The sequence below is a fragment of the Streptomyces sp. CNQ329 genome (assembly GCF_000482585.1).
This window is the reverse complement of record NZ_AXVU01000018.1, coordinates 57,672-113,801: the sequence shown is the minus strand read 5'-3', so window position 1 is coordinate 113,801 and position 56,130 is coordinate 57,672. Positions and strand designations below refer to the sequence as shown.

51 protein-coding genes (2 of these 51 running past the window's edge) are annotated in these 56,130 nt (G+C 74.7%); 34 read left to right on the top strand and 17 right to left on the bottom strand.

The window, feature by feature from the left end; all coding sequences use genetic code 11:
* Positions 1-418 carry the beginning of a type I pantothenate kinase gene (gene coaA / locus I003_RS0114560; protein ID WP_027772198.1) on the bottom strand. The gene continues 545 nt to the left of window position 1, outside the view, so the window shows 418 of its 963 coding nt (coding positions 1-418); it begins with the start codon at positions 416-418; the stop codon falls past the left edge of the window.
* A 129-nt stretch (positions 419-547) separates the two neighbouring features.
* Here coaA and I003_RS0114555 point away from each other — a divergent pair, with 129 nt between their 5' ends.
* The gene (locus tag I003_RS0114555) at positions 548-814 is read left to right on the top strand and encodes a hypothetical protein (protein WP_027772197.1); all 267 of its coding nucleotides are present in this window, start codon (positions 548-550) and stop codon (positions 812-814) included.
* Positions 815-834: 20 nt separating this feature from the next.
* Here I003_RS0114555 and I003_RS0114550 read toward each other — a convergent pair whose 3' ends face one another.
* Entirely contained in the window at positions 835-1,209 is a 375-nt protein-coding gene (locus I003_RS0114550; RefSeq protein ID WP_027772196.1) for a holo-ACP synthase, read from the bottom strand.
* Between the two features lie 154 nt (positions 1,210-1,363).
* On the opposite strand from I003_RS0114550, the gene I003_RS32260 reads away from it, so the two are divergent.
* The 6 genes from I003_RS32260 (at position 1,364) to I003_RS0114520 (ending at position 7,183) form a co-directional block, all read left to right on the top strand.
* Positions 1,364-2,869 (top strand): bifunctional ADP-dependent NAD(P)H-hydrate dehydratase/NAD(P)H-hydrate epimerase, encoded by a 1,506-nt coding sequence (locus tag I003_RS32260; RefSeq protein ID WP_051368251.1) that lies wholly within the window; start codon positions 1,364-1,366, stop codon positions 2,867-2,869.
* Positions 2,866-4,065: an alanine racemase gene (alr, locus tag I003_RS32255; protein WP_051368250.1), complete on the top strand. Its 1,200-nt coding sequence runs from the start codon at positions 2,866-2,868 to the stop codon at positions 4,063-4,065. The genes I003_RS32260 and alr overlap by 4 nt, the downstream gene beginning before the upstream one ends.
* Positions 4,058-5,368, top strand: a complete 1,311-nt coding sequence (locus I003_RS0114535; protein WP_027772195.1) for an alpha/beta fold hydrolase — start codon at positions 4,058-4,060, stop codon at positions 5,366-5,368. The genes alr and I003_RS0114535 overlap by 8 nt, the downstream gene beginning before the upstream one ends.
* Positions 5,369-5,378: 10 nt before the next feature.
* A complete protein-coding gene (gene tsaE / locus I003_RS0114530; protein WP_027772194.1) occupies positions 5,379-5,939 on the top strand; it encodes a tRNA (adenosine(37)-N6)-threonylcarbamoyltransferase complex ATPase subunit type 1 TsaE in 561 nt (186 codons plus the stop codon).
* A gap of 113 nt (positions 5,940-6,052) precedes the next feature.
* Positions 6,053-6,259, top strand: coding sequence for a hypothetical protein (locus tag I003_RS36060; protein WP_158688977.1), 207 nt, complete (start codon positions 6,053-6,055; stop codon positions 6,257-6,259).
* A 57-nt stretch (positions 6,260-6,316) separates the two neighbouring features.
* On the top strand, positions 6,317-7,183 hold the full coding sequence (locus I003_RS0114520; RefSeq protein WP_027772193.1) for an LLM class flavin-dependent oxidoreductase: 867 nt from the start codon (positions 6,317-6,319) through the stop codon (positions 7,181-7,183).
* A gap of 60 nt (positions 7,184-7,243) precedes the next feature.
* On the opposite strand, the gene I003_RS0114515 is transcribed toward I003_RS0114520, so the two are convergent.
* Positions 7,244-7,762: a hypothetical protein gene (locus tag I003_RS0114515; RefSeq protein ID WP_027772192.1), complete on the bottom strand. Its 519-nt coding sequence runs from the start codon at positions 7,760-7,762 to the stop codon at positions 7,244-7,246.
* Between the two features lie 215 nt (positions 7,763-7,977).
* Here I003_RS0114515 and tsaB point away from each other — a divergent pair, with 215 nt between their 5' ends.
* From tsaB to I003_RS0114495, 4 genes are read left to right on the top strand one after another with little or no spacing between them, the layout of a single operon-like run.
* A complete protein-coding gene (gene tsaB / locus I003_RS0114510) occupies positions 7,978-8,658 on the top strand; it encodes a tRNA (adenosine(37)-N6)-threonylcarbamoyltransferase complex dimerization subunit type 1 TsaB (RefSeq protein ID WP_027772191.1) in 681 nt (226 codons plus the stop codon).
* A 37-nt stretch (positions 8,659-8,695) separates the two neighbouring features.
* Positions 8,696-9,166, top strand: a complete 471-nt coding sequence (gene rimI / locus I003_RS0114505; RefSeq protein WP_027772190.1) for a ribosomal protein S18-alanine N-acetyltransferase — start codon at positions 8,696-8,698, stop codon at positions 9,164-9,166.
* A 7-nt stretch (positions 9,167-9,173) separates the two neighbouring features.
* Positions 9,174-10,265 (top strand): tRNA (adenosine(37)-N6)-threonylcarbamoyltransferase complex transferase subunit TsaD, encoded by a 1,092-nt coding sequence (gene tsaD / locus I003_RS0114500; protein WP_027772189.1) that lies wholly within the window; start codon positions 9,174-9,176, stop codon positions 10,263-10,265.
* A gap of 14 nt (positions 10,266-10,279) precedes the next feature.
* Positions 10,280-10,546 carry a hypothetical protein gene (locus I003_RS0114495; protein ID WP_051368254.1) on the top strand — a complete coding sequence of 89 codons (267 nt, stop codon included), beginning with the start codon at positions 10,280-10,282 and terminating at the stop codon, positions 10,544-10,546.
* Here I003_RS0114495 and I003_RS0114490 read toward each other — a convergent pair.
* Positions 10,509-11,708: a class I SAM-dependent methyltransferase gene (locus tag I003_RS0114490; RefSeq protein ID WP_027772187.1), complete on the bottom strand. Its 1,200-nt coding sequence runs from the start codon at positions 11,706-11,708 to the stop codon at positions 10,509-10,511. The two genes, I003_RS0114495 and I003_RS0114490, sit on opposite strands and share 38 nt — an antisense overlap.
* A 167-nt stretch (positions 11,709-11,875) precedes the next feature.
* Here I003_RS0114490 and I003_RS0114485 point away from each other — a divergent pair, with 167 nt between their 5' ends.
* From I003_RS0114485 to groL, 4 genes are all read left to right on the top strand, one after another.
* Entirely contained in the window at positions 11,876-12,808 is a 933-nt protein-coding gene (locus I003_RS0114485; protein ID WP_027772186.1) for a polysaccharide deacetylase family protein, read from the top strand.
* A complete protein-coding gene (locus I003_RS0114480) occupies positions 12,805-13,740 on the top strand; it encodes a polysaccharide deacetylase family protein (RefSeq protein ID WP_027772185.1) in 936 nt (311 codons plus the stop codon). The genes I003_RS0114485 and I003_RS0114480 overlap by 4 nt, the downstream gene beginning before the upstream one ends.
* Positions 13,741-13,962: 222 nt before the next feature.
* Positions 13,963-14,271 carry a co-chaperone GroES gene (gene groES, locus I003_RS0114475; protein WP_018834789.1) on the top strand — a complete coding sequence of 103 codons (309 nt, stop codon included), beginning with the start codon at positions 13,963-13,965 and terminating at the stop codon, positions 14,269-14,271.
* A gap of 125 nt (positions 14,272-14,396) precedes the next feature.
* Positions 14,397-16,025: a chaperonin GroEL gene (gene groL / locus I003_RS0114470; RefSeq protein ID WP_027772184.1), complete on the top strand. Its 1,629-nt coding sequence runs from the start codon at positions 14,397-14,399 to the stop codon at positions 16,023-16,025.
* 339 nt (positions 16,026-16,364) lie between these two features.
* On the opposite strand, the gene I003_RS0114465 is transcribed toward groL, so the two are convergent.
* Together I003_RS0114465 and I003_RS0114460 are read right to left on the bottom strand one after the other, a co-directional pair.
* On the bottom strand, positions 16,365-17,138 hold the full coding sequence (locus tag I003_RS0114465) for an SDR family NAD(P)-dependent oxidoreductase (protein WP_027772183.1): 774 nt from the start codon (positions 17,136-17,138) through the stop codon (positions 16,365-16,367).
* Between the two features lie 80 nt (positions 17,139-17,218).
* Positions 17,219-17,887 carry an MOSC domain-containing protein gene (locus I003_RS0114460; protein ID WP_027772182.1) on the bottom strand — a complete coding sequence of 223 codons (669 nt, stop codon included), beginning with the start codon at positions 17,885-17,887 and terminating at the stop codon, positions 17,219-17,221.
* 152 nt (positions 17,888-18,039) lie between these two features.
* Between I003_RS0114460 and I003_RS0114455 the strand changes: the two genes are divergently transcribed.
* Positions 18,040-19,029, top strand: coding sequence for a LysR family transcriptional regulator (locus I003_RS0114455; protein ID WP_027772181.1), 990 nt, complete (start codon positions 18,040-18,042; stop codon positions 19,027-19,029).
* 9 nt (positions 19,030-19,038) lie between these two features.
* Here I003_RS0114455 and I003_RS36885 read toward each other — a convergent pair whose 3' ends face one another.
* Positions 19,039-19,452: a WhiB family transcriptional regulator gene (locus I003_RS36885; RefSeq protein WP_486584222.1), complete on the bottom strand. Its 414-nt coding sequence runs from the start codon at positions 19,450-19,452 to the stop codon at positions 19,039-19,041.
* Between the two features lie 413 nt (positions 19,453-19,865).
* Here I003_RS36885 and I003_RS0114445 point away from each other — a divergent pair, with 413 nt between their 5' ends.
* From I003_RS0114445 to I003_RS0114430, 4 genes are all read left to right on the top strand, one after another.
* Entirely contained in the window at positions 19,866-20,477 is a 612-nt protein-coding gene (locus tag I003_RS0114445) for a response regulator transcription factor (RefSeq protein WP_026276081.1), read from the top strand.
* A gap of 301 nt (positions 20,478-20,778) precedes the next feature.
* Positions 20,779-21,381, top strand: a complete 603-nt coding sequence (locus I003_RS0114440) for a sigma-70 family RNA polymerase sigma factor (protein WP_027772180.1) — start codon at positions 20,779-20,781, stop codon at positions 21,379-21,381.
* 248 nt (positions 21,382-21,629) lie between these two features.
* On the top strand, positions 21,630-23,135 hold the full coding sequence (gene guaB / locus I003_RS0114435) for an IMP dehydrogenase (protein WP_027772179.1): 1,506 nt from the start codon (positions 21,630-21,632) through the stop codon (positions 23,133-23,135).
* A 53-nt stretch (positions 23,136-23,188) separates the two neighbouring features.
* Positions 23,189-24,304 carry a GuaB3 family IMP dehydrogenase-related protein gene (locus I003_RS0114430; RefSeq protein WP_027772178.1) on the top strand — a complete coding sequence of 372 codons (1,116 nt, stop codon included), beginning with the start codon at positions 23,189-23,191 and terminating at the stop codon, positions 24,302-24,304.
* Positions 24,305-24,750: 446 nt separating this feature from the next.
* Here the strand turns inward: I003_RS0114430 and I003_RS0114425 are convergent, their stop codons facing one another.
* The 3 genes from I003_RS0114425 to I003_RS0114415 all read right to left on the bottom strand — a co-directional run bounded on the left by I003_RS0114425 (position 24,751) and on the right by I003_RS0114415 (position 27,245).
* Positions 24,751-25,275: a hypothetical protein gene (locus I003_RS0114425; protein WP_027772177.1), complete on the bottom strand. Its 525-nt coding sequence runs from the start codon at positions 25,273-25,275 to the stop codon at positions 24,751-24,753.
* A 117-nt stretch (positions 25,276-25,392) separates the two neighbouring features.
* The gene (locus tag I003_RS0114420) at positions 25,393-25,845 is read right to left on the bottom strand and encodes a hypothetical protein (RefSeq protein ID WP_486584221.1); all 453 of its coding nucleotides are present in this window, start codon (positions 25,843-25,845) and stop codon (positions 25,393-25,395) included.
* A 122-nt stretch (positions 25,846-25,967) separates the two neighbouring features.
* Positions 25,968-27,245 carry a nucleotide sugar dehydrogenase gene (locus I003_RS0114415; protein WP_027772175.1) on the bottom strand — a complete coding sequence of 426 codons (1,278 nt, stop codon included), beginning with the start codon at positions 27,243-27,245 and terminating at the stop codon, positions 25,968-25,970.
* 252 nt (positions 27,246-27,497) lie between these two features.
* Here I003_RS0114415 and I003_RS0114410 point away from each other — a divergent pair, with 252 nt between their 5' ends.
* The 8 genes from I003_RS0114410 (at position 27,498) to I003_RS0114375 (ending at position 44,240) form a co-directional block, all read left to right on the top strand.
* Entirely contained in the window at positions 27,498-29,204 is a 1,707-nt protein-coding gene (locus I003_RS0114410) for a glycerol-3-phosphate dehydrogenase/oxidase (protein ID WP_027772174.1), read from the top strand.
* Between the two features lie 232 nt (positions 29,205-29,436).
* The gene (locus I003_RS0114405; protein ID WP_027772173.1) at positions 29,437-31,668 is read left to right on the top strand and encodes a serine/threonine-protein kinase; all 2,232 of its coding nucleotides are present in this window, start codon (positions 29,437-29,439) and stop codon (positions 31,666-31,668) included.
* A gap of 136 nt (positions 31,669-31,804) precedes the next feature.
* On the top strand, positions 31,805-35,524 hold the full coding sequence (locus I003_RS0114400) for a protein kinase (RefSeq protein ID WP_027772172.1): 3,720 nt from the start codon (positions 31,805-31,807) through the stop codon (positions 35,522-35,524).
* 170 nt (positions 35,525-35,694) lie between these two features.
* On the top strand, positions 35,695-36,945 hold the full coding sequence (locus I003_RS0114395; RefSeq protein WP_027772171.1) for an APC family permease: 1,251 nt from the start codon (positions 35,695-35,697) through the stop codon (positions 36,943-36,945).
* Positions 36,946-37,217: 272 nt separating this feature from the next.
* Complete coding sequence (locus I003_RS0114390; RefSeq protein ID WP_027772170.1) at positions 37,218-38,816, top strand: serine/threonine-protein kinase; 1,599 nt, start codon at positions 37,218-37,220, stop codon at positions 38,814-38,816.
* Positions 38,817-38,949: 133 nt separating this feature from the next.
* Positions 38,950-40,572 carry a succinic semialdehyde dehydrogenase gene (locus I003_RS0114385; protein ID WP_027772169.1) on the top strand — a complete coding sequence of 541 codons (1,623 nt, stop codon included), beginning with the start codon at positions 38,950-38,952 and terminating at the stop codon, positions 40,570-40,572.
* 356 nt (positions 40,573-40,928) lie between these two features.
* Positions 40,929-43,148 carry a hypothetical protein gene (locus I003_RS0114380; RefSeq protein WP_027772168.1) on the top strand — a complete coding sequence of 740 codons (2,220 nt, stop codon included), beginning with the start codon at positions 40,929-40,931 and terminating at the stop codon, positions 43,146-43,148.
* A gap of 261 nt (positions 43,149-43,409) precedes the next feature.
* Positions 43,410-44,240, top strand: coding sequence for an aminoglycoside phosphotransferase family protein (locus I003_RS0114375; RefSeq protein WP_027772167.1), 831 nt, complete (start codon positions 43,410-43,412; stop codon positions 44,238-44,240).
* Positions 44,241-44,247: 7 nt separating this feature from the next.
* Here the strand turns inward: I003_RS0114375 and I003_RS0114370 are convergent, their stop codons facing one another.
* Genes I003_RS0114370 through I003_RS0114360 form a run of 3 tightly spaced genes read right to left on the bottom strand, consistent with a single transcriptional unit; the run spans position 44,248 to position 46,266 of the window.
* On the bottom strand, positions 44,248-44,613 hold the full coding sequence (locus I003_RS0114370; RefSeq protein ID WP_027772166.1) for a hypothetical protein: 366 nt from the start codon (positions 44,611-44,613) through the stop codon (positions 44,248-44,250).
* 28 nt (positions 44,614-44,641) lie between these two features.
* The gene (locus I003_RS0114365; RefSeq protein ID WP_027772165.1) at positions 44,642-45,427 is read right to left on the bottom strand and encodes an inositol monophosphatase family protein; all 786 of its coding nucleotides are present in this window, start codon (positions 45,425-45,427) and stop codon (positions 44,642-44,644) included.
* Positions 45,424-46,266, bottom strand: coding sequence for a DUF5919 domain-containing protein (locus I003_RS0114360; protein WP_027772164.1), 843 nt, complete (start codon positions 46,264-46,266; stop codon positions 45,424-45,426). The genes I003_RS0114365 and I003_RS0114360 overlap by 4 nt, the downstream gene beginning before the upstream one ends.
* A 222-nt stretch (positions 46,267-46,488) precedes the next feature.
* On the opposite strand from I003_RS0114360, the gene I003_RS0114355 reads away from it, so the two are divergent.
* Complete coding sequence (locus I003_RS0114355; RefSeq protein ID WP_486584220.1) at positions 46,489-46,917, top strand: ATP-binding protein; 429 nt, start codon at positions 46,489-46,491, stop codon at positions 46,915-46,917.
* Between the two features lie 94 nt (positions 46,918-47,011).
* Here the strand turns inward: I003_RS0114355 and I003_RS0114350 are convergent, their stop codons facing one another.
* Entirely contained in the window at positions 47,012-47,326 is a 315-nt protein-coding gene (locus tag I003_RS0114350) for a chorismate mutase (RefSeq protein WP_027772162.1), read from the bottom strand.
* Between the two features lie 286 nt (positions 47,327-47,612).
* Between I003_RS0114350 and guaA the strand changes: the two genes are divergently transcribed.
* The 3 genes from guaA to I003_RS0114335 all read left to right on the top strand — a co-directional run bounded on the left by guaA (position 47,613) and on the right by I003_RS0114335 (position 51,579).
* Entirely contained in the window at positions 47,613-49,187 is a 1,575-nt protein-coding gene (gene guaA, locus I003_RS0114345; RefSeq protein ID WP_027772161.1) for a glutamine-hydrolyzing GMP synthase, read from the top strand.
* 380 nt (positions 49,188-49,567) lie between these two features.
* Positions 49,568-50,905: a hypothetical protein gene (locus I003_RS32245; RefSeq protein ID WP_078564021.1), complete on the top strand. Its 1,338-nt coding sequence runs from the start codon at positions 49,568-49,570 to the stop codon at positions 50,903-50,905.
* Positions 50,906-51,030: 125 nt separating this feature from the next.
* Positions 51,031-51,579, top strand: a complete 549-nt coding sequence (locus I003_RS0114335) for a DoxX family protein (protein WP_027772160.1) — start codon at positions 51,031-51,033, stop codon at positions 51,577-51,579.
* Between the two features lie 10 nt (positions 51,580-51,589).
* Here the strand turns inward: I003_RS0114335 and I003_RS0114330 are convergent, their stop codons facing one another.
* Together I003_RS0114330 and I003_RS0114325 are read right to left on the bottom strand one after the other, a co-directional pair.
* A complete protein-coding gene (locus I003_RS0114330; protein WP_027772159.1) occupies positions 51,590-52,003 on the bottom strand; it encodes a hypothetical protein in 414 nt (137 codons plus the stop codon).
* Complete coding sequence (locus I003_RS0114325; RefSeq protein ID WP_078564019.1) at positions 51,990-53,474, bottom strand: PspC domain-containing protein; 1,485 nt, start codon at positions 53,472-53,474, stop codon at positions 51,990-51,992. Before I003_RS0114325 ends, I003_RS0114330 begins: the two co-directional genes overlap by 14 nt.
* Before the next feature lie 132 nt (positions 53,475-53,606).
* On the opposite strand from I003_RS0114325, the gene I003_RS0114320 reads away from it, so the two are divergent.
* A complete protein-coding gene (locus I003_RS0114320) occupies positions 53,607-54,908 on the top strand; it encodes an ATP-binding protein (RefSeq protein WP_027772157.1) in 1,302 nt (433 codons plus the stop codon).
* 39 nt (positions 54,909-54,947) lie between these two features.
* The gene (locus tag I003_RS0114315; RefSeq protein WP_027772156.1) at positions 54,948-55,673 is read left to right on the top strand and encodes a response regulator transcription factor; all 726 of its coding nucleotides are present in this window, start codon (positions 54,948-54,950) and stop codon (positions 55,671-55,673) included.
* Between the two features lie 24 nt (positions 55,674-55,697).
* Here I003_RS0114315 and I003_RS0114310 read toward each other — a convergent pair whose 3' ends face one another.
* Positions 55,698-56,130, bottom strand: the 3' portion of a protein-coding gene (locus I003_RS0114310; protein WP_199784302.1) for a C40 family peptidase. It continues 617 nt past the right edge of the window; the window shows 433 of its 1,050 coding nt (coding positions 618-1,050); the start codon falls outside the window, past its right edge; its stop codon occupies positions 55,698-55,700.

Below are 56,130 nucleotides of genomic sequence, written 5' to 3'. Positions count from 1 at the left end.
CGAGCTCGGCGTTGGGCAGCAGGAAGCCGTCGGTGGTGACCAGTTCCACACGCGGGTGCTCGGGCCAGCGCGCGAGCAGCGCCTGGAGCAGCCGCGCGACGGTCGATTTGCCGACGGCGACGCTGCCGGCGATCCCGATGACGAACGGCGTGCCGGCCTGCGGGCCGGCGGTCTCGCCGGGGCCGCCGAGGAACGTGTTGACGGCGTGCCGGAGACCGTGGGTGGCGCCGACGTAGAGGTTGAGCAGGCGGGAGAGCGGGAGGTAGACGTCCCGCACCTCGTCCAGGTCGATCACGTCGCCGAGCCCCCGCAGCCGTTCGACCTCCTCCGCGGACAGCGGCAGCGGCGTGCGGTCGCGCAGGGCGCTCCACTCGGCGCGGGAGAGGTCGACGTAGGGGGAGGGGCTTTGCGTGCTCATCGGCGAGGCCACGGGGTCATTGTGCGCGGGGGCGTGCGGGGGCGCGCGGGCGGGGCGTGCCGTACCCCTATGCGCGGCCGGGGCGGAGGACTAGGGTCCGGATGCGTATTCGAATTTCTGGGGGATGAGATGTCAGTGCTGCAAACGGTATGGCACGAAAGACGTAAGCAGTTCGCGGCGGCGGGAGCCCGCCGGCGGCGGGCCCGGAGCACCCGGGAGGAGTTCGCGGGCCACGTCCGGGGCGACCTGGCGGCGGAGCTGCCGGACGAGGACCTGGGGGAGGACCTGGTCGAGTCGCTGGACCTGTACCGCATGGGCAGTAAGCCGCGGTGTGAGGAGGTGGAGTACCTGGATCTGGTGCAGGAGGCGGTGGAACGGATGGCGTGGGGCCGGTAGCCCGCGCCCGCGATCCCGGGTCAGCCCTCGGCGATGACGACGGCGGAGGCCACTCCGGCGTCGTGGCTCAGCGACACGTGCCAGGTGCGCACCCCCAGCTCGTCGGCGCGGGCGGCGACGGTGCCGCGCACGCGCAGATGGGGGCGCCCGTTGTCGTGGACGCACACCTCGGCGTCGTGCCAGTGCAACCCGGGCGGCGCCCCCAACGCCTTGGCCAGCGCCTCCTTGGCCGCGAACCGCACCGCCAGCGAGGCCACCCCCCGCCGCCCCCCGTCGGGCAGCACCTGCTCGGCAGGCAGGAACAGCCGATCCGCCAGCTCCGGCGTCCGCGCCAACGCGGCCTCGAACCGCCCCACCTCGGCGACATCGATGCCGACCCCGACGATTCCGCTCATGCGCGGCAGCGTAACCGGTACACGTCCGCGGCCGGCCCGGCGGTTTCGTTCGGATCAAGGAAACGGGGTCGTGGCGGTGGCGCGGGGGTGAGTGGGGCCCGGTGGGGGTGGGCACCCGGCTGCGGGTGCTCGTGGGGCGGGGGAGGATGGGGGGATGAGGAGTGCGTACGGGGTGGAGACGGTGCGGAGGGCCGAGGCGGCGCTGATGGGCGAGGTGCCCGAAGGGGCGCTCATGCAGCGGGCCGCCGCGGGGCTCGCCGCCGCGGCGGCCGGGTTGCTGGGGCGGGTCTACGGGCGGCGGGTGGTGCTGCTCGTGGGGAGCGGGGACAACGGCGGGGACGCGTTGTATGCCGGTGCGCGGCTGGCGCGGCGCGGGGTACGGGTGACGGCCGTGCTGCTGAATCCGGAGCGTGCGCACGAGGGCGGGCTCGCCGCCCTGTGGGCCGCCGGCGGGCGGGTGGTACCCGCCGAGGAGGGCGGCGACGTGGGTTCTCCCCTGCGCCGGGTCTTCGACCGCGTCGATCTGGTCGTCGACGGCATCGTCGGCATCGGCGGTTCCGGCGGGCTGCGGCCCGCCGCCGCCGCGCTCGTGCGTCTCGTCCGCGACACCGGCGCCCCCGTGGTCGCCGTGGACCTGCCCAGCGGCGTCGAGGCCGACAGCGGCGAGGTGCGGGGCGAGGCCGTGACCGCCGCCGCGACCGTGACCTTCGGTACGTACAAGCCCGGCCTGCTCGTCGACCCCGCCGCCGAGCGGACCGGCGCGCTGCGGCTCGTGGACATCGGGCTCGGCCCGTACCTGCCTCCGGTGCCCGACCTGGAGGCCCTGCAGCACGCCGACGTCGCGGCGCTGCTGCCGGAGCCGACCGCCGAGAGCGACAAGTACCGGCGCGGGGTCGTCGGCGTCGTCGCCGGTTCCGAGCGCTACCCCGGTGCCGCCGTGCTCGCCGTCGGCGGGGCGCTGCGCGGCGGGGCGGGGGCCGTGCGGTACGTGGGGCCCGCGGCGCGGGCGGTCATCGCGCGGTATCCGGAGACCCTGGTCCACCCCGGGCCCCCGGGGAAGGCGGGCCGGGTGCAGGCGTGGGTGGCCGGGCCGGGGCTGGGGGACGGGCCCGGTGCGGAAGAGGTGCTGGAGCAGGTGCTCGCCGTCGACGTGCCGGTGCTGGTGGACGCCGACGGGCTGCGGCTGCTCGACCGGGAACGGGTACGGCGCCGGTCCGCCCCGACGCTGCTCACCCCGCACGCCGGTGAGGCCGCCGCGCTCCTGGGCGTGGACCGGTCGGAGGTCGAGGCGCGCCGGCTCGCCGCGGTACGGGAGCTGGCGGGCGCGTACGGCGCGACGACCCTGCTCAAGGGCTCCACCACCCTGGTCGCCGACCCGGCGGGTGAGCATCCGGTACGTCTCAACCCCACCGGCACCTCCTGGCTCGCCACCGCCGGCAGCGGCGACGTCCTCTCCGGTCTCACCGGCGCCCTCCTCGCCGCCGGCCTCGCCGCCCGCGACGCCGGCTCCGTCGGCGCGTACCTCCACGGCCTCGCCGCCCGCACCCTCGCCGCCGGCGCCCCGATCACCGCCCACGAACTCCCCGACGCCCTCCCCGCCGTCTGGCGTGACGTACGTGACGTGCGTGATGTCGGCGAATGCGAGACTGGCTACCGATGACCGATTCCCCCCTCCGCGCCCGCGCGGAGATCGACCTCACCGCGTACGGCGCGAACATCCGCGCCGTGCGCGCCATCGCCCCGCGCGCGCAGTTCATGGCCGTCGTCAAGGCCGACGCCTACGGCCACGGCATGCTGGCCTGCACTCGCGCCGCGCGCGCCGCGGGTGCCGAGTGGGTGGGCACCGCCACCCCGCAGGAGGCGCTGGATCTGCGGGCCGCCGGCGACCAGGGGCGGATCCTGTGCTGGCTGTGGACGCCCGGCGGGCCGTGGCGGGAGGCCGTGGAGGCGGACCTCGACATCACCGTCAGCGGCGAGTGGGCGCTGCGCGAGCTGCTGCCCGCGGCCCGCGCCGCCGGGCGCACCGCGCGCGTGCAGCTCAAGGCGGACACCGGCCTCGGCCGCAACGGCTGCCTCGCCGCCGACTGGCCCGGCCTCGTCGCCGCCGCCCGCGCCGCCGAGGCCGAAGGCGTCATCGCCGTCACCGGCGTCTGGTCGCACTTCGCCTGCGCCGACGAGCCCGGCCACCCCTCGGTCCGCGGCCAGCTCGACGCCTTCCGCGACGCCCTCGCGGTGGCCGAGCGCGCCGGTCTGCGCCCCGAGGTGCGGCACATGGCGAACTCCCCGGCCACGCTCACCCTCCCCGAGGCCCACTTCGACCTCGTACGGCCCGGGATCGCGTCGTACGGGCTGTCGCCGAGCCCCGAGGTCGGGATTCCCGCGGACTTCGGGCTGCGGCCGGTGATGGCGTTCAAGGCGTCGCTGGCGCAGGTCAAGGAGGCGCCGGACGGCCTGGGCATCTCATACGGGCACCACTACGTCACCCCGGGCCGGACCACCCTGGCGCTCGTGCCCGTCGGATACGCGGACGGGGTGCCGCGGCACGCGTCCGGCACGGGGCCGGTGCTCGTCGCCGGGAAGTGGCGGACGATCGCCGGGCGGGTCGCCATGGACCAGTTCGTCGTGGACCTCGGCGGGGACGCGGCGGCGGTGGGCGACCCGGCGGTGCTGTTCGGGGCGGGGGACGACGGCGAGCCGACGGCGGAGGACTGGGCGCGGGCCACGGGCACCATCGGGTACGAGATCGTCACGCGGATCGGATCCCGCGTTCCGCGCGTGTACGTGGGCGCGGCGGGGGATGCCACCTCCATGGACACCGATACGGACGGCCGCCGCCCCGGGCCCGGCGATGGCTGACCCGCTCGCCGGCCCCGTCAACGCCCCCGGCCCCGTCGATGTCGCCGTCTCCGCGCCCGGCGGCTGGGCCCGGGCGGGGCGGCGCGCCGGGATCGCGGCCATCGGGGTTCTCGCCGCCGGGGCCGCCGCCGGCGTGGCGGTGGAGCGCCTGGCGATGGGCCGCGGAGTGCGCCGCCGGGCCCGGCAGGCCCTCGACGCCGCCGGCCCGTACGGCACCCTCCGCGGCACCCCGGGCACCGCCGTCGCGGACGACGGCACCGAGCTGTACTACGAGGTGGAGGAGGCCGACGACTTCCCGGCCGCGTCCCCCGACGGCACCCCCCTCGACGCCCAGGCCACCGCCGCCCCCCGCCGCAGGCGCCGCCGCTTCGCCGGGCGCCGTGATCCCGCCCCCCTCACCGTCGTCTTCAGCCACGGCTACTGCCTCACCCAGGACTCCTGGCACTTCCAGCGCGCCGCCCTCCGCGGCCGGGTCCGCACCGTCTACTGGGACCAGCGCAGCCACGGCCGCTCCGCCCGCGGCATCTCCCAGCTCGCCGGGGACGAGCCGGTCACCATCGAGCAGCTCGGCCGCGACCTCAAGGCCGTCATCGACGCCGCCGCCCCCGAGGGCCCGCTGCTGCTCGTCGGGCACTCGATGGGCGGCATGACGGTCATGGCCCTCGCCGAGCAGTTCCCCGACGCGGTACGGGACCGGGTGGCCGGCGTCGCGTTCCTCGGCACCTCCGCGGGCGACCTCGGCCGGGTGACGTTCGGCCTGCCCGCGGCCGGCGCCTGGGCCGTACGGCACTTCGTGCCCGGCGTCCTGAGGGCCCTCGGCAGCCGCGCCGAGCTCGCCGAGCGCGGCCGGCAGGCGACGGCCGACCTCTTCGCCGGGATCATCAAGCACTACTCGTTCGGCACCGAGGGCGTCGACCCGGCCGTCGCGCGGTTCGCCGAACGGCTGCTGGAGAACACGCCGATAGACGTGGTCGCCGAGTTCTACCCGGCGTTCGCCGCGCACGAGAAGGACGAGGCGCTGGCACTCTTCCGCGACCTCCCCGGGCTCGTCCTCGTCGGCGACCGCGACATGGTCACGCCCCCGGCGCACAGCGAGCGGATCGCGGCGCGGCTGCCAGACGCCGCGTTCGAGGTCGTCGAGAACGCCGGGCACCTAACCCTGCTGGAGCGCCCGGACCGGGTGAACGACGCGCTGGCCACGCTGCTCGCCCGCAGCGGCGTGCGGATCCGGGCGGGGTCCGGGCCGGAGCCGGGGGCGGGGCCCGTACGGCGTACGCGCGGCACGTCACGCCGGACCCTCTAACATCCAGACCATGAGCGCCGCCGCGACCCCCACCGCCGTCCAGTTGACCGTCGAGTCGCCCGAGCAGATGCAGGAGCTGGGCCGCCGGCTGGCCGCCGTGCTGCGCGCCGGCGACCTCGTGCTGCTCACCGGGGCGCTGGGCGCGGGCAAGACGACGCTCGCGCGCGGGCTGGGCGCCGGGCTCGGGGTGCGGGGGGCGGTGACGTCGCCGACGTTCGTCATCGCGCGCGTGCACCCGTCCGTCTCGGGCGGGCCGCCGCTGGTCCACGTCGACGCCTACCGGCTGGGCGGCGGCCTGGAGGAGATGGAGGACCTGGACCTCGACGTGTCGCTGCCCGAGTCGGTCGTGGTCGTGGAGTGGGGCGAGGGCAAGGTCGAGGAGCTGGCCGAGGACCGGCTGCACGTCGTCATCGAGCGCAGGACGGGCGGCGCGGCCGGGACGGCCGGGGGGGCGGAGTCCGATGAGGCCGACGAGGCGGACGGGGCCGACGTACGGCACGTCACCGTCACCGGTGTCGGCGAGCGCTGGGCGCACGGCGCGCTGGCCGCGCTGGCCCGCACGAGCTCCTGAGCACGGGTCCCGAACAGCAGTCCTGAACAGCAGTGCTGGACGTTCCGACAAATATGCCGACGTGCTGTCGGCATATCGTTGCCCCGGGTCGGTTGGCGTGGTCCCATGGGCGTATGGCACCTGAGGAAGACGGGCGTCGTCCCGCCGTGGGAGTCGCCGAACTGCTCGCCGCCTGCGCCGCGGCCGAGGCGGTCTCGACCCCGCCCGCCCCCGGCGCCGGAGCGGTGCCGGCGCCCTCCGCCCCCGGGCCCGAAGCGGACGGGCCGCAGAGGCGGCCCGCCGGCGAGACCGCCGCCGCACCGGAGCAGCACGCCGCGTAGGCACGCCGCCCAGGTCAACGCCCCACGCCGGCCGCCGGGGCATCTAGGCTGCGCGGCATGGACATCGGCATCGGACTCCCCTCCACCCTCACCGGCATCCCCGGCAAGCTGATCCCCCAGTGGGCCACCGCGGCCGAGGAGGCCGGCTTCTCGACCCTGGGCACCATCGACCGCCTCGTCTACGGCAACCTCGAAACGATCCCCACCCTCGCCGCCGCCGCGGCCGTCACCGAGCGGATCGGCCTGACGACGACCATCCTCATCGCCCCGTACCGCGGCAACGGCGCCCTGCTGGCCAAGCAGCTCGCCTCCGTCGACGTGCTCTCCGGCGGCCGGCTGACCGTCGGTGCCGCCGTCGGCGGGCGGGAGGACGACTTCGAGGCGGCGGGCGTGCCGTTCACCGAGCGCGGCCGGATCTTCGACGACCAGCTCGCCGAGATGCGCGCGGTGTGGAAGCAGGACACCCGCGGCCGGGCCCACCCCGTCGGACCGGCGCCGGTGCAGGCCGGCGGGCCGCCGATCCTCATCGGCGGCGCCGCGCCCGCCGCCTTCCGGCGCATGGCGGAGTACGGCGTCGGCTGGATCCTCGGCGGCGGCAACCCCGAGCAACTCGCCGGAGGCGCCGAGAACGCCAGGGCGGCCTGGCGCGAGGCGGGCCGGGAGGGCGAGCCGCGGGTGGCGGCCCTGGCGTACGCGAGCCTCGGCGCCGGCGCCGAGGAGCACGCCCGCCGCTACCTCCTCGACTACTACGGGTTCCTCGGGGACTTCGCGGAGAAGGTCGTCGAGGGGGCGCTGACCTCGCCGGAGGCGGTAGCCGCGGCGAAGACCGCGTTCGCGGACGCGGGCTGCGGCGAGCTGGTGCTGTTCCCGTGCAACCCGGACCTCGCGCAGGTTTCGCTGATCGCGGAGGCCGCCGGGCTGTAGGAACGCGGGCGGCGGGAACGTACGGACGAGGGGCGGGGATCCGCTGCGGCGGGGTCCCCGCTACTTCACCACCACGACCGGCACGCCCACCGTCGCGAAGCGCCACAGCGCCCTGCCGTCCGCTCGCGACGAGCGCACACCGCCCGTCTTCGCGTCCGGGTCCGGTTCCGGCCGCGAGCCGTCGACCGCGGCGCTGAATCCTATGACCGTGCCCTCGGACTCCGTGAAGATCACCACGTGCTCGACCGGCACCCCGTCCGAGCCGGTGATCTGCCGCGACCGCGAGGTCACGGCGTACGCGCCGACCGGCGGGTCGACGGTGCTCGGCGTCACCCTGTACGTCCGCAGCACCGAGTTGTCCTCGCCGACGAGCCAGACGCGCCGGTCCTTCAGCGCGTACACCACCCGCAGCCCGGAGCCCGAGCGCGCGGGCAGTTCCAGCTTCTTCTCCTTGGCCTTGGACGGCTCGGGGCTGGCGACCCCCGGGCGGTTACGCGCCAGGGAGTCGGGGGCGTTGGCGTTGGCCTGATAGGCGAGGAAGGCGACCACACCCAGGGCGGCGGCCGTCAGCCCGGCCACGAATTTCCCGCTGCCTGCCACGCGGTACGCCCCTTCCGGTACGGCGGCCGTACGGCCGCTCCGCCGCGGTCTGCCCCTGGCCCGCCTTGTCGGCCCCCCGCCTGCTCCGCCGACGGTAGCACCCGCGCCCGTACCGCTTCGGCCCGCCGCAGCCGGAGTCACCGCCCCGGCGGACGCGCTCCGGGCACCCCTCCGGCGCGACTACCCTGAAGGGCGTGCTCCTCGCCCTCGATACCGCCACCCCCGCCGTGACCGTCGCACTCCACGACGGCGACCCCGCGGCGCCCGCGCTCGCCGCGTCGCACCAGATCGACGCCCGGCGCCACGGCGAGCTGCTGCTGCCCGCCGTCGACCGGGTGCTGGCCGGGGCGGGACGGAAGCCCGGGGAGCTGACCGGCGTCGTCGTCGGCGTGGGACCCGGTCCGTACACCGGGCTGCGGGTGGGGCTGGTGACCGCCGACATACTCGGCATGACGCTGGGCATCCCCGTCCACGGGATCTGCACGCTCGACGGCATCGCCTACGCCGCCGGCCGTGACGGCGGCGCCGGCGTCATGGACAGCCCGTTCGTCGTGGCCACCGACGCCCGGCGCAAAGAGGTGTACTGGGCGCGCTACGACGACGCCCGCACCCGCGTCACGGAACCCGCCGTCGACCGTCCGGCCGACATCGCCGCACAGGTCGCCGGCCTGCCCGCCGCCGGGGCGGGGGCGGAGCTGTACCCGGAGGTGTTCCCCGACGTCCGCCCCCCGGCGCACCCGCACGCCGCCGACCTCGCGGCGCTGGCCGCCGAGCGGCTCGCCGCGGGCGCCGCGTTGCTGCCGCCCCGCCCGCTCTACCTGCGCCGGCCGGACGCGCAGGTCCCGGCCGCGTACAAGGCGGTCACCCCGCGATGACCGCGCGCCCCGGCCCGTACCAGAGCGGCCCTCGCGGATGACCGATGTCGCGCTGCGCGAGATGCGGTGGTGGGACATCGACCCCGTGCTCGCACTCGAACGGGACACCTTCCCCGAAGACGCCTGGTCCGCGGCCATGTTCTGGTCCGAGCTGGCCCACGCCCGCGGCCCCGGTGCCACCCGCGCGTACCTCGTCGCCGAGGACGGCACCGGCCGCGTCGTCGGCTACGGGGGCCTCGCCGCCGTCGACGGCACCGGCGACATCCAGACCATCGCCGCCGCCCGCGACCACTGGGGCACCGGCCTCGGCCGCCGCCTGCTGGAGGCGCTGCTCGCCGCCGCCCGCCGCTTCGGCTGCCACGAGGTGCTGCTGGAGGTGCGCGTCGACAATGAGCGCGCCCAGCGCCTCTACGAGCGCCACGGCTTCGCCGTGATCGGCGTCAGGCGCGGCTACTACCAGCCCGGAAACGTCGACGCGCTCGTCATGCGCCGTACCGAGAAAGTGTGACGCCCCCATGGCAGACGAACCCCTGGTGCTCGGCATCGAGACGTCCTGCGACGAGACCGGTGTCGGGATCGTCCGCGGGCACACGCTGCTCGCCGACGCCGTCGCCTCCAGCGTCGACGCGCACGCCCGCTTCGGCGGCGTGGTGCCCGAGGTGGCGAGCCGGGCACACCTGGAGGCGATGGTGCCGACGATCGAGCGGGCGCTGCGCGATGCCGGGGTCGCGGCCCGCGACCTGGACGCGGTCGCGGTGACGGCGGGGCCCGGACTGTCGGGGGCGCTGCTGGTCGGGGTGTCGGCGGCGAAGGCGTACGCGTACGCGCTGGGCAAGCCGCTCTACGGCGTCAACCACCTGGCCTCGCACATCGCCGTCGACCAGCTCGAACACGGCGTGCTGCCCGAGCCGACGATGGCCCTGCTGGTCTCCGGCGGGCACTCGTCGCTGCTGGTGTCCGCCGACATCACCTCCGACGTCCGCCCCCTCGGCGCGACCATCGACGACGCGGCCGGCGAGGCGTTCGACAAGGTCGCCCGCGTCCTCGGGCTCGGCTTCCCCGGCGGCCCGTTCATCGACAAGGCCGCGCGCGAGGGCGACCCGGCCGCGATCCGCTTCCCGCGCGGCCTGACGGGCCCGCGCGACCCGCTGTACGACTTCTCCTTCTCCGGGCTGAAGACCTCCGTCGCCCGCTGGGTGGAGGCCAGGCGGGCGGCGGGGGAGGAGGTGCCGGTGGCGGATGTGGCGGCGTCGTTCCAGGAGTCGGTCGCGGACGTGCTGACCCGCAAGGCGGTACGGGCCTGCCGGGACAACGGCGTCGGGCACCTGATGATCGGCGGCGGGGTGGCGGCGAACTCGCGGCTGCGGGCGATGGCGGAGCGGCGCTGCGAGGACGCGGGGATCGTGCTGCGGGTGCCGCGGCCGAAGCTGTGCACGGACAACGGGGCGATGGTCGCGGCGCTGGGCGCGGAGATGGTGGCGCGGGGGCGGGCGGCGTCGGACTGGGACCTGTCGGCCGACTCGTCGCTGCCGGTCACTCAGACGCACGTCCCGGGGCACGGCCACGACCACGCGCACGAGCCGGCGAAGGACAACCTGTACTCGTGACCGTCATCGCGCTGATGTGGGAGGCCAAGGCCACGGCCGGGCGCGGCGACGAGCTGCTGGCGTGGGCCCGCGCGCAGGGCCTGCCCGTCCAGCCGCTGCGGCGCGAGACGTTCCGCGCGCCGGGGGACCGGGTGCTGGTCATCACCTGGTGGGACGCGGGCTGCGGCGACCGTGAGGCCGGTATGCCGGAACTCCCGGACCCGGACGCCGGCCTGCTGGCCCGGCCCGTGCACCGGTGGCGGTTCACGTCGCTGGGACCGGACGGCCCAGAAGCACCGTAGGGGCGCCGGCGACCCGGGTGAGGAAGACCGTGCAGGACACCGTGGTCGCGCCGGTGAGCTTCAGCTTCCGCCGCAGCTCCTCGGGTTCGACGGCGGAGCCGCGCTTCTTGACGGTGACGCTGCCGACGCCGCGTTCGCGCAGCAGGGCGCGGAGCTTCTTGACGCTGAACGGGAGCGTGTCGGTGATCTCGTACGCGGTGGCGTACGGGGTCGGCACCCGGTCGCCGGCCGTGACGTACGCGATCGCCGGATCCAGCAGCCGGCCGCCGACCTGCGCGGCCACCTCGGCGACGAGGTGCGCGCGGATAACCGCGCCGTCCGGCTCGTACAGGTAGCGCCCGACGGGGCCCGGCGCCGGGTCGGGCAGGCCGCGTCCCGCGAGGGAGGCGCCGGCGGGCAGCAGGGTCGCGCGGCGGGCGCCGGGAGCGGTACCGAACCAGAGCACGGCCTCCTTCACCTCGCCGCCGTCCGAGACCCACTCCGCCTCCGCGGCGTCCGGCACCAGCTCGTGCGGGATGCCGGGGGCCACCTTCAGCGCGGCGTGCGAGACCCGGCCGGCGACCTCGACCGCCCAGGACAGCGGCGGCGAGTACGCCTCGGGGTCGAAGACCCGCGTACGCCCCCCGCCACCCCCTCCGACCCGGCGAGCCGGATCGACGAACACCGCGTCATACCCCGAGATGTCCACGTCCCCCACCTCCGCGCACCGCACCTCGACCAGCTCCGCGACCCCCAGCGCCGCCGCGTTGGCGCGCGCGGCGGCGGCCGTCGCCGGGTCCCGGTCGACGGCGAGCACCGCGATCCCGGCCCGCGCGAGCGCCACCGCGTCGCCGCCGATGCCGCAGCACAGGTCGGCGACCCGGTCGACGCCGAGCGCGGCGAAGCGGGCCGCGCGGTGCGCCGCGACCGCCGTACGGGTCGCCTGCTCGACGCCGTCCGGCGTGAAGTACATCCGCCCCGCGTCCGGCCCGAACTTCGCCGCCGCCCGCTGCCGCAGCCGGGCCTGGCCGAGCGCGGCGGAGACGAGCGGGGCGGGGTGCGTGCGGCGCAGCCGGGTGGCGAGGGCCAGCTCGTCGGCGGGGTCGTGGTCGCGCAACTCGGCGAGGAGGTCCTGCCCCTCGGAGGTGAGGAGGGCGGCGAGGGGATCTCCGGCGTCGTGCATCCGCCCATTGTCCGTCACGGTGGCGGGGCGGTTGCGGGCGCCGCCGGGGAGCGGCGGGCGGTGACCGCGGCGTCCGCCATCCGGGCGCCCGTACGGCGTGGCGCCGTGACACCCCGTTCCGTACTGGAAGGATGCGGACTCCGCAATAAATACGACAAAAGGATAAAATGCTTTCCCGCGCCAGGCTCCGTACCGGCCTCCTCCCCCTGGCCGTCACCGCCGCCCTCCTCGCCTCCGGCTGCTCCTCCGGCACCGCCGGGCCCGACCGCCACCACCCCCTCACCCCTCGCTCCGAGGACGCCAAGCCCGCCGTCGCCGGCGGTCCGGCCGCCGCACCCGCCCTCGCCCTCGCCCGCACCGCGCGGCACCAGCAGCGCCTCCACGCCCGGCGGCTCGCCGCCGCCCGCACCTGGGGCCTGGCCGCCGCCCCGCTGCTGCCGCCCGCCCCGCCGCGTACCAAACCCGCACTCGCCACCGAACCCGGCTACGAGACCGACGGCGGCGGCCCCGGCCTGCCGCCCGTCATCACCCGGGTCCCGACCGGCGACCGGGTCATCTTCCTGACCATCGACGACGGCTACCGCAAGGACCGCGAGCTGCTGCGCATGCTGCGCGAACTCGACGTGCCCGTCAGCGCCTTCCTCGCCGACGAGGTCGCTGGCGACGACTACGCCTACTTCCGCGACCTCCGCGACCTCGGCACCGCCGTCCACAACCACACCCTCCACCACCCCAACCTCCGCGAACTGCCCTACGCGGCCCAGCGCGAGGAGATCTGCGGCCAGCAGCGCGTCCTGGAGCGGGAGATGGGCGCGGCGCCGCGGATCTTCCGCCCGCCGTACGGCAACTACAACGGCGACACCCTGCGCGTCGCCGGCGACTGCGGCATCGACGTCGTCCCGCTGTGGCAGCAGGAGGCGTTCCCCGGCCGCTGGACGTACTCCCGGGCCGACACCGCGTTCCACCCGGGCGATATCGTGCTCACCCACTTCGAAGGGCCTTCCGAATTCGGCGGCACGATGGCCGACGTCCTCCGTACGGTGCTCCGTAAGGCGAACGACGAGGGCTTCGCCGTTGCCCGCTTGGAGGACTACGTATGAGGCGCAACCGCCGCTCCGGGCGGCGGTCGTCGGCCGCCGCGATAGCCGCCGTCTGCCTGCTGGCGCTCACCGCCTGCGCGGACGCGGCCCGTCCGCCGGAGGAGTGGTTTCCCCCAAGCGGTGGGGACTCCGCGGCGCCCGGGGACGCCCGGCCGGACGGCAAGCCGGAAGCGCGGCACGCCGGGCGTACCCCGCGCGCGCTGCCGGGCGGCGGCGGCAACGCCCGCAAGGACGCCGCGCACGCCGCCGGCCCCGGTGCGTACCGGCGCTGGGGCCTCGACCGCCCCCTCGCCCCGCCGCCCACGCCCCCCGCGAGCCGTCCCGTGCGGCCGGCCGACTCCGGGGTGCCCGCCGTGACGGGCCGGGTGCCGACACGGGACAAGGTCGTCTTCCTCACCATCGACGACGGCTGGGAGAAGGACCCCGCGCTGATCCGGATGGCGGCGGAGCTGCGGCTGCCGTTCAGCATGTTCCTCTCCGGCTCCGCGGCCGGCGTGGACTACGGCTACTTCGAGAAGCTGCGCCGCCTGGGCAACTCCGTCCACGGCCACACCCTCACCCACCCGGACCTCACCTCCCTGCCGTACGCCGGGCAGCGGCGCCAGATCTGCGGCCAGCAGCGGCGCGTCTCCGACCGCTTCGGCGTCCGCCCGACCCTGTTCCGGCCGCCCTACGGCAAGTACGACGCGGCGACGCTGCGGGCCGCCGCCTCCTGCGGCGTCCGCGCGATGCCGCTGTGGCGGGCCGAGATGAAGGCGAGCGGGCTGGAGTACCGCAGCGGCGACCGGCTGCGCCCCGGCGACATCGTGCTGGCGCACTTCCTGGGGCCGGAGGAGCAGGGCGGGCGGACGATGACGGACGTGATGGCGGAGCTGGTACGGGAGATCCAGCGCCAGGGCTTCACCGTGGCCCGGTTGGAGGACTACGTGTGACGCGGGGGCCGCGAGGATTCGTACGGACGTACGGCGCGGCGGGCAATCTGGCACTCGGCTTGACCGAGTGCTAAAGGGCGGCATAATCTCGGCTCTGGCACTCCCCGTGGGAGAGTGCCAACACAGCGACGAGGCGGATCCGGCACCCGCGACGACGGGTCCACCAGGGTCGCCACCCCAGACATTCAACCCCGCGAGATCTCCGAAGGGGGAGGTCGGATCGTGACGACCGCCAGCACCAAGGTTGCCATCAAGCCGCTTGAGGACCGCATCGTGGTCCAGACGCTCGACGCCGAGGAGACCACGGCCTCGGGCCTGGTCATCCCGGACACCGCCAAGGAGAAGCCCCAGGAGGGCGTCGTCCTGGCCGTGGGCCCGGGCCGCTTCGAGGACGGCAACCGTCTGCCGCTCGACGTCTCCGTCGGTGACGTCGTTCTCTACAGCAAGTACGGCGGCACCGAGGTGAAGTACAACAACGAGGACTACCTCGTCCTCTCCGCCCGCGACGTGCTCGCGATCATCGAGAAGTAACGGGGCGCTTCCCGCTTCTTCCCGCATACGCCGCCGCCCCGGATCCGTTCATCGAGCAGGACATATCGAAACGGGCCGGGGCGTCGGCGCTCCCGACGGCGCCCCCTTGAGAGGAACCACGTTCCATGGCGAAGACTCTGAAGTTCGACGAGGATGCCCGCCGCGCTCTTGAGCGCGGCGTGGACAAACTTGCCAACACCGTGAAGGTGACGATCGGCCCCCGCGGCCGCAACGTCGTCATCGACAAGAAGTTCGGTGCCCCGACCATCACCAACGACGGCGTGACCATCGCCCGCGAGATCGAGGTCGAGGACCCGTACGAGAACCTGGGCGCCCAGCTCGTGAAGGAGGTGGCGACCAAGACCAACGACATCGCGGGCGACGGCACCACCACCGCCACCGTGCTGGCCCAGGCGCTGGTCCGCGAGGGCCTGCGCAACGTGGCCGCCGGCGCCTCCCCCTCCGCGCTCAAGCGCGGCATCGACGCCGCCGTCGCGGCCGTCTCCGACGAGCTGCTGAAGGCCGCCAGCCCGATCGACTCCAAGTCCGACATCGCCGCGGTCGCCGCGCTGTCCGCGCAGGACGAGCAGGTGGGCCAGCTCATCGGCGAGGCCATGGACAAGGTCGGCAAGGACGGCGTCATCACCGTCGAGGAGTCCAACACCTTCGGCCTGGAGCTGGACTTCACCGAGGGCATGGCCTTCGACAAGGGCTACCTGTCGCACTACATGGTGACCGACCAGGACCGCATGGAGGCGGTGCTGGAGGACCCGTACATCCTCATCAACCAGGGCAAGATCTCCTCCATCCAGGACCTGCTGCCGCTGCTGGAGAAGGTCATGCAGGCCGGCTCCTCGAAGCCGCTGCTGATCGTGGCCGAGGACGTGGACGGCGAGGCGCTGTCCACCCTCGTCGTCAACAAGATCCGCGGCACCTTCAACTCCGTCGCGGTCAAGGCCCCCGGCTTCGGCGACCGCCGCAAGGCGATGCTCGGCGACATGGCCACCCTCACGGGCGCCACCGTGATCGCCGAGGAGGTCGGCCTCAAGCTCGACCAGGTCGGCCTGGAGGTGCTGGGCACTGCCCGCCGTGTGGTCATCACCAAGGACGACACGACGATCGTCGACGGCGCCGGCAAGGCGGACGAGGTCGCCGGCCGGGTCGCGCAGATCAAGGCCGAGATCGAGGCCACGGACTCCGACTGGGACCGCGAGAAGCTGCAGGAGCGGCTGGCGAAGCTCGCCGGCGGCGTGTGCGTCATCCGCGTCGGCGCGGCCACCGAGGTCGAGCTGAAGGAGAAGAAGCACCGTCTGGAGGACGCCATCTCCGCCACCCGCGCGGCGGTCGAGGAGGGCATCGTCTCCGGCGGCGGCTCGGCGCTCGTCCACGCCGCGAAGGTGCTGGAGGACGGCCTCGGCCTCACGGGCGACGAGGCCACCGGCGTCGCGGTCGTGCGCCGCGCGACGGTCGAGCCGCTGCGGTGGATCGCGGAGAACGCGGGCCTGGAGGGGTACGTCATCACCTCCAAGGTCGCGGAGCTGTCGGCGGGCCAGGGCTTCAACGCCGCCACCGGCGAGTACGGCGACCTGGTGAAGGCCGGCGTCATCGACCCGGTGAAGGTGACCCGCTCGGCGCTGGAGAACGCGGCGTCGATCGCCTCGCTGCTGCTGACGACGGAGAGCGCCGTGGTGGAGAAGCCGGAGCCCGAGGAGGACCAGGGCCACAGCCACGGCGGCCACGGTCACGCGCACTGACCTCCGGCCGGGCCCACGCCTGACCGCCGGTCATCACGCTCCGCAGGGCCCCGCCCCCGACAGGGGGGTGGGGCCCTGCGGCGTGTGCGGGACGTGTCCGGGCGTGCGGAGGAGGGGGAAAGTCCGCAGCCGGGAGACCGACGGCCTTGCGGGCGGCGGATGCTGGCCCTCCCGCGGACGAGCCGTGGGAGCCGGCGCGCTGCGCCCGGGGCCGGGGGGAGGACGGGGGACGCCTGCCCGGTGGCCGGCGGCCCCGGGCCGGAATGGCGGCCCGGCGCGGGCCCGTGGGGGCGCGGGGATCCCCGGGGCGGGGCTCCCGGGTTCGTTCGCGAACCCCCCTTACCGGGGGCCGTATGTGCGGCCCGCGCCGGTCGATACCCGGCCCAGCAGCCCGCGGGGGACCAGCTTGGCCGCGCCCATCAGCGCCTTGTACCGCGGATCCGGGATCGACACCGTACGGCCCCTCTTGAGGTCCCGTAGCCCCTCCGCCACCACCTTGTCCGCGTCCAGCCACATCCAACCCGGGATGGCGTCCGTCTTCATGCCCGCCCGCTCGTGGAACTCCGTGCGGACGAACCCCGGGCACAGCGCCATCAGCCGCACCCCGCTGCCCGCTAGGTCCCGCGCCACGCCCTGCGTGAACTGCACGACCCACGCCTTGCTCGCCCCGTACGTCCCGCGGGGCACGAACGCCGCCACCGACGCGACGTTGACCACCGCACCCCGCGAACGCTCCCGCATCGCCGCCGCCGCGGCCGTCGTCAGCCGCAGCACCGCCTCGCAGTGCACCTTCAGCATCGTCAGCTCGTCGGCGAGCGATACCTGGAGGTAGCGGCCCTTCAGCCCGAAGCCCGCGTTGTTGACCAGCAGGTCCACCGGCCGCCCCGCGTCGCCGAGGCGCTTCTCCACCGCCGTGATGCCCTCCTCCGTCGCCAGGTCCGCGGGGAGCACCGACGCCTCGACGCCGTGCCGCTCGTGCAACTCGGCGGCCTGTTCGTGCAGCCGCCCCGCCGTCCTGGCGACGAGCACCAGGTCGTGTCCCGAAGCGGCCAGGCGGCGGGCGAAGGCGGCGCCGAGGCCGGCCGTCGATCCCGTAATCAGCGCAGTCGTCATGGCCGCACGCTAGCGGTCCCGCTCAGTGCCCGGCAGGTCCGCCGTCCCCGCCCGGAGCCCTCGCCGGATCCGGCGGGGGATCAGGACGCGCGGGCCGCCGCTTTACGGGCCTTCTCCAGGGACTCTGGATGCAGCGCGTCCCCGGCGGCCAGGAGCCGGGGCAGCAACTCCCGCTCCAGGGTGTTCGCGCGGAACCAGAAGGCGGCCGTCACCTCGTGGTCCGGGCGGTACGCGAGGCGGATCGGGTCCCCGGCCCGTATCTCGCCCGGCTCTTTCACCCGCAGGTACGCTCCGGCCCGGGCCGCCTGCGTGAAGCGCTTGACCCACCCCCGCTCACCGAGCCAGCCGGCGAACGTGCGGCAGGGGATGCGCGAACCGGCGACCTCCAGCAGCAGGTCGGGGCCGATCCGCCAGCGCTCGCCGATGCGGGCGCCGCAGACGTCGACGCCGGACGTGGTCAGGTTCTCGCCGAACACGCCGTTCGGCAGCTCGCGGCCGAGTTCGGCGCCCCAGACGTCGAGGTCTTCGCGCGCGAACGCGTACACCGCCTGATGCGTGCCCCCGTGGTGACGCAGGTCGCCTATGACGTCCCCGGCGAGGCCGCTGCCGCCGACGCCCCTGGGGCCGGGCTCTTCGACGCGCACCGGGCCGTCGGCAGGGCGCTTGTCGATGCCCGTGACGAAGCCCGGGGCGTCGGTGATGCCGGGGGCGGTCTGCGGCCGGGCGAGGTTCACGGAGAGCACCTGCATCCGTCGACGGTAACCGCCCCCTCCGACAGTGCTCAAAGGACTTTCCCGCTCGGCCTGCGGCGCGCGGTACCACCCCGGCCTCCCGCCGATCCCGCGTCGTTCGCCCCGCGGGACCCGGGCGGGAGATCGCCGGCAGGTCCTAGGCTGGAGCCATGTTCGACGCCCGCCACCTGCGTGTGCTCAGGGCCGTCGCCGCGACCGGCTCGTTCTCCGCCGCCGCCCGCGAACTCGGCCTGACCCAGCCCGCCGTCAGCCAGCAGATGAAGGCGCTGGAGCAGACGGCGGCCACGCCGCTGCTCGTCCGCGCCGGCCGCGAGCTGCGGCTGACGGAGGCGGGGGTGGCGCTCGTACGGCACGCGTCGAGCATCCTCGCCGGGCTGGCCGCGGCGGAGGAGGAGGTCGCGGCGCTCGCGGGGCTGCGGGCGGGGCGGGTGCGGCTGGTGTCGTTCCCGAGCGGCAGCTCCACGATTGTGCCGGGCGCGCTGGCGGCGATGCGGGCGGCGCACCCGGGGACGCGGATCTCCCTGGTGGACGCGGAGCCGCCGCGGTCGGTGGGGATGCTGCGCGAGGGGGAGTGCGAGATCGCCCTGGCGTTCCACTATCCGCCGGCGGGCGCGGGCGAGGGGGTGCACGAAGCCACGGGCACCGGCGCGGCCGGCGGCCGGGGAACCGCCGGCGGGCCCGTCGACGGCTGGGAGGGGCTCGTCCTACGGCCGCTCCTCGCCGACCGGCTGCTGTGCCTGGTGCCGGAGGACCACCCCGCCGCCGCGGCGGGCCGGGTGGAGCTGGCGGAGCTGGCCGGGGACCCGGTGATCGCGGGCTGCCCGCGGTGCCGCCGGCATCTGGTGGAGCTGTGCGAACGGGCCGGCTTCGTGCCCCGTATCGACTTCGCGACGGACGACTATCCCGCGGTCGTCGGGCTGGTGCGGGCCGGGCTGGGGGTCGCGGTGCTTCCCGGCCTCGCGGTGCGCGCGGTGCCGCCGCGGGGGGTGGTCACGGTGCCGCTCACGCCGGAGGCGCCGCGGGAGGTGGTCGCGCTGACGCTGCCGGACCTGGCGCGGGTGCCGGCGGTGGCGGCGATGCTCGACCACCTGGAGACGGCCGCCCGGGGCACGGAGGACACCGGCCGCGCGGGAGGCTAGCGGCGCGCCTCAGGCATGGTTCGTCGGTGTCTGCGTCCGGGTCTGTCCGTGCGCCTGTCCCTGTCCCTGGGCCTGTGCGGGTGCCGGCGTCTGCGCCGGCGGCGGTGCCGGAGTCGGCGACGCGGCACCCGCCGCCGGGGCCCGGTGCCTGGCCCGGCCCAGCAACTCCTCGCGCTCGTCCTCCGTCAGCCCGCCCCACACGCCGTACGGCTCCCGGACCGCCAGCGCGTGCGCCGCGCACTCCGCGCGCACGGGGCAGCGCATGCACACCTCCTTGGCGGATGCTTCCCGCGCGCTCCGGGCGGCGCCCCGCTCTCCTTCCGGGTGAAAGAACAGCGAGCTGTCGACCCCGCGACAGGCTGCGATGAGCTGCCAGTCCCACAGATCGGCGTTCGGGCCCGGAAGGCGGGAGAAATCAGCCATTTTGTATCACCTTCGAAGCGCCACGGATGACCCTAACCCTCGCGACACTACCTTTCCGGGCTTACCGGATGTAAATAGTACTCTTAGGGAAAATGGAAAAGAGCTGATCAGAGCGGTGCTAATGGGTGCATTCGGGTCACAGTGCGGCGCGGCGCGGTGACTGCTTCTCGGTGACCGTTTCCTCACGTAGAGTGGCGATGTGTGTGGCCCCGGTCCCCGTGGTGACAGCCGTTGCAACAGGTGCCAGGAGCCCCCGTAACTCTTTCGGGTGACCGTCGTTGAGAGTGCGGAAGCGGTTGACTGCGAGCGCGTTCGTCCCGGGCGCGCCCGACGCGCGGTCGACCGCCGAAGGTTGACGATACGTACCAGCCCTGGAGGCTCAAGGTGACGCGCATCAGCTCCGGAGGGCGGCCATGACTTCCGTCCTCGTTTGCGACGACTCCCCACTCGCCCGAGAGGCGCTGCGCCGCGCGGTTGCGACCGTGCCCGGCGTCGAGCGCGTGACGACGGCGGCTAACGGCGAGGAAGTCCTTCGCCGCTGGGGTGCCGATCGTTCGGACCTGATTCTGATGGACGTACGGATGCCCGGCCTCGGCGGCGTCGAGACCGTGCGCAGGCTGCTCTCCGCCGACCCGGGGGCGCGGATCATCATGCTGACCGTGGCCGAGGACCTCGACGGCGTGGCCCTCGCCGTCGCCGCCGGCGCCCGCGGCTATCTGCACAAGGACGCCTCCCGCGCCGAACTGCGGGCCACCGTCACGCAGGCCCTCGCCGACCCGACGTGGCGGCTCGCGCCGCGGCGGCTGCGCTCCACCGAGATGGGCGCCGCGCCGACGCTCACCGCGCGCGAGATCCAGGTGCTCGAAGGCATGAGCCACGGGCGGTCCAACGCCGAGATCGGCCGCGAGTTGTTCCTCTCCGAGGACACCGTGAAGACCCACGCGCGCAGGCTTTTCAAAAAGCTCGGCGCCTCCGACCGGGCGCACGCCGTGGCACTCGGATTCCGCTGGGGTCTCGTACGCTGACCTGCCGCGCGTCCGCCGCGCCGGGGCCCCGTGCCCCGGGCCGGCACACCCGCCACGCACGCGGCGGCGGGCCCGCGGACGGGGGCCGCGGGCCACGGGGCGGCCCGGTTTCGCGCGCGAAGGCGCATGCTTGAGGCATGGGTTCTCCGGAACGAGGCGCATCGGGCACAGCGGAATCCCGCACGGGGGCAGCGAAGGGAGGGCGGGTGTGGTGACTGTCCGCGCGGTTGCGCATAACGCTTCGGTCTACAACGACGGCCGCGACCCAGCGGAACGTTCGGGGGCGAGGCACCATGGACGGATGCGCGGCAACGAGACCACTGTTTCCCAGACGGCCGAGAGGCCGGTCGAGATCAGGGGACTCGTCCAGCTCGCGGCCGAGGGGGACGAGCGCGCGACGCACGATCTCCTGGCCCACGTGCACCCGCTGGCGCTCCGCTATGTTCGCACGCGCCTGCACCGGTTGCCCGGCGACGCACGGCACTTCGTCGACGATGTCGCGCAGGAGGTCTGCATCGGCGTGCTCTGCGCACTCCCGCGCTACCGCGACACCGGCCGCCCCTTCGAGGCGTTCGTCTTCGCCATCGCCGCGCACAAGGTCGCGGACCTCCAGCGGGCCGCGATGCGCGGCCCCGGCTCCACCGCCGTGCCCTCCGACGAGATGCCCGAGCGGCCGGACGACTCGCTGGGGCCCGAGGAGCAGGCGCTGCTGAGCAGCGACGCGGAGTGGGCGAAGCAGCTTCTGGCGAACCTTCCGGCGAACCAGCGGGAGCTGCTGCTGCTGCGGGTGGCGGCGGGCTTCAGCGCGGAGGAGACGGGCCAGATGCTCGGGATGACCCCGGGCGCGGTGCGGGTGGCGCAGCACCGGGCGCTGAGCAGGCTCCGGGCGCTGGCGCGGCAGTAGGCGCGGGTCGCCCGGACCGGGCCGTCGCCTCGCGCGGACGGGCCGCTCACCGGGGCGTACGCGCCGATGCGCGGGCCGGCCCGGGGGTGCGTACGGCGTACGGGGAACGGTCCCGCCCGCCGGTCCGAAGGTCCTTCCGCTTCCGGGCTTCGTACCTTCGTGCACCGGCCACCAGCCCCGTTACGGGACTGTCCGCCGCGCCGTTACCATGGTCAGTCCCATCGGGCAAGACCCACCGGAAGGGTGTCATGACAGAGCGCGCGGCCGACGTCCCCGACAAGTTCGCCACCATCGGACTCACCTTCGACGACGTGCTGCTGCTGCCCGGCGCCGCCGACATGGCCCCGGGCGAGATCGACACCGCCAGCCACGTGTCGCGGAACGTCCGGGTGAACATCCCCCTGCTCTCCGCCGCCATGGACCGGGTCACCGAGTCCCGGATGGCCATCGCCATGGCGCGCCAGGGCGGCGTCGGCGTGCTCCACCGCAACCTCTCCATCGAGGACCAGGCCAAGAAGGTCGACCAGGTCAAGCGCTCCGAATCCGGCATGGTGGCCGACCCGATCACCATCCGCCCCGACGCCACGCTCGCGGAGGCGGACGCCCTCTGCGGCCGGTTCCGGATCAGCGGAGTCCCGGTGACCGACGGGGACGGCAAGCTCGTCGGCATCGTCACCAACCGCGACATGGCCTTCGAGCCCGACCGCAGCGTCGAGGTGCGCTCGATCATGACGCCGATGCCGCTGGTCACCGGCAGGGTGGGGATCTCCGGCGCGGAGGCCATGGAGCTGCTGCGCCGGCACAAGATCGAGAAGCTGCCGCTGGTGGACGACCGGGACGTGCTCAAGGGCCTCATCACGGTCAAGGACTTCGTCAAGGCCGAGAAGTACCCGAACGCGGCCAAGGACGGGGAGGGCCGGCTCATCGTGGGCGCCGCCGTCGGCGTCGCGGGTGACGCGTACGAGCGGGCGCAGGCGCTGGTCGAGGCGGGCGTCGACTTCATCGTCGTGGACACCGCGCACGGCCACTCGCGGCTCGTCGCCGACATGGCCGCGAAGATCAAGTCGAACGCGGCGGTCGACGTCGTCGCCGGCAACGTCGCCACCCGCGACGCCGCCCAGGCGCTCGTGGACGCGGGCGTCGACGGCATCAAGGTCGGCGTCGGCCCGGGCTCCATCTGTACCACCCGCGTCGTCGCCGGCGTCGGCGTCCCGCAGGTCACCGCGATCTACGAGGCCGCGCTCGCGGCCCGGGACGCCGGGGTGCCGGTCATCGGCGACGGCGGCCTGCAGTACAGCGGCGACATCGCCAAGGCACTGGTCGCCGGTGCGGACACCGTGATGCTCGGCAGCCTGCTGGCGGGCTGCGAGGAGTCCCCGGGCGAGCTGCTGTTCATCAACGGCAAGCAGTTCAAGTCGTACCGCGGGATGGGCTCGCTGGGTGCGATGCAGTCGCGCGGCGGCACCAAGTCGTACTCCAAGGACCGCTACTTCCAGGAAGAGGTCAAGAGCGACGACCAGCTCATCGCCGAGGGCATCGAGGGCCAGGTCCCGTACCGCGGCCCCCTCGCCTCCGTCGTGCACCAGCTCATCGGCGGGCTGAAGCAGTCGATGTTCTACGTCGGCGGGCGCACCGTCCCGGAGATGAAGGACCGCGGCCGGTTCGTCCGCATCACCTCCGCGGGTCTGAAGGAGAGCCACCCGCACGACATCCAGATGACGACCGAGGCCCCGAACTACTCCCGCAAGGGCTGACCCGGCCGGCCGGGGGATACTGGGGCCGCAACCGTCTGGAAAGGGCAGCATTTGTGACTGAGATCGAGATCGGCCGGGGCAAGCGCGGGCGCAAGGCGTACGCGTTCGACGACATCGCCATCGTGCCGAGCCGGCGCACCCGGGACCCGAAGGAGGTCTCGATCGCCTGGCAGATCGACGCCTACCGCTTCGAGCTGCCCTTCCTCGCCGCGCCGATGGACTCCGTCGTCTCGCCGGAGGCGGCCATAAGGATCGGGCGCTTCGGCGGTCTCGGGGTGCTCAACCTCGAAGGGCTGTGGACCCGTTATGAGGACCCGGAGCCGCTGCTCGCCGAGATCGCGGACCTGGACGAGCACGACGCGACGCGGCGCATGCAGCAGATCTACGACGAGCCGATCAAGGAGGAGCTGATCGGCCGGCGGCTGGCGGAGGTCCGCGAGTCGGGCGTGGTCACGGCGGCGGCCCTGTCGCCGCAGCGTACGGCGCAGTTCTCCAAGGTCGTCGTGGACGCGGGGGTGGACATCTTCGTCATCCGCGGCACGACCGTCTCCGCCGAGCACGTCTCGTCGGCGGCCGAGCCGCTGAACCTCAAGCAGTTCATCTACGAGCTGGACGTGCCGGTCATCGTCGGCGGCTGCGCGACGTACACCGCGGCGCTGCACCTGATGCGGACGGGCGCGGCCGGCGTGCTCGTCGGCTTCGGCGGCGGCGCGGCGCACACCACGCGCAACGTGCTGGGCATCCAGGTGCCGATGGCGACGGCGGTCGCGGACGTCGCCGCGGCGCGCCGCGACTACATGGACGAATCCGGCGGCCGGTACGTGCACGTGATCGCGGACGGCGGCGTCGGCTGGTCCGGCGACCTGCCCAAGGCGGTGGCGTGCGGGGCGGACGCGGTGATGATGGGCTCCCCCCTGGCACGTGCGACGGACGCGCCGGGACGGGGGCACCACTGGGGGATGGAGGCCGTCCACGAGGACGTGCCGCGCGGAAAGGTGATGAACCTGGGCGCGGTGGGCACGACGGAGGAAGTCCTGCTGGGCCCGTCGCACACGCCGGACGGATCGATGAACTTCTTCGGTGCGCTGCGCCGGGCGATGGCGACGACGGGGTACTCGGAGCTGAAGGAGTTCCAGCGCGTCGAGGTGACGGTGGCCCGCTCCCGCTGAGCGCGCCCGCGGGAGGAGCACCGCCCCGGCCCGACGGGAGGCAGTCCCGCGGGGCCGGGGCGCGCTCGTGAACCCGCCGCGGCGGTCCCGGTCCGGACGCCCGCCGCGCGGCGTTCCCGTGCCCCCTGGCCGCAGGCGCGCGGACGTTCACGCCGAGCGCGACCTTGCCCCCCTGTCCCGCCGCGGCCGTTCCCCACCCCGGCAGGTCGGGGATGTGTCCAGACACCCGGGCGGTGATCCCTCGTAGGGGATGTCTCATGCCGCGCAGGTGTGACCTTCAGCCAGGGCCCCGGCGCTGTTCAGGTGCAGGTCATCCGACGCGCGCGGAGGGGATTCCCGTGGGGCGGCGGGCGGCCGGGGGACCGTTCGGAGGCCGGAGACCGGGACAGGCCAGGGGCCGGACCCCGCCTTGCGCGGAGCCCGGCCCCTGTGGTCGTGCCGTGCGTTCAGCGGTTGCCGAGGCGCGACGCCGTGCCGAAGGCGGCGATGGGGGCCAGGGCCATGAAGAACCAGGTCACGGCTCCCATTTCCTCGCGCCAGCCCTTGAACATGTCACCGAAGTGGTCGGTGAGGATCTCGGTCGCGGAGCCGAGCTGACCGTCCGCCAGCTCGCTGAGGATCATGGCGTAGCCGTACATCTCGCCCATGAAGACGGCGATGACGGCGAGGACCGCGCCGGCGATCCAGAGGCCGACGTTCCTGCCGCCGAGCTTGCCGATCGCCGCGCCGATGAGCGCACCGACCAGGAGCGAGGCGTAGCTGATCTTCGTGACTTCGCCGGTCTGCTCGTCGAACAGCGACTTGAGGATGAAGGCGTAGATCGCCGTCGCCACGATCGCGGCCACGATGGCGACGCCGATGGCGAGGGCGGGGTTGCCGCCGCGGGCGGGCGGCGCGTACGGCGCCGGAGCCCCGTACGGCTGCTGGCCCGGAGCGCCGGGACCTGGCTGCTGCTGATACGGCTGGGACATGGGTACTTCCCCCCGGATATGTGGGTCTGCCGTGCCCGGGGACATTGGGTGGTGGGCGCGGCTCAGTGGGACAACCCGCGGCACGCTAGCAGTTGAGCGGGGACCGACAACAAGCCCTCATGGGGAGTCGTGACGTGACTGCGACATGTTGTTTCGAACTTCGGACACTCGCTGGCTGACCAGGAATGCTTCCGCGGCGGCCACGAGGTAGAACGTCAGGTCGTTCTTGCCCAGCACCTCGCTGCTCCAGAAGTCGTAGGCCGCACCCACGTCGGCCGAGCCGAGGTGTACGGCGGTCGCCACGATCTGTGTGAGGAGGACGCCGGTGATCGCCACGGGGATCGCCAGGAGCGCCGAGCCGCGGGTCTGCTCGCCCGCGCGGCCCACGGCGGCGCCGACGAGGAGGCCGAGGGCCAGCGCCCAGTAGCCCAGCTCCAGACCGCGTGCGCCCACCAGGCCCTGCGTCACGCCCAGGACCAGCGCTCCCGCCACGGTGGCGGCGGCGCCGACGGCGAGCGCCTGCAGCAGCCTCGGGCGGCTTTCAGCCGTCGTCATCACCGCATCACCCATACGGCCGCACGGTAGCAGTTCCGGTGGTGAAACTCTGGTTGCGCCACCCCTCCCGGGGGGTGATCCGCGGGGTGCCGGCGCGCCTGCGCCGCCCCGCCGGGGGACCCGCCGGCCCCGCGCCGTCACAACCGGTGTGCCGCCCCCGGCGGCGTCGCGCCCCGGGTGTCGAAGAGGAGCTGCGCCTTCACCGCCAGCGCCTGCAGGTCGTACGTCCGGTGCGGCTGGAGCAGCACCGTCAGGTCCGCGTCCGCCGCCGCGTCGTACACCGCCGCCGCCCGCGGCACCGGCCGGCCCAGCACCTGCCACGCCGTGACGTACGGGTCGTGGAAGCCCACCCGTGCCCCCAGTTCGGTCAGCCGGGCCGCGACGTCGCTCGCCGGGGTGCGCTCCAGGTCGGCGACGTCCGGTTCGTAGGTGACGCCGAGGAGCAGCACGCGGGCTCCGCGGGCGGACTTGCCGTGCTCGTTGAGGAGCTGGGCGCAGCGCTGGACGACGTACCGCGGCACCCGGCCGTTTACCTCGCGGGCGAGCTCCACCATCCGCAACGGGTGGTCGAACCCGGGCGCGGTCCTGCCGCCCGGGTGCGGCACGGGGACGGGGACGCGGCCGGGATCCACGGGCACCCCGTGGCCGCCGACGCCGGGCCCGGGGCGGAAGCCGAGGGCGGTGCGGCAGGGCCGGGTCTCGGCGCAGCGGACGACGTCCCACAGGTCGATGCCCCGGTCGTGGCAGAACCAGGCCAGCTCGTTGACGAGCGCGGAGTTCACGTGCCGCACGTTGCCCTCCAGCAGCCGCACCGTCTCCGCCTCGCGCGGCCCCCGGGCCCGGACGACCCGCTCCGCGAACCGCCCGTAGAAGGCCACCGCCGCCTCCGTGCACGCCCGTGTCAGCCCGCCGACGACCTTCGGCGCGGGAGCGGTGTCGGCCGGGTCGAGGGGGCCGGGGGAGTACGCCAGGTGGAAGTCGCGCCCCGCGCGCAGCCCGGAGCCCTGCTGCAGGAGGGGACGCAGGAAGTCCTCCGTGCTCCCGGGATAGGCGGCGGACTCCAGCAGCACGGTGGTGCGCGGCTTGAGGTGGCGCGCCAGCTCGCGCGCCGCGTCCGCGACCGGGCCGAGGTCGAGTGCGCCGTCCCCGGCGAGCGGGGTGGGCACGCAGATGACGGCGGTGCGGGCGCCGCCGAGGTCGGCGGGGTCCGAGGAGGGGCGGAAACCGGTGGTCAGGAGTCTGCGCACCTCGGCGGCCGTCAGCGAGCCGCCGGCCGGCGGGCGGCCGGCGGCCAGGGCGTCGACGGCGCGCGGGTCGGGGTCGTATCCGAGGACGGAGAAGCCGGCCGCCGCCGCGGCCTGGGCGAGCGGCAGGCCGTGGTGGCCGAGTCCGATGACGGCGACGTCTGCGGGCATGTCTGCGGCGAGTTCCTTCCCGACGGCCCCGGGCCCTGAGCCCGGGGTGGGTGGAGGCTCTTGTCAGGCTACGGGCATATATGACTGTTATTCAGTATTGGGTGCTGCGCGCCGCCTGTGGCGCGGCGGCCGGGAGACGGGCGGCGAGGCCGCCGTGACCGTGCCGCACGGTGGCTGTACGGCCCGGGGCCGGACAGAATCGGACGTGGGCACGTGTACTGCCGCAACGGGGCGACAGGACGGGAGGCATCCGTGAAAACAGCGGTACTGGGGCCGGCCGAGCGCGGCGCAGCCCTCGCGCAGATGGCCGAGCATGAGCTGGACCTGCTGGTCGTCGGCGCCGGGGTGGTCGGCGCGGGCACGGCGCTGGACGCGGCCACCCGCGGGCTGGCCACCGGGCTGGTCGAGGCGCGTGACTGGGCGTCGGGCACGTCGAGCCGGTCGAGCAAGCTCATCCACGGCGGACTGCGCTATCTGGAGATGCTGGACTTCGCCCTCGTCCGCGAGGCGCTGAAGGAGCGCGGGCTGCTCACCGAGCGCCTGGCACCGCACCTGGTCAAGCCGGTGCCGTTCCTCTACCCCCTCAAACACCGTGCCTGGGAGCGGGCGTACGCGGGCTCCGGCGTGCTGCTGTACGACGCCATGTCCGTCGCCCGCGCACACGGCCGGGGCATGCCCGCGCACCGCCACCTGTCCCGCTCGCACGCCCTGCGTGTCGCCCCGTGTCTGCGCAAGGACGCCCTCGTCGGTGCGCTGCAGTACTACGACGCACAGGTCGACGACGCGCGCTACGTCGCCATGCTCGTCCGCACCGCCGCGCAGTACGGTGCGCGCGTCGCCAACCGCGCGCGCGTGGTGGGCTTCCTGCGCGAGGGCGAGCGCGTCGTCGGCGCCCGGGTGCACGACCTGGAGCAGGGCGGGGAGTTCGAGGTGCGGGCACGGCAGGTCGTCAACGCCACCGGCGTGTGGACGGACGAGACGCAGGCCATGGTCGGCGAGCGCGGGCAGTTCCACGTACGGGCGTCGAAGGGCATCCACCTCGTGGTGCCGAAGGACCGCATCCACTCCTCCACCGGCCTCATCCTGCGCACCGAGAAGAGCGTGCTGTTCGTCATCCCCTGGGGCCGGCACTGGATCATCGGCACCACGGACACCGACTGGGACCTCGACAAGGCCCACCCGGCGGCCTCCTCCGCCGACATCGACTACCTGCTGGAGCACGTCAACTCCGTGCTCGCGGTACCGCTGACCCGAGACGACGTCGAAGGCGTGTACGCGGGCCTGCGGCCCCTGCTCGCCGGCGAGTCGGACGCGACCAGCAAGCTGTCGCGCGAGCACACCGTGGCGCACCCGGTGCCCGGGCTCGTCGTCGTCGCGGGCGGCAAGTACACGACGTACCGCGTGATGGCCAAGGACGCCGTCGACGAGGCGGTGCACGGGCTCGACCAGCGCGTCGGGCCGTGCGTCACCGAGGAGGTGCGGCTGCTGGGCGCGGAGGGGTACCGGGCGCTGTGGAACGCGCGGGCGCGGACGGCCGCGAGCACGGGGGTGCACGTCGTCAGGGTGGAGCACCTGCTGAACCGGTACGGGGCGCTGGCCGAGGAGGTGCTCGGCCTGATCGCGCGGGACCCGTCGCTGGGCCTGCCGCTCAGCGGCGCGGACGACTATCTGCGCGCGGAGGTCGTGTACGCCGCCTCCCATGAGGGCGCGCGCCACCTCGACGACGTGATGACGCGGCGTACCCGCATCTCGATAGAGACCTTCGACCGCGGTACGCAGTGTGCCGCCGAGGCCGCCGAGTTGATGGCGCCGGTGCTGGGCTGGGACCGGGACCAGGTCGCGCGCGAGGTCGCGCACTACGAGAAGCGGGTCGAGGCGGAGCGCGAGTCGCAGCGGCAGCCGGACGACCAGACGGCGGACGCGGCACGGCTGGGGGCGCCGGAGATCGTGCCGCTGTAAGAGCCCTCATGGCGGGTGCGCGGGGCCCGGTCGAAGCCCGCGGCACCGGGGAGGCATGCCGGTTGCAGGTGCATGTAAGTAGGCGGGTCACGGGTGTTGGGCGACGTGAACGCCGCAGGCCGGGCCGGGGACCGCGGACGATCGCTCACGGCAAACATCGCCCGGAGGGCAGGGGTGTCCGTGCGATAAGACACAATGGAGGTCCTGCCGGGGTGAATCGCTGAGGGGATCGATGGGGCGCGAAGGGGACGGCGCGACGGGTCGGCTGGTGGCCGGCCGCTATCGGCTCACAGAGGTGCTCGGCCGCGGTGGCATGGGCACCGTCTGGCGTGCCACGGACGAGGTACTGGGCCGCGCGGTGGCGGTCAAGGAGCTGCGCCTGCCCACCAGCGTGGACGAGGACGAGAAGCGCCGCCTCATCACGCGAACGCTCCGCGAGGCCAAGGCGATCGCCCGGATCAGGAACACCGGGGCGGTCACCGTCTACGACGTCGTGGACGAGGACGACCGCCCGTGGATCGTCATGGAGCTGATCGAGGGCCGCTCGCTCTCCGACGTCACCCGCGACGACGGCCCTCTGACCCCGCGGCGCGCCGCGGAGGTCGGCCTCGCCGTGCTCGACGTGCTGCGCTCCGCGCACCGCGAGGGCATCCTGCACCGCGACGTGAAGCCGTCGAACGTGCTCATCTCCGACGACGGCCGCGTCGTCCTCACCGACTTCGGCATCGCGCAGGTCGAGGGCGACCCGTCCATCACGACGACGGGCATGCTCGTGGGCGCCCCGTCGTACATCTCGCCCGAGCGTGCCCGCGGCCAGAAGCCGGGCCCCGCATCCGACCTGTGGTCGCTCGGCGGGCTGCTGTACGCGGCGGTGGAGGGGCACCCCCCGTACGACCTGGGGTCGGCCATCGCCACCCTGACGGCGGTGATGACCAAGCCCGTCGACCCGCCCAAGAACGCCGGTCCGCTGGAGGACTGCATCTACGGGCTGCTGCGCAAGGACCCCGGCGAGCGGCTCGACGACGCGGGCGCGCGGGCGTTGCTGCGCGCGGTCGTCGACGCCCCGGAGGACGTGCCGGGCGAGCCCTCGGCGGCGACGGCGCCGACGAAGATGGTGCCGTTGCCGGTGGCGCCGGACCCGAGGACCGGCTCCGGTGCGGGGCGGGGCGCGGCGCCGTCGGAGGCGCCGGCGCGGCGGAAGAAGACGCCGCGGAAGAAGGCGGAGCGCGGGGAGACTTCGGGGGCGGGCGCGGGGGCGCAGGGCAAGCGTCGTACGGCGGGCCGGGCCGGGGGAGCCGCGGGCGCCGCCGGCGCGGCGGCTGCCGGTGCCGGTTCCGCCGCGGCGGCGGAGGCCCCGGCCGACGCGCCGGCCCCGGCGTGGACTCCGCCGCCGTTGCCGCCGCTCCCCGAGTCCCGGCCCGGCGCACCGGGCCGGCCGGAGTCCCCGCCGCGGCAGTCCGGGGCGGCTGCCGCCGAAACGGCGGATCCGGGCCCGGGAGCCGGCGGTCCGGGGGCCGCCGGGTCCGGTGCCCACGGCGCCGAGGGCCCTGCTGCCCGTGTGACGGCTGCCGGCACCACACCGCCGCCGGCCGGCGCGGCGGCGGCGCGGACGCGGGCGGGCGCCGGTGCGCTCGCGGCGCGGGTGGCGGCGCTGCCCCGGCGTACGCTGGCGATCATCGCCGCGGTGGTGGCCCTGGCGGTTCTCGGTACGGTGCTCGCCCTCGCGTCGGGCGGCGACGACTCCGACTCGGGCTCGTCCGGCGGCGACGGCGGGCAGAGCGCCGGCGCGGGCGCGCAGGACGGCAAGGGCGAGAAGCAGGGCGACGACCAGGCCGGCTCCGGCGAGAACGGCGCCCAGGAGGACAAGCGGGAGCAGCGCGGCGAGGACGGCGCCGGGGACGAGGACGACGACGGCTCCTCCGGCTCCGGCCCGGGGCACGGCAAGAACGAGGACGAGGGCGAGGGCGGTTCCGGCTCCGGGAAGGGCTCCTCCGGCGTACCGGACGGATATGCGACGCTCACCGAAGCGGAGTTCAAGCATTCGGTGGCGCTTCCCGACGGCTGGCGGCGCACCGCCACGTCGCCGGGCGGCGGCGGCGCGATCTACTCCGGATCGTCCTCTTTCCCGCGCGTGCAGATCGACTTCACGTCCCAGCCCAACAACACCCCCGGCGGCGCACTGGACAACTGGCGCGAGATAGAGGGCGCCGTGAGGTCGTCCAGCCCCGGATACCGCCGGATCTCCATGAAGGAGATCGACTGGCGCGGGTACCCCACCGTCGCGGACTGGCAGTTCAGCCGCGTCCAGGACGGCCGGCGGATGAGGGTCCTGGACCGCGGATTCGCCGTGGACGACACCCACGGCTACGCGATAATGATCAGTTGCCCGGAGGACGAGTGGAACGGCGCGGAGTGCCGCGAGCTGCGCGACACGGCGTTTGAATCCTTCAAGCCCGTCGACTAACCCGCGCGAGCGGGGCACAGACCACCCGTCGAGCACGTATCGTGATGTCTCGCGGACCGTACGCATCCGGACCGGCCGACCACCGACCGCATTTGGCCCGGTCTCAGGCTCATTGCGCGGTTGTGGGGAGGCGTTCGTGGACGACTACGCGGGCCGAGTGCTCGCCGACCGTTACCGGCTACCGGCTGCCGTCGACGCCGAACCCATCCACACGCGCGCCTTCGACACCTACAGCGGGCAGGACGTCCTCATCGGGCAGGTGCCGCTGCCGGAGATCGTCGAGGCCGAGCTGGTGGAGGACGGCGGCGGCGCCGACCCCTCCGGGTACGGCGACGGGGCGGGACGGGGCGCGGCCAGTGCCGTGGTGCAGCGCGCGATGGACGCCGCCCGCGCGGCGGCGGCGATACCGGACCACCCCCGGCTCGCGCAGGTCTTCGACGTCTTCGAGGAGGGCGGCAGCCTCTGGATCGTCAGCGAGCTGGTGCCCGCGCGGACGCTGGAAGGGCTGCTGGAGGAGCGGCCGTTGAGCCCGTACCGCGGGGCGGAGGTCGCGGCGGACATCCTCACGGCGCTGCGCGCCCTGCACGCGCACGGCTGGACCCACCGCAACATCACGACCCGCACGGTGCTCGTCTGCGACGACGGCCGGGTGGTCCTGACGGGCCTGGCGTCGGGCGCCGCGGAAGAGGCCCTGTGCGGCTACGACCCGCTGCCCCCGCCGCCGGGCCGCGGCGAACCGCCGCGCCCCTCGGGCAGCCCCGGCCCGCGCCCCGGCGCGCCCGCGGTGGAGCCGGGCCGCGGCGACGCGCCGGGCCTGCCGCAACTCCCCGACCCGGCGACGGGGTTCCTTCCGGCGCAGGGCGCCGGGCGGGAAGCCGCCGGTCCGCCGGACAGCGGTGTCTTACCGCCGGCGTGGGACGCCCGCCCCGGGCCGTACGCCGGGCCCGGCGACGGTGCACAGGCGCGCGGCGGCGCGGGTCCGTACGGCACGCCGCCGTACGACGAGGACGACGAGGTATGGCGCTCGGCCCCGTACGGGGCGGGCGGCGGCGGCCCGGCGGGCGGCCCGGACCCGGCGGACGACGAGTCGCAAGGCGGAGCGCCGCAGGGGCGCGGACCGGGGTGGGGCGCGCAGAGCGACACCGGCGCCGGTCCCGGCCCCGGAGCGCAGGGGGGCGCCTCGGACGGCTGGCCGTTCGGCGTGTGGCAGCAGGGCGGTACGGCCGCGGGAGCGGCGGCCGGCAGCGAGCGCGGCGGCCCCGGAAGGGCGGGCGCCGGCGCGCCTCAACAGCCTTACGGGGGCGGGCCGCAGGGCCCTGGCCCCGGTCCCGGTCCTGGCGCCGGCCCCGGTGGCGGGGCCCGGGGCGGGCCTCCCGGTGGTGCGGCGCGCGCAGGGCGGCCGACCGGGGACGAGGTGCCCGCGGCACGGGCCGGGGTGATGGCGGCGTACCAGGCCGGTACGCGGGCCGCCGAGGCACGGCTCGCCGCCGGTTCCGGTGGCGGGGGCGCCGGAGGGTCTGCGGGGCAGGGCTCCGGGCGCCCGGTGGTGCCGGGGCAGACGCCGCGTACGCCCGAGGCCGGACGGCCGCCGAACGCCGGAGGCACGGTCCCGGCCGCCGGGGCGGGCCCGGCGTACAGCGACCGCATCGCCATCGGCGGTGACCGCCCCGACCGGGGCGGTGCTCACCCGGCTATGCCGCCGGCCGGTTCACCGGATGCCGGCGCCCCGTGGGACGACCTGCCGCACGACACGGGGGACGACGGCTACGACGGCTACGAGGAGTACGGCACCGCGGCCCCCTACGGCACGTCGACGGCCGCCCCCGGCGGCCGGTACCGGCCCCCGGGCACGGCTCCCGGCGGCCCGTCGCCGCAGGCGGGTGGTGGTCCGGTGCGCCCGGGTGGGCCCGGCCCCGGTGCGGGTGGGCCCGCGGGTGGCGGACCCGGTTCGTTCGGTGCGGGTGTGCCCGGTGACCCGGGTGGGCAAGGGGACGGCGGGACCGGTTCGTACGGTGCGGGTGTGCCCCGCTCTCCCGCCCCCGGTGCCGGCAGCGGTGCTCCCGGTGGCCCGCCCGGGGCTGCGTCCGGCTCCGGCTCCTACGACCGCTCCGGTGCCGCCCACGGCGGTCCCGGCGTATCCCGCGGTCCCGCCCCCGGGCACCCGCCCGCCGGTGCCCCCGGGCCCTACGGTGGCGCGGGAACGCCCGGCGGTCCCCCGCCCGGCAACTCCCCGGCCCCCGGCGGCCCCCACGCCCCCGGCGCGTACGGCGGCCCCGGGCCCGGTGGTGGCCGGGCGGCCGGTGCTCGCCCCGGCGCCGGGCAGACCGGTGGCCGCGGGCCCGGTGCCTACGGCACCCCCGGCGGGTCCCGGCCCGCCGACGTCGCCGAGCCCGAGCCGCGGTCCCTGACCGACTCCCTCCCCGGCGGCGCCTCGTACGGCGGCAGCCTGCCCGGCGTGCGGCCCGGTGCCTCCATCGCCGTGCCCGTCGGTGCGCAGGCCGTGCCCGTGCCGCGCGACGCGTCGCCCGGCCCCGGGGCCGGCGGGCCCGGGCGGTATCCCGGGCCCGGTACCCGGCTCGCCGCCGAGCGGGCACGGCAGACCCGGATGCAGGTCGTCGGCGCCGTCACCGAGCGCTGGGCGCCCGAGCAGGCCGGGCCCGTCCACGAGCACTGGCAGCTCGCGCCCCCCGTCGGCCCCGCCGCCGACCTGTGGGCGCTCGGCGCGCTGCTCTTCCGCGCCGTCCAGGGGCACTCCGCGTACCCCGAGGAGGACGTCGGCGAGCTGGTCCAGCTCGTCTGCTCGGAGCCCGCCGCGCTCGCCGAGGAGTGCGGGGCGCTGCGTCCCGTCGTGGAGTCGCTGCTGCGCCAGGACCCCACCGAGCGGCCGGACTTCGAGGAGTTGCGCGGCTGGCTGCGCTCCCTGATCCGGACCGCGCCCGAGCCCGGCATCGGCAGCCGTACGGTCACCGTGCCGCAGCACGGCACGGGCCGCGGCGGCGATCCGCGGCGGCTGCCGATAGTGCGGCGGCGCGGCGAGCTGATGCGCCGGTGGCGTGCCAGCAAGTCGCCGGTGCCGGTGCACGCGCGCCACAAACGCCGGGCGCGCCGCGGCCCGCGCGGGCCCCGCAGCCTCGGCCGTACGCTCATCGCACTGATCTTCGTCGCCATGGCCGGCGCCATCGCGTACGCGGCGATGTTCATGCCGCAGGCCGACGAGGCCGGCAACCGTGACCAGCGCAGCGTCGTCGGCTCCGGCCGCGACGACGGGCCGGGGGAGACGGGGGCACCGCCCGCGGAGGACGGCGACTCGAACGAGCCCGAGGAACGCCGGGAGCCGCGGGAGTCCGGGGGCGACCCCGGCAAGCGGGACGACGGCGGGCAGGGCGGCGGCGCCGGTTCCGAACTGCCCGACGGTTTCGTGCTCCGTGAGGACCCGGCGGGCTTCGAGGTCGCCGTCCGCGAGGACTGGCGGCGCCTCGGCGGGAACGACAGCGGCCAGGTCCGCTACGACGGCGGGGACTACGAACTCGTCGTCGTCCCCGGCCGCGACGGTGTCGGCGAGTTCGGCAGCGACCCGATGGCGTACCAGCAGAGCGAGCCGGAGCTGGAGGAGTACCGCAACTCGGCGTGGGCGGAGGCCGACGGGCTGCGGCGGATCGAGGTCGGGCAGCGGGTGATGGCGGAGGGCGAGTTCGACTGGACGGACGGCAGCGGGCGGCAGGTGCACGCGCGTAACCTGGCGATGATCTGGGAGGACAGTTACCACGTGGTGCTGCTGATCGGGCCGGAGGGCAAGAGCGCGGAGGTGGAGCGGTTCCACCGGATCGCGGCGGAGAGCTACCGGCCGACGGGGTGACGCGGCGTGTTCCGCGGCGGGGGCCTTCGCCTCTCCCGGGGCCCTCGCGGTTCGCCCGCCGTGCCGGCGTCCGGCCGGCTGTGCCCCGTACGCTGTGAAGGGGCTCTCAGCCCTTCCTGTCGCACCCGCGTGCCCCCTGCCGGTCACCTTCCTCCGCTACCCTCCCGCCCATGTCCGACCAGGCCGCCCCTCTCGCCCGCCGTCTCGGCGTCGGCGACGCCGTGCTCGTCGGGCTCGGCGCCATGCTCGGCGCCGGGATCTTCGCCGCTCTCGCCCCCGCCGCCCGCGCCGCCGGCTCGGGGCTGCTGATCGGCCTCGGCGCCGCCGCGGTCGTCGCGTACTGCAACGCGACCTCTTCCGCCCGCCTCGCCGCCCGCTACCCGGCCTCCGGCGGCACCTACGTCTACGGGCGCGAGCGCCTCGGCCCGTTCTGGGGTTACCTCGCCGGGTGGGCTTTCGTCGTCGGCAAGACCGCGTCCTGTGCGGCGATGGCGCTCACGGTCGGCGCGTACGCCTGGCCGGAGCAGAGGCACGTCGTCGCGGTCGCGGCCGTGGTGGCGCTGACGGCGGTCAACTACCGCGGGGTGCAGAAGTCCGCGCTGCTCACCCGGGTCATCGTCGCCGTGGTGCTCGCGGTGCTGGCCGCCGTCGTCGTGGCGGCGCTGACCGCGGGCGCCGCCGAGGCGGACCGGCTGCGGCCGGGCGGTGACGCCTCGGTGAGGGGGGTGCTGGAGGCGGGGGGGCTGCTCTTCTTCGCGTTCGCCGGGTACGCGCGCATCGCCACGCTCGGCGAGGAGGTACGCGACCCGGAGCGCACGATTCCGCGGGCGGTGCCGGTCGCGCTGGGCGTCACGCTCGTCGTGTACGCGGCGGTGTCGGCGGCCGTCCTCGCCGTGCTCGGCCCCGGCGGGCTGGCGGACGCGACGGCGCCGCTGTCGGACGCGGCGTCGGCGGCGGGCGCGGGGTGGCTGGAGCCGGTGGTGCGGGTCGGCGCGGCGGTGGCGGCACTGGGGGCGCTGCTGGGGCTGATCCTCGGGATCTCCCGTACGGCGCTGGCGATGGCCCGCGACCGCCACCTGCCGCACGGTCTCGCGGCGGTGCACGAGCGGTTCCGGGTGCCGCACCGCGCGGAGCTGGCGGTGGGCGCCGTGGTGGCGGTGGTGGCCGCGACGGTGGACGTGCGCGGGGCGATCGGGTTCTCGTCGTTCGGCGTGCTGCTGTACTACGCCGTCGCCAACGCCTCGGCGTGGACGCTGAGTCCGCAGGAGGGCCGCCCGCCGCGCGCGGTACCGGTGGTGGGGCTGGCGGGCTGTGTGGTGCTGGCGTTCTCGCTGCCGGGGGTGTCGGTGGCGGTGGGCGCGGGAGTGGTGGCGGCGGGTGCGCTGGCGTACGCCGTACGGGGACGGTGGGCGGAGCGGTGACGGACAGCGGCGTACCTCGGCCGCCGCCCCCCGGGAGTGCGTCCGCGCCGTTCGCCCCGGGGGCGGACATATCCGCGCCGCTGTTACGGTAAATGGCCGCGCGGCCGGTACGTGGACCCGCCCGCGGCAGGGAGACGTGCAGGTCCGCATGTGCGCGGAGGGCCCCGGCCGGCTCACGGCGGATGTCACGGCGGAGGCCGCCGATGTCGCACGTTTTCTACAGAGCTGACATCCGGGGGACGGCCGCGCGGTTGTGCGCTATTGATGGTGCCATGAAGGACGAGGGGGACAAGGTGGGGGACGAACCCACGAGCTACGGACTGCGGCCACCGCAGCAGAACGTCGACGGCGCCGCGCCGGAGGCCGCGGCCACGCAGGTCGTCGCCGATCCCGCCACGGGCCGGCTGATCGGCGGACGCTACCGGCTCGCCGCCCGCCTCGGCGTCGGCGGCATGGGCACGGTGTGGCGGGCCCACGACGAGGTCGTCGACCGCGACGTCGCCGTCAAGGAGCCCCGGCTGCCCGCCCACCTCGACGAGCGGACACGGCAGACGGCGTACGAGCGGATGCAGCGTGAGGCCCGCGCCGCCGCCCGTATCGACCACCCTTCCGTCGTCACCGTGCACGACGTGGTGATGGAGGACGGCAAGCCCTGGATCGTGATGGAGCTGGTCCGCGGGCGCTCCCTCGGCGACCAGCTCACGGAGGGCACCCTCGACCCGCGTGAGGTGGCGCGCATAGGCGGCGCCGTGCTCGGCGCGCTGACCGCCGCGCACGAGGCGGGGATTCTGCACCGCGACGTCAAGCCCGACAACGTACTGCTCGGCCGGTACGACCGCGTCGTGCTCACCGACTTCGGCATCGCGCAGATCGAGGGCGAGCAGGGGCTGACGGAGACCGGCGCGTTCGTCGGATCGCCGGAGTACATCGCGCCGGAGCGGGTGCTCGGCCAGCGGCCGGGGCCGGAGTCGGACCTGTGGTCGCTGGGCGTGGTGATGTACGCGGCGGTCGAGGGCATGTCTCCGTACCGCCGGCAGACCGCGCCGGCGACGCTGCAGGCCGTGCTCTCCGCCGAGCCGGCGGCGCCGGCCCGCGGGTCCGGGGCGCTGGGCACGGTCATCATGCAGTTGCTGCGCAAGGACCCGGCGGCCCGGCCCGCGCCGGACGAGGTGCGGTGGCAGTTGGACGCGGTGGCCCGGCCGGTGCCGGCGCCGACGATGCTCGCCCCGGTGCCGGGCGGCGCGGGCGTCGGGCGCGGTGCGGGAAAGCTCGCGGCGGCGCTGCCGAAGGGCCGCGGCGGGAGGCTGGGCCTGCTGGGCGGGGCGATCGCCGTGGCGGCGGCGCTGGTGGTGGCGCTGGCGAACCCGTTCGGCGGTGGCGACGGCGCGCCGGAGGGCTGGAAGACGTACGACGAGACGGAGCAGCTCAAGGCGTCGCTGGCGGTCCCGGAGGACTACAAGCGCAGCGTCGACGAGGGCACGGTCACGTACACGGACCCCGGCGGCACGCCGAGCCTGTGGATCACCCGCTCGAACGACGTGGAGGACAGCGCGCTGAGCGAGGCCAACGCGACGCTTGACTGCGACATGGGCGAGAACCTGCAGTGCACCGAGCTGAGTTCCGATGTCGAGGGCACGGTCCAGGAGTTCGACTACAGGGGCGAGGACGCCGCCGAGATGGTCGTGACGTGGACCCGCGACGAGGGCTACGAGAACGAGACCGAGGCGCGCAGCCGTGAGTTCTTCTTCGTCAACGACGATGGCATCGGCTGGCACCTGACCGTGGAGATGCCGGCCGCGGGCGAGGGCAAGCGCGACGGCGAGCGGATCTACGAGCAGGTCGTCGACTCGCTGGACATTCAGGACAGGTGACGGGTCCGGGGGCGGCCGTCGGCGGTCGCCCCCGGCGCCGGTACCGGCCCGCACGTATGAGCCAGCAATCGCTGGCGGAATTCGGTTACCGGCAGGTATCCAAAGGGGCCGCCGGAGTCCTACCCTCGGCCGTATGACGGAGACCGCCGTAGGCAACCCCACAGCTCCCGCTTCCGACGGCGCCCGCACCGCCGGCGCCGTCGCCGCCGAGTTCGTCACGCCCGCGCTCGTCGAGCGCCTGACCCGCGGCGTCACCGGCTCCGGCACCGTCGCCGTCCGGTCCCCGCTGACCGGCGAGGCGCTGGCCGACGTGCCGGAGGCGGCGCCCGCGGACGTGGAGGCCGCGTTCGCGCGCGCCCGCGCCGCGCAACGGGCCTGGGCGGCCACGCCCGTACGGCAGCGGGCCGCCGTGCTGCTCCGCTTCCACGACCTGCTGCTGCGCGACCAGGACGAGGTCCTCGACCTCGTGCAACTGGAGACCGGCAAGGCGCGGCTGCACGCGCACGAGGAGGTGCAGGCCGTCGCGCTGGCCGCCCGCCACTACGGCCGCAAAGCCCCCGCCTACCTCGGCCCCAAGCGCCACACCGGCGCCCTGCCGACGCTGACCAAGGTCACCGAGCTGCGCCACCCGCGGGGTGTCGTCGGCCAGATCGCGCCCTGGAACTACCCGCTCGAACTCTCCGTCGGCGACGCACTGCCCGCCTTCGCCGCGGGCAACGCCCTGGTCATGAAGCCCGACTCCAAGACCCCGCTGACCGCCCTGTGGGCGCGCCGGAAGCTGGTCGAGGCGGGGCTGCCGGAGGAGGTGTGGCAGGTGGTGATCGGCCCGGGGCCCGTCGTCGGCCCGGAGATCGTCCGGTACGCCGACTACGTCTCGTTCACCGGCTCCACCCGCACCGGCCGCGAGGTCGCGCAGGGCGCCGCGGCCCGGCTCGTCGGCGCCTCGCTGGAGCTGGGCGGCAAGAACGCCATGCTGGTGCTCGCCGACGCCGACGTGGAGAAGGCGGCGGAGGGCGCGGTGCGCGCGGCCTTCGCCTCGGCGGGGCAGTTGTGCATCTCCGTCGAGCGGCTGTACGTGCACGAGTCGATCGCCGACGCCTTCCTCGCCCGCTTCGTCGCCAGGACCGGGGCCATGCGCCTGGGCACCACCCTCGGCTACGGCGCCGACATGGGTTCGCTCGTCGGCGCGCAGCAGTTGGAGACCGTCACGCGGCACGTGGAGGAGGCGGTCGGCAAGGGCGCCGAGGTGCTGACGGGCGGCCGGGCGCGGCCGGATGTCGGCCCGTACTTCTACGAGCCGACGATCCTCGACGGCGTCGAGTCCGGCATGACCGTCTGCGACGAGGAGACCTTCGGGCCGGTCGTCTCCGTCTACCGCTTCCGCGACGAGGACGAGGCCGTCGACCGCGCCAACGCGACGCCGTACGGGCTGAACGCCAGCGTGTGGACGAAGGACGGCCGCCGGGGCCGGCGGATCGCGGCCCGGCTGCGCACCGGCACGGTGAACGTCAACGAGGGCTACGGGGCCGCGTACGGGAGCGTGCAGGCGCCCATGGGCGGAATGAAGGACTCCGGGATCGGTCGCAGGCACGGCTCGGAGGGGATCTTGAAGTACACGGAGTCGCAGACGGTGGCGCAGCAGCGGGTGGTGCCGCTGGCGCCGTTCGCGCTGGGACCGCTGCGGTACGACGACAAGGGGTACGCGGCGTTCATGAGCCGGGGGCTGCGGGCGCTGAAGGCGCTGCGGTTCCGCTGAGGCGGGGCGCGGAGCGTGCGCCGTGCGCGGGTGGGCGCGGCCCGTCCACGGGTGGCCGCGCGCCGGGTGCGGGTGGGGGACGGCCGGTCCGGGCGTCCCCGGAACCGGCCGCATCCCTGACGGGACCGGACTGCTGTCCCCTGCATCCGGTCTCGCATCCGTTCAACGAAGCCGGTGCGGCGGCGGTCACGGCACCCGGACGCCGACCGGGTGACCGATGAGGACTGGCTTGCCCCTGTACGACCCTCCTGCTGAAACCATTCTGTGACCGGAAGGAGCTGACGGCCCATGGGATATCGGATCGTCACCGTAGGACTCTGGAAGGCGAGGGTCCGTATGGCCTTGAATGCAATGTCATGCACTTCCTCCGGCCCCTGGTGACGTTCCCGCGCGTGGTGCGCCACTACTCCTGGGTCGGCGCCGACTTGCCCCTGGACGAAGACGTCCTCCTGGACGCTCCCGGTCACCGCGTGCGCGCCGTCCTCCCCGCGGCCGCAGCGGGTGATTACCGCCCGGCCGCCGAACTCCTGGCCGGAGCCGGGTGGGCGGCCGAGTGGGAGCGACGGGACACCTATATCACGGAGTTGGCGACCGCCGCCCTGGGCGACGACGGCTGGCTGCGGCGGTGGCGGGAGCGTTACCCGGAGTGCGGGGACGCGGCGGTGATCGAGGCGGAGCGGCTGCTGCGGGCGTGGTGGGTGGAGGAGTACGGGCACCGGCGGCGGCGGTTCGAGGGCTGGGGCGTACGGCGGCGGGGCGCGGCAGGCGCGTCGGCGCAGGGCCCGGGGGCGGGTGCCGGGGCTCCCGGCGGGGCCGGTGCGGAGGCGGACGGGGCGTCGGACGGGGTGGCCGACGCCGAGTCGTGGCCGGGGTACGGGGTGCCGGGCGCGGGGCCCGGGTACGCGCGGCCCGGAACGGGGGAGGGCCCGGCGCAGGGCGCGGAGCCGGGAATCGGCTTAGCCGGGCCGGGAGCCGGTGCGGGAGCGGAGTACGGCGCCGGAGCGGGGGACCCGGCGCGGGGGGCCGGCCGGCCGCCCCGTCACGGGGCGGCCGCGGCCGACGGCGGCTCCGGGAGGCGGGCCCCGGGTCCGCTCGGGGCCGGCGGGCTCCCCGCCGGCGACCCCCGGGCGGTGTTGCGCGACGTACTGCCCCTCGTCCGGCTGGCCGCGGCGCGGGCGCCGTCCGACCCCGTGCCCTGGCGCATCGCCCTCGACCACGCCACCGCCGTACGGGCGCCGCGGGAGGCGTTCGTCTCCCGGTTCGCCGAGGCCGTCGTCCGCGCGCCCGGCCACCACGGCGCGCACGTGGCGGCGCTGCGCTACCTCGCGATCGTCGGGGAGGCGGACGTCGAGGAACTCATGGTCTTCGCCGAGGAGTCGGCGGAGGAGGCGCTGCCGGGCTCGCTGCTGCACGCACTGCCGCTGGAGGCCGCGGTGCTGGGCGCGTGCCGGGAACGCGTCGGACTGTCCGGCGGGCCGGACGCCGGCGACGGGCCCGGCTCCTCCACCACCTGGGCCGTCGAACGCGCGCTGGAACTGTCCGCGCACTACGAGCCCGGCGACCCCGAGGCCGCCGGCTTCCGCAACTGCCTCGCCGCCGCCCTCGTCCGCGCCCGGCGCTGGGACGAGGCGCTGGAGGTGTTCCGCGCCGTCGGCGTGGACGCCCGCGGCATGCCCTGGGGACAGCCCGGCGACGACGCGGAAGCCGTCCGGCGCCGATTCCTCCTCGCCCGCCAGGAGGTACGCGCCCAACTCGCCCGTCGCCTCCCGCTGTTCGGACCCCGGCAGGCCGGCGCCCCGGGCACCACGGCCGGCTTCGGTCCCTCCGGGACCGGCGCCGGGCCCGCACCGGCCCCCTACGCCGGGATCGTGGTCTGCACGGCGCCGCAGCGGGCGGTCGCCAGGGCGGCGGAAGCGGCCGGCCTGCGGCTGCGTCTGACCGCCACGGGCGGCGCCCGCACCTGCGCCCAACTGGACGCGCGAGAGCGCACGCCGGGCCATACGCCGGTGCGCGTACCAGGGCGTGCGCCGGGCCGCTGGCCACGTGGCCGTACCGCGTCGGGTGAACCGCCGTCGCCCCGCGCGCTGCTCGCCGCCGCGGCGGCGGTGACACGGGGCGAGGGGTGGCCCGCGGTGGCCATGTACGCGGCCGACGGCGCGGCGGGGATCGCGGTCTACCGGGGCGGGGAGCAGACGGCGGAGTTCACGTGGCGGGCGACGGGTGCGGCGTCGGTGACGGCCACGGTGCGGGACGTGGCGCAGAGCGCGCCGCCGCGGTCCGGCGGCGCGGCGCCGGGCGGGCAGGAGTGGCCCCCGCGCGGCGGCACGGGGCGGGTGGCGCAGTTCGCGGAGGTACGGGACGCGGCGGAGGCGATCGCCGCGGCGCTGGCGGTCGCGGACGCCAGACGGCTGACCGGCGTCCTGCGCACGGCGGGCACGCGCCGCCCCCGCAGCACGCTGGCGGAAGCTCTCCACGCCCTCGACCTGCCGGTGCTGGCCCCCCTCTTCGACTCCGCCTCCGCCGACCCGCCCGCGCGCCCGACGAGCCCTCAGACGGGCCCGGAACCCCTGCCCTGAGCGCGTCCCCCCGCGGCGCCCCCCGCTGGCACGCGGCCGGCCGATGACTTTTCCCGCCGACCCGAGTCGATACTGACGACAAGGGAACGAAGACCGCGTCCCGCTCTACGCGCGGGTCCCCGACGTGGAAGCCACCCTCCGCAGGGCGGAGAGCCTCGGCACCGGACCACAGCGGAGAGAAAACCTGTCGCCGGGCAGGGAAGCGGGCCGTAGGCTGCCCCGACCCCCGTCGGCCACCCGGAGGGAGAGGGGCGAGCGACGATGAAGCCGGCAGACCATGCGCGTGCGGTGACCGCGGCCGTCTCCACGGCCACCGGACTCGGTCTGAAAGCCGACGACGCGGTCGTCCTGCACGACTCGAACAAGGTCACGCTGCGCCTGCTGCCCTGTGACGTCCTGGCCCGGGTGGCACCCGAGGCCGACCAGAGCCCGGAGTTCGAGATCGAACTGGCACGAAGGCTCGCCGAAACGGACAGCCCGGTGGCCGCTCTCGACCCCCGGGTGGAGCCCCGCATCCACGAGCACGACGGCTTCAAGGTCACGCTGTGGACCTACTACGCACCGGCGGCGCAGCGAGAAGTCCCCCCGGCCGCCTACGCCGACGCCCTGAGGCGGCTCCACGCCGGCATGCGCGAAGTCGACGTCCCGACGCCCCACTTCACCGAGCGCATCGAGCACGCCCGACGCCTCGTGGCCGACCGCGACCGCACCCCGGACCTCCCCGACGCGGACAGGGACCTCCTCGCCGCCACGCTGCGCACCCTGCACGGCTCGACCGCCGCCCGCGGCGGCCCCGACCAGCTCCTCCACGGCGAACCGCACCCGGGCAACCTGCTCGCCACGAAGGACGGCCCGCTGTTCGTGGACCTCGAAACGTGCTGCCGCGGCCCCGTCGCCTTCGACCTCGCCCACGCACCCGAGGAGGTCGGCGACCACTACCCGGGCGTCGATCAGGACCTGCTGCGCGCATGCCGGATCCTGGTGCTCGCGATGGTCACCACGTGGCGCTGGGACCGGGACGACCAGTTCCCGGACGGACGCCGACTGGCCACGGAGTGGCTCAGCCGGATCCGCGCAGCAGTGGACCGCTGAGGGACGTCTAACGGATCGCCGCACTCTCGATCGCGTCGAAGATGTCGGCATCCGTCTCTTGCTGCCACTGAGGAAGTTCGGGCCAGTCGGCGACGTAACCCGGCTTGGGGTTCTCGATCCGGTGATGCATCTGCGCGATCCAGCAGAGGGCGACGAAGCGTCCGCGTTGTTCCCGGCTCAGCCGGACCGTGCTGCCACCCGAGAGACGGACGAATTCACGCACCTGACGGCACACGGCCGCCGCGGCCTCCCGCTCCCAGTCCGGAGTCTCCTCCCACGGAGTGACGTACCCGGGTTTCGGCTCCCCGGGAAAGTGCTTCCTGACGCCCTCAATCCACGCCTCGCGAAAGAGGCGACCTCCCTCGACGTCCACGAATCTCCCTTTGGTTGAGTAACGTAGCTCACTGTCCCCGGATGAGTGGAAGAAGTTGTGGCAGCAACTCGGGGGTCACGGCAATGGTTTCGCCCGAGTCGATGTCATGTGCGCTTCCAGAAGCGGAGACAACGTGCGCACCGGCTTCGCGCGCAATCACCGCGCCCGCGGAGGTGTCCCAGGGATTGTTGGAAAGGATCACGCACGCGTCGGTTTTCCCTTCCGCCACCCACACCAGGTCCAGGGCCGCGGTCCCCCACATACGGACCCGCTGCACCCGCCCCGCGAGCCGCTCGGTGATCGCCAGCCGCTGCGTGTTGCGCACGTGCGCGTCTGCGCCGACGGCGTAGTCCCCGACGGATACGAGGGCTGCGTTCAAGTCGCTTGTGCCGCTCGCGTGGATCCTTCGTGGTCCGCAGTACGCGCCGCCGCCTTCGAATGCGTGGTACCGGGCGTCCATGAACGGCAGGTCGACGACGCCGAGTATGCAGCGTTTACCGTCGAAGAGCCCCAGGGATACACAGCAAAGCGGAATACCGCGCACGTAATTTGCGGTACCGTCAACCGGATCCAGCGCCCACATGAACCGCCCTTCCTTCGGAGACCTCCCTTCCTCCTCGCCCAGGAAGGTGATGTTCGGCGTCAGGCCGGCCAGATGGTCGCGCACCGACGCCTCGACGGCGAAATCGACCTCGGATGCCATGTCGCGGTCACCTTTGGTCGTGATCTCGCCGGGCTCGCGGCTGACGATAATGGACTTGGCGAGTTCGACGGCGCCGTCGGCGATCTTGAGCAGATCTGACAGGTCGGTCATAGCAGTGTCGCTCGATCCCAGAGTGAGGTGAAGATCTGCTCGAACGTATGGAAAAGTTCGCCGCCCTGCGCCCTGCGCTCGACCAGAAATGCCGGAGAATCGACACCGCGGGCCTGCGGAAGATAAGGCTGAATGACCCCGGTCGCGTCATCGATGAGGGTGATGTTGAACCTGAGGGTCTCGTCCGAGACGCCGATCTCCATTCGATCGCGTTTCCCTGCTTCCAGATGAGACCGCACGCGCTCCTTCGCGATCTTCAGGTTGATCTCGGTGAGGCCGGCCAGGAACCCGGTGTCGTACCCCTCCTCGCGCTCGCGGATCTTCATCGCCTCACTGCGCGGATCCAGGAACAAGAGCTGGAACCGTGTCCCGCGTTCGACCAGGTGGCGGATCTTCGCGTCCGGGTAGTGCTGAATGAGAAGGTTGAGGGAGAGGCCGCTCGCCCGAACGAAGGAGGCGTTTTCGATCATGTGGTAGAGCGGCACCTCGGACAGGAGCTGGGGCCTGGACAGATAGGCGCCCGTCAGGTCAAGGTGTCGGTTTCCCCGGTCGGGAGTCTTCCGGTGGTTGTCTGATGGTCTTTCACCATACGGGGCGAAAAGCTCATCGATCGTCCATCCGGGAAACATCGTTTCAAGGACTCTGCAGGAGTCGGTGCGAGGCTTTCCGCTCCGAAGGTCTCCCTTGAGCCACCGGTAGAACTGGGCGTGCCCAGGGTGGCTGCCTCTGAGTCTCTTGTCAATCCCCTCTGCGGTCTTCTCCCATTCCTGGCAGAAACCCGCGTAACTGAGGTGGCGCTGCTGGATCAGTGCCTTGATGGCCACCACTTCTTCGCCCATAGGTCGCCTCACCGCCGGCTCTCGGGCCTCTCACGATACGCCGGATGAGAGCCGGACGATACGTGATGATACCGAAAAGAGTGAAGGAGGGATGCGGGCGGTATCGAAATGCGACCAGCGGTAATGCCACTGTGCGGCTTGTCCACAGCAGTCGACCGAGCACCAGCTTTGAGGCGAGAGCAGATGCCGAGTAGGACAACCGATCAGGCGGGTATTCCTGACATGCACGTGATGAAGTGGCAGTGGCGCCGGCATCCCAGGTGCGTGGGGCTCGCGCGGGCGCAGTTGCGGAAGGCTCTGGCCGGGTGGGGGATGGCCGGGATCGAGGAGTCGGCCGTGCTGGTGCTGTCGGAGTTGGTGACGAACGCCGTCGTTCATGCCCGTGTGCCGCCGGGACGGGAGATCCAGGCGCGGTTCGTACGGGTGGTCCGCGGGGTGCGTATCGAGGTGCACGACGCCTCGGGTGCGTGGCCGGTGCGGCGAGTGCCGGACGAGTCCGGCGGCTACGGGCTGCTCATGGTCGAGACGCTGGCGTCCCGGTGGGGCGTGACAGAGCGGGGCGGGGTCGGCAAGGCGGTGTGGGCCGTGGTCCTCGGTCCGGCGGAGGGCGCGGTGAGGGACGGGGAGCCGGGCGAGGAGGGCTCGGGGTGACGGGGGGCCGCCCCGGGAGGGGAGGGGCGGCCTGGTGCTCCGACGCCGTGCCTGCGTCGGAGCACCGAGAACGCCCGGGCCGTTGCGGTGGTGGTCATGCTCGGCCGCGGCTGAGTTCCAGGAGGGTCATCGCCAGGGTCGTGCCCGGGCGGCCCAGGCGGTCGCGGTAGCGGGCGAGGATCTCCATTTCGCGGGAGAGGTTCACGCGGCGCCCGCCGGAGGCGATGCGGGCCTTCTGGATCCGGGCCGAGACCGCCATCCGTTCCTCGACCAGCGCGATGATCCGGGCGTCGAGGTCGTCGATGCGTTCGCGGGCGCCGGTGATCTCCGTCGCCGCCTCGTCGGTGTGGGCGCCGGTGCGGCCGGTGGTGGCGTCGGTGGTGCGGTCGCCCGCCTGGGTTGCGTTCATCTCGTCGCTCCTGGGGTTCGGCCCCGGAGCCCGCCGCCCGGCGGCGGTAACACAGCGCGCCCCGGGCCTGCCGGCCCGGGGCGCCTGGGAAGTCGCTTGTCAGCTCAAGCGCACGACCATGGCAGCCGGACGGGCCGGTTGCCATAGGTAAAGAGGAAGCTCCGCGTGCGCATGGCCGCCAGTATTCACCCCGGGCCTGTGGTGGACAACGGCGGCTCGCATGGTGAGACGCCGCAGCCGATAGACTCGGCGGTATCTCCACTCCCACCGCCGGAAGGCCGCAGCAGTGACCTCAGCGACCCCCGACACCGTTCTCGTCGTGGACTTCGGTGCCCAGTACGCCCAGCTCATCGCGCGCCGCGTGCGCGAGGCCCGGATCTACAGCGAGATCGTGCCGTCCACGATGCCGGTGCCGGAGATCCTCGCGAAGAACCCCAAGGCGATCATCCTCTCCGGCGGCCCTTCCTCGGTGTACGCGGAGAACGCGCCCGGCATCGACCCCGCGATCTTCTCCGCCGGCGTGCCCGTCTTCGGGATGTGCTACGGCTTCCAGCTCATGGCCCAGGCCCTCGGCGGCACGGTCGACAACACGGGGAAGCGCGAGTACGGGCGTACGGAGCTGAGCGTCACCCGCCCCGACTCGACCCTCTTCGAGGGCACGCCCGCGCGGCAGGACGTCTGGATGTCCCACGGCGACGCCTGCTCGGCCGCCCCGGAGGGATTCACGGTCACCGCGTCGACCGAGGGCGTGCCCGTGGCGGCCTTCGAGGACGACACACGGAAGCTGTACGGCGTACAGCACCACCCGGAGGTCATGCACTCCACCCACGGCCAGCTCGTCCTGGAGCACTTCCTCTACCGGGGCGCCGGCCTCGCCCCCACGTGGACGACCGCGAATGTCGTGGAGGAGTCCGTCGCCGCCGTCCGCGCGCAGGTCGGCGACGCGCAGGCGATCTGTGCGCTGTCCGGCGGGGTGGACTCGGCGGTGGCCGCGGCGCTCGTCCAGCGGGCCATCGGGGACCGGCTCACCTGCGTGTACGTCGACCACGGGCTGATGCGCAAGGGCGAGTCCGAGCAGGTCGAGAAGGACTTCGTGGCCGCGACCGGCGTGCAGCTCAAGGTCGTCGACGCGGCGGAGCGGTTCCTCACGGCGCTCGCCGGGGTGTCGGACCCCGAGCAGAAGCGGAAGATCATCGGCCGGGAGTTCATCCGGGTCTTCGAGCAGGCGCAGGCCGAGATCGTGGCTGCGGCGGGGAGGTCCGGGGCGGCGGTGCGCTTCCTCGTGCAGGGCACCCTCTACCCGGACGTCGTGGAGTCCGGCGGCGGCACGGGCACCGCGAACATCAAGTCCCACCACAACGTCGGCGGGCTGCCGGAGGACCTGGACTTCGAGCTGGTCGAGCCGCTGCGGCGGCTCTTCAAGGACGAGGTCCGGATGGTCGGCAAGGAGCTGGGGCTGCCGGAGGCGATGGTGCAGCGCCAGCCGTTCCCCGGCCCCGGGCTCGGCATCCGCATCGTCGGCGAGGTCACCAAGGACCGGCTCGACCTGCTGCGCGAGGCGGACGCGATCGCCCGCGAGGAGCTGACGGCGGCCGGGCTCGACCGCGAGATCTGGCAGTGCCCGGTGGTGCTCCTCGCCGACGTACGGTCGGTGGGCGTGCAGGGCGACGGGCGCACGTACGGGCATCCGGTGGTCCTGCGCCCGGTGTCGTCGGAGGACGCGATGACGGCGGACTGGTCGCGGCTGCCGTACGACGTGCTGGCGCGGATCTCGACGCGCATCACGAACGAGGTGCCGGACGTCAACCGCGTGGTTCTCGACGTCACGTCGAAGCCGCCGGGGACCATCGAGTGGGAGTGAGCGGCCCGGCGACTCCGGCGGGCTGCCGGTAGGGCAGAATTCGCTCTCATCACAGGGACGGCTTGCGGTCAAGGGGGCACGAGGTGGCGGTGGAAGCGGGGGGCGACGACACGGCTGCGGGGGCCGCGGACGCGCCTGCGGCCGGCGCCGCGGGCGGTACGGGGTCCGGTGCTGCGGGCGCCCGGCCCGGCAGCGGGAGCGGACCGGCCGGCGGGCGGGCGGCGCAGGACGCCGCCGGCGGTCCTGCGGACCACGGCGGTACGCGGTCGGGCGCGGAGCGCGACACGCTCGGCGACCCGCGGCCCGGAGACAGCGCCGGGGCAGCGGCGGGCACCCGCGTCCCGCACCCGTCCGCCAGCGGAACAGCAGGGTCCGCTGCGGTGACCTCCGGCTCCGGCTCCGGGGCGGCGACGCCCGCGGCTGCCGCCCCCGACGCCTCCGCCTCCGGCGCCCCCGCCCCCGGCGGCGACTCGTCCGGGTCCGGCGGCCACCGCCCCGAGGCCGGCTCCGAAACATCCGACCCCGCCGTCGAGTTCGCCCGGCGCCGCGACGGCTTCGCCGCCGGCGAGGGCGTGCCCGCGGGCGTCGCGTACTCGCCCGGCGCCTCCCGCCAGTGGGTCTCCGACGAGCTGGCCCGCTCCGCGGACACCCTCGCCGCCCGCGGCGCCGCCGGGGGTGCGACGGGACCGGCCGCGCTGTGGCGGCGCAGCCTGTACGTCATCGGCGCCGGCCTGCTCGCCCTCCTCCTCGTCGTCGGGCTCACCGCCCTCGGACCCGGCTGGACCCGGGCCCGTACCGCGGCGGTGCTCGCCGCCGTGCTCACCGCCGGCCTGCTGGCCGGTGCCGCATGGCTGAGCCGCGCCCGCGGCGGGCTCCTCGCGCCCGTCGTCGGCGAGGACGGCCGGCTGTCGACCGGCCGCGCGGTGGCCGGCGCCTGGACGCTGCTCGCCGGCTACGCCCTGCTGCACCTCGCCCTCGCGCTGGCCCTCGCCGACGGCTCCGCCGCCCGCGACCGGCTCCTGGACGGACTCGGCTGGTCCGCCGCGGGCGCCGGCACCGGCGGTGCCGCCGGGCTCGTCGTCACCGTCGCCGTCGTGTGGGCCGCCGCCCTCGGCGCCCGCGCCGTCGTGGCGTACCGGCTGCGCAGCGGCGGCCTGACCAAAACCCGCGCCCCCCGCCCGCGCGGCGCCGATCTGCTCACCGACGACGCCGGCCGCGCCGCCGCCGTCGACGTCCAGTACGTCGTCGTCTCCGCCGCCGCCCTCCTCTTCGCCCTGGTGCAGCTCGGCCGCCGGCCCGAAGAGTTGCCGGGGCTGCCCTGGGGCATCGCCGGACTGGTCGCGGTGAGCGCGGCCGTGCACCTGGCCGCGCGGCTCGTCGACGGCGGGCGCCCCGCCGTGCTGTCCGTCGTCCGGGTCCGCGAGCCCGGCGACCTGCACACCGCGATCCGTACCGGCGACGACATCGAGGTGCGCGGCACCGGCTTCGTGCCGCCCGGCGCCGAGTCGCCTGAGCTCCTCGCGCGCGTGGTCGTGCGGATCGGCGCCGTCCACGTACACGTACCCCTGGTCCCCGTGCCCGGCGGCTTCGCCAACCCCGCCGCGACCCGGCTGACCGTTCCGGTGCCCGTGGACGTGGAGCCGGGCCGCACGGAGTTGCGGGTCGTCACCGCCGGGGGCGCGGAGTCCGCCCCGTACCTGCTCGACATCGTCGACTGAGCGGGCGCGTACGACCCGATGAGGTTGAGCGTTCACGAACCGCTTTACGTATCCCCTCCCACACATGAAGGATCGGCGCCGGGGCGATCACCGGCACGGTCGACGGCAGGAGAGGCGGACACGACATGGCACAGGCACAGGACCAAGCCTCCGGCACCGGCGTTCTCGGGAGGGTGCCCCAGGGAGATCCGCCCGGCGGCCTCCGGGCCGCCGCCGCCCGGTTCGCGCTCCTGCCGCTGCGGATCTTCCTCGGCATCACCTTCGTCTACGCCGGCCTCGACAAGCTGACGGACGACGCGTTCCTCGACTCCAGCGGCCCCGGCTCGCTGCACGACACCCTGGACAGCCTGCCCGACGTCGCCGTCCCCGCCCTGGTGGACCTGGCGCAGCAGGCGCCGACGGGCTTCGGGATCGCCATCTCGCTCGGCGAGATCGCGGTGGGACTCGGCACCCTCGCCGGGCTGTGGACGCGGCTGGCCGCGCTCGGCGGGGCGCTGCTCTCGATGACGCTGTGGTTCACGATGAGCTGGTCGGCGGAGCCGTACTACTACGGCCAGGACCTGCCGTACATGATGGCGTGGACGCCCCTGATCCTGGCCGGTGCGCCCTACTGGTCGCTGGACTCGGTGCTCTCGGTGCGCCGGCGCCGCAGGGGGCGGCAACTCTTCGCCTAGCCCCCGGCCGTCAACGGGCTCCGTCCGCGTCCCCGCCCGCCCCGCCGGCGCCCGACCCGCCGGCGTACGGGTCCTCCGCGTACGGGCCGTCCGCCCCCGGAGCGTCGTCGCTCCGGGGCCCGAAGCGTGCGTCGTACGTCCCGCGCAGCTCGTCCATCGGCAGCCCGCCCAGGTCCGCGCCCAGGTCCGCGTCCCACGCCTGCGCCGCCGCGCGCGCCTCCCGCGCACGCCGGCGGGCACGGCGCGCGGCGTAGCCGACGGCGGCGACCAGGGCGGCCAGCACGAGCCCCGGCACCACCACGGCCAGCGGCACCCAGTCCGGCTGCGGCAGTGTGCCGGCCGCGTCGAGCAGGCCGAGGGCCGCGCCGCAGAGCAGCACCAGGCCGGCGACGAGCTTCGCGGGCTCGAACCTATGACGCCGCACGCTCGACCTCCAGTTGGCCGATCGAAACCGTCAGGTCCAGCACCAGCGTCCCCCGCGGCTCTCCGGACCCGCCGGCCGTGGGCTCCAGCACCGTGGTCCGCTCCTGCCACGGGGAGACGTCGATGTCGCCGTCGCCCGGGTCGTCGCTGCGCGTGGAGGGCGGAAGCTGCATGTCGCCGATGTCGACCTGGGAGCGGAGCTCCACGCGTACGTCGTCGGGCACGCGCACCGTCAGCCGGCCCAGGCCCACCTGGGCCGCGGACTCGACCCGCTGACCCCTGTCGAGATCGAGCCCGGTGAGGTCGAGCCGGGCCTCGCCGCTGCCCAGCTCGTACCGGTCGCGCACGTCCGCGGCGGCCGCCGGGCGCCAGGTCCGCTCGCCCCAGTCGGCCGTGATGGTGTCGGGCAGCCACAGGGCGACGGCCAGCAGGCCGGTCGTGAGCAGCGCCCAGAAGGCGGTGCCGCCGCCGGTGCGGCCGAACCAGGCGCTGAGCGTGAAGCCCGCGCCGAAGACGGCGAGCGCGCCGGCCAGGCCGAGCGCCAGGGTGGTGCCCAGCGGCTCCGTGCCCCAGGTGGCGCCGATGACGACGGCGCAGGTCCCGGCGGCGGCGAGGAACGTCCAGCCGCCGATGCCGGCCGCCTCGTGCTCGCCCCGGCCGTCGCCCGGCGGCGCCTTCCGGGGCCGGAAGCCGGCACCGGGCGGGCCTTCCGGGGCCGCGGCCTGCGCGCCGTCGCCGTCGTCGGGGCCCCACAGATAGGGCGGGAAGTCGCCCTCCTTGGTGAGCGGGTCGCGCCACCAGGACGGGGAGTACGGCACGGGCGGCGGCGCGGTCTCCGGCGGGGCGTCGGCCACGGCGTGGGCGGTGGCGTCGTCCACGGGGACGCCGTCGGCGGCCAGCTCCTCGGCCTCGCGGCGGTGGTGCGACCAGTAGGCGGCGCCGCCGAGGCAGAGGAGCAGCAGGGCGGCGAAGAAGTGGGTGTCCGTGCTGTTCAGCACGGACAGGAACAGGCCGCAGCCGACGATGGCGAAGAGCAGTGCCGTCAGCGCCGAGCCCTCGACGCGGCCGGACAGCAGCCGGCGGCCCTCGCTGTCGTCCTCGCCGTCCAGCGGCATGAGCAGCCAGGCGAAGCCGTACGCGACGAGGCCGAGGCCGCCGGTGGCGGTGAGCACACCGAGGACGACGCGGAAGATGACGGGGTCCATGCCGAAGTACTGGCCGAGGCCGCCGCAGACGCCGCCGACGACCTTGTAGCGCCGGCTGCGCCGCAGCCGCGGCCTGGCGGGCGCCGGGCCGTGCGCGCCGTCCGGCGCCGGGTCCGCGGCGCCGCCCCCGCCCCCGTCCCGTATGCCGTCCCGCACCCCGGCGTGCGCCGTACGCCTACGGGCCTCCGCACCGGCGCGGTCGCCCGCCGGTGCGCCGTGCGCACCCGGGCCCATGCCCGGGTCGGCGCCGGGGCTCGTGTCGGTCATGGGTCCATGGTGGCGGACGCCGCCGCGGGGCGGGAGGCGGGACCACCCCGAGCGGACCCTGAAATCCTCCGGGGACCGATGGGGGGCCAACCCTGATGCCAGGGCCGCCCCACCCGTGTGACGATGCATGGTATGACCGCAGCCACCGCCGCGCCCCCTTCCGAGGGCACCACCCCGCCCGGCGGACCGTACGACGTGTACGAGCGGCCCGTCCGGCGGCTGTACCGCAGCGCCGACGGGCGCTGGCTCGGCGGCGTCGCGCGCGGGCTCGCCGGGCATCTGGGCCTGCCGGTGTCGTGGGTGCGGATCGTCTTCCTCGGCCTGCTCATGGCCAACGGACTGGGCGTGCTGCTGTACGCGGTCTTCTGGTTCGTCGTCCCGCTCGGCCAGGGCGGCAGGGCGGAGAAGCCGCTCGTGGACGTCGACGCCGACGGGCGCCGGCGGCTCCGCAAGCCCGACAAGGGGCAACTGCTCGCCCTCCTCGCCCTGCTCATCGGCGCCGGTATCTTCGCCGGCAGCCTCGACCTGGGCCGTTCCAACGCCTTCGTGTGGCCCCTGCTGCTCATCGGTGCCGGCGTGGCCCTGGTGTGGCGGCAGGCGGACAACGCCCGCCGGGCGAAGTGGGCGGCGGTCACGCGGCGGAAGAAGTTCCTGCCGCTCCTGCGCGGCGCCGCCGGGGTGCTGCTGGTGGGGGCGGGGGCCAGCGCGATCTTCGTCATGCAGGGGTCCACGCGGCACATCGGCGCCGTCCTGCAGGCGTCGCTGGCGGTGCTGGTGGGCGTGGCGCTGCTGGCCGGGCCCTGGCTCGTACGGATGGTGCAGGACCTGTCGGAGGAGCGGCTGATGCGCATCCGGGCGCAGGAGCGCGCCGAGGTCGCCGCCCACGTCCACGACTCCGTGCTGCACACCCTCACGCTCATCCAGCGCAACGCCGACAACGCCGGCGAGGTGCGCAAGCTGGCCCGCGCGCAGGAGCGGGAGCTGCGCACCTGGCTGTACAAGCCGCAGGGGACCGGCAAGGACGAGGAGGAGGCTGCCGGGCCCGGGACGCTCGCCGAGGGGGTGCGCAAGGCGGCCGCGGAGGTGGAGGACCATCACGGGGTGCCCGTGGAGGTGGTGTGCGTCGGCGACTGCCCGGTGGACGACAAGCTGGGCGCGCAGTTGCAGGCGGCGCGTGAGGCGATGGTCAACGCGGCCAAGTACGGTGGCGAGGCGGGGCCGGTGCAGGTTTTCGCGGAGGTCGAGGGGCGGCAGGTCTTCATCTCGGTGAAGGACCGCGGTCCCGGCTTCGACCCGGAGGCGGTCCCGGCCGACAGGATGGGCGTACGCGAGTCCATCATCGGCAGGATGGAGCGCAACGGCGGCACCGCCCGGCTGCGCACGCCGGCGGGCGGGGGCACCGAGGTGGAGCTGGAGATGGAGCGCGCCGAGTGAGGCGTACGCGGACAGGGCGGGCGCAGTGAGGAGCGGACGATGACGCACGACGCAGCGGGCGGGACCCCGGCGGGCGGCGCGGGCCCGGAGAAGGGCCGTCGGGTACGGGTCGTCCTCGTCGACGACCACCGCATGTTCCGGGCCGGGGTGCAGGCGGAGATCGGGGTGACCGACGAGACCGGCGTCGAGGTCGTCGGCGAGGCGGCGGACGTGGAGCAGGCCGTGACGGTCATCACGGCCACCCGTCCCGAGGTCGTGCTGCTCGACGTGCACCTGCCGGGCGGCGGCGGCGTCGAGGTGCTGCGCCGCTGCTCGGGGCTGATGGGGGAATCGCCGAGCGGCGAGGCGCCGGTGCGCTTCCTGGCGCTGTCGGTGTCGGACGCGGCGGAGGACGTCATCGGCGTCATCCGCGGCGGCGCCCGCGGATACGTGACCAAGACCATCACCGGGACCGACCTCGTCGACGCGATCTTCCGGGTGTCGGAGGGCGACGCGGTCTTCTCGCCGCGGCTCGCCGGCTTCGTCCTCGACGCCTTCGCGTCGACGGACGCCCCGCCGGTGGACGAGGACCTGGACCGGCTGACGCAGCGGGAGCGGGAGGTGCTGCGGCTGATCGCGCGGGGGTACGCGTACAAGGAGGTCGCGAAGCAGCTCTACATCTCCGTCAAGACCGTCGAATCGCATGTCTCGGCGGTGCTGCGCAAGCTGCAGTTGTCGAACCGGCACGAGCTGACGCGCTGGGCGACGGCCCGCAGGCTGGTCTGACGGACCGCCCCCCGCGCGTGCGGCTCAGGCGGGACGTACCGCCGTCACGAACGGCATCGAGTCCACCGGGGCGTAGCGCACCGTCGCGCCCGGGCGGGGCGCGTGGATGATCTGCCCGCCGCCGGCGTACATGCCGACGTGGGTGAGGCCCGAGTAGTAGAAGACCAGGTCCCCGGGCGCCAGCGCGGAGCGCGGGACAGTGGTGCCCGCCGCGGCCTGGGTGTAGGTCGTACGGGGCAGGGAGACGCCCGCGGCGCCCCAGGCCGCCTGCGTGAGGCCCGAGCAGTCGAAGGCGCCGGGGCCGGTGGCGCCCCAGACGTACGGGCTGCCGATCGCGCCCCGGGCGTACGAGAGGGCGCGAGCGGCGCGGGCGTTGGGCGCCTGCACCGGCCCGCGCGGGGCGTCGCGCGCCGCCCGGTCGCCCGCCGCGCCGCCGTGTCCGTCGGCGCCGAGGACG

What these genes read in the sequence shown, in the direction of transcription:
- I003_RS0114555 (WP_027772197.1), top strand. Translation starts at nt 548, where the DNA reads ATGTCAGTGCTGCAAACGGTATGGCACGAAAGACGTAAGCAGTTCGCG.
- I003_RS0114550 (WP_027772196.1), bottom strand. Translation starts at nt 1,209, where the DNA reads ATGAGCGGAATCGTCGGGGTCGGCATCGATGTCGCCGAGGTGGGGCGG.
- I003_RS32260 (WP_051368251.1), top strand. Translation starts at nt 1,364, where the DNA reads ATGAGGAGTGCGTACGGGGTGGAGACGGTGCGGAGGGCCGAGGCGGCG.
- alr (WP_051368250.1), top strand. Translation starts at nt 2,866, where the DNA reads ATGACCGATTCCCCCCTCCGCGCCCGCGCGGAGATCGACCTCACCGCG.
- I003_RS0114535 (WP_027772195.1), top strand. Translation starts at nt 4,058, where the DNA reads ATGGCTGACCCGCTCGCCGGCCCCGTCAACGCCCCCGGCCCCGTCGAT.
- tsaE (WP_027772194.1), top strand. Translation starts at nt 5,379, where the DNA reads ATGAGCGCCGCCGCGACCCCCACCGCCGTCCAGTTGACCGTCGAGTCG.
- I003_RS36060 (WP_158688977.1), top strand. Translation starts at nt 6,053, where the DNA reads ATGGCACCTGAGGAAGACGGGCGTCGTCCCGCCGTGGGAGTCGCCGAA.
- I003_RS0114520 (WP_027772193.1), top strand. Translation starts at nt 6,317, where the DNA reads ATGGACATCGGCATCGGACTCCCCTCCACCCTCACCGGCATCCCCGGC.
- rimI (WP_027772190.1), top strand. Translation starts at nt 8,696, where the DNA reads ATGACCGATGTCGCGCTGCGCGAGATGCGGTGGTGGGACATCGACCCC.
- tsaD (WP_027772189.1), top strand. Translation starts at nt 9,174, where the DNA reads ATGGCAGACGAACCCCTGGTGCTCGGCATCGAGACGTCCTGCGACGAG.
- I003_RS0114495 (WP_051368254.1), top strand. Translation starts at nt 10,280, where the DNA reads ATGTGGGAGGCCAAGGCCACGGCCGGGCGCGGCGACGAGCTGCTGGCG.
- I003_RS0114490 (WP_027772187.1), bottom strand. Translation starts at nt 11,708, where the DNA reads ATGCACGACGCCGGAGATCCCCTCGCCGCCCTCCTCACCTCCGAGGGG.
- I003_RS0114485 (WP_027772186.1), top strand. Translation starts at nt 11,876, where the DNA reads ATGCTTTCCCGCGCCAGGCTCCGTACCGGCCTCCTCCCCCTGGCCGTC.
- I003_RS0114480 (WP_027772185.1), top strand. Translation starts at nt 12,805, where the DNA reads ATGAGGCGCAACCGCCGCTCCGGGCGGCGGTCGTCGGCCGCCGCGATA.
- groL (WP_027772184.1), top strand. Translation starts at nt 14,397, where the DNA reads ATGGCGAAGACTCTGAAGTTCGACGAGGATGCCCGCCGCGCTCTTGAG.
- I003_RS0114465 (WP_027772183.1), bottom strand. Translation starts at nt 17,138, where the DNA reads ATGACGACTGCGCTGATTACGGGATCGACGGCCGGCCTCGGCGCCGCC.
- I003_RS0114460 (WP_027772182.1), bottom strand. Translation starts at nt 17,887, where the DNA reads ATGCAGGTGCTCTCCGTGAACCTCGCCCGGCCGCAGACCGCCCCCGGC.
- I003_RS0114455 (WP_027772181.1), top strand. Translation starts at nt 18,040, where the DNA reads ATGTTCGACGCCCGCCACCTGCGTGTGCTCAGGGCCGTCGCCGCGACC.
- I003_RS36885 (WP_486584222.1), bottom strand. Translation starts at nt 19,452, where the DNA reads ATGGCTGATTTCTCCCGCCTTCCGGGCCCGAACGCCGATCTGTGGGAC.
- I003_RS0114445 (WP_026276081.1), top strand. Translation starts at nt 19,866, where the DNA reads ATGACTTCCGTCCTCGTTTGCGACGACTCCCCACTCGCCCGAGAGGCG.
- I003_RS0114440 (WP_027772180.1), top strand. Translation starts at nt 20,779, where the DNA reads ATGCGCGGCAACGAGACCACTGTTTCCCAGACGGCCGAGAGGCCGGTC.
- guaB (WP_027772179.1), top strand. Translation starts at nt 21,630, where the DNA reads ATGACAGAGCGCGCGGCCGACGTCCCCGACAAGTTCGCCACCATCGGA.
- I003_RS0114425 (WP_027772177.1), bottom strand. Translation starts at nt 25,275, where the DNA reads ATGTCCCAGCCGTATCAGCAGCAGCCAGGTCCCGGCGCTCCGGGCCAG.
- I003_RS0114420 (WP_486584221.1), bottom strand. Translation starts at nt 25,845, where the DNA reads ATGGGTGATGCGGTGATGACGACGGCTGAAAGCCGCCCGAGGCTGCTG.
- I003_RS0114415 (WP_027772175.1), bottom strand. Translation starts at nt 27,245, where the DNA reads ATGCCCGCAGACGTCGCCGTCATCGGACTCGGCCACCACGGCCTGCCG.
- I003_RS0114405 (WP_027772173.1), top strand. Translation starts at nt 29,437, where the DNA reads ATGGGGCGCGAAGGGGACGGCGCGACGGGTCGGCTGGTGGCCGGCCGC.
- I003_RS0114395 (WP_027772171.1), top strand. Translation starts at nt 35,695, where the DNA reads ATGTCCGACCAGGCCGCCCCTCTCGCCCGCCGTCTCGGCGTCGGCGAC.
- I003_RS0114390 (WP_027772170.1), top strand. Translation starts at nt 37,218, where the DNA reads ATGAAGGACGAGGGGGACAAGGTGGGGGACGAACCCACGAGCTACGGA.
- I003_RS0114385 (WP_027772169.1), top strand. Translation starts at nt 38,950, where the DNA reads ATGACGGAGACCGCCGTAGGCAACCCCACAGCTCCCGCTTCCGACGGC.
- I003_RS0114380 (WP_027772168.1), top strand. Translation starts at nt 40,929, where the DNA reads ATGCACTTCCTCCGGCCCCTGGTGACGTTCCCGCGCGTGGTGCGCCAC.
- I003_RS0114375 (WP_027772167.1), top strand. Translation starts at nt 43,410, where the DNA reads ATGAAGCCGGCAGACCATGCGCGTGCGGTGACCGCGGCCGTCTCCACG.
- I003_RS0114365 (WP_027772165.1), bottom strand. Translation starts at nt 45,427, where the DNA reads ATGACCGACCTGTCAGATCTGCTCAAGATCGCCGACGGCGCCGTCGAA.
- I003_RS0114360 (WP_027772164.1), bottom strand. Translation starts at nt 46,266, where the DNA reads ATGGGCGAAGAAGTGGTGGCCATCAAGGCACTGATCCAGCAGCGCCAC.
- I003_RS0114355 (WP_486584220.1), top strand. Translation starts at nt 46,489, where the DNA reads ATGCACGTGATGAAGTGGCAGTGGCGCCGGCATCCCAGGTGCGTGGGG.
- I003_RS0114350 (WP_027772162.1), bottom strand. Translation starts at nt 47,326, where the DNA reads ATGAACGCAACCCAGGCGGGCGACCGCACCACCGACGCCACCACCGGC.
- I003_RS0114335 (WP_027772160.1), top strand. Translation starts at nt 51,031, where the DNA reads ATGGCACAGGCACAGGACCAAGCCTCCGGCACCGGCGTTCTCGGGAGG.
- I003_RS0114325 (WP_078564019.1), bottom strand. Translation starts at nt 53,474, where the DNA reads ATGACCGACACGAGCCCCGGCGCCGACCCGGGCATGGGCCCGGGTGCG.
- I003_RS0114320 (WP_027772157.1), top strand. Translation starts at nt 53,607, where the DNA reads ATGACCGCAGCCACCGCCGCGCCCCCTTCCGAGGGCACCACCCCGCCC.
- I003_RS0114315 (WP_027772156.1), top strand. Translation starts at nt 54,948, where the DNA reads ATGACGCACGACGCAGCGGGCGGGACCCCGGCGGGCGGCGCGGGCCCG.